Below are 55,771 nucleotides of genomic sequence, written 5' to 3'. Positions count from 1 at the left end.
GCCGTCCTCGAAGCCGTCGCCCGCGCCCTGAGGCTCGACGACGCCGAACGGGCCCACCTCCTTCACCTGGCACAGGCCGCCGACGGCTCCGACGCCCTCACCCGCCCCCGGCGCCGACGCCCCGCCCGGCAGTGGACCCCGCACCGCAGCCTGCAATGGACCCTCGACGCGATCACCGCAGGACCCGCCTTCGTCCGCAACGGCCGCATGGACATCCTCGCCACCAACGCGCTCGGCCGCGCCTTCTACAGCGACATCTACGCCACCGCCCACAACCAGGCGAACCTCGCCCGCTTCACCTTCCTCGACCCCGTCTCCCGCCGCTTCTACCCCGACTGGGGCCTCGCCGCCGACGTCACCGTCGCGATCCTGCGCACCGAGGCCGGGCGCAACCCCCACGACAAGGACCTGCACGACCTCGTCGGTGAACTGTCCACCCGCAGCGACGAGTTCCGCACCCGCTGGGGCGCCCACAACGTCCGCCACCACGGCACCGGCACCAAGAACTTCCACCACCACGCCGTCGGCGACCTGACCCTCGCCTACGAGGGCCTGGAGATGGCCGCCGAACCCGGTCTCACCCTCACCGTCTACACCGCCGAACCCGGCTCACCCTCCGAAGAGGGTCTGCGCCTGCTCGCGTCGTGGGCCGCGCCCCAGGAAACCCTGGCTCGCAGCCCACAGGAGACGTGATCTCACCGCCGCGTGGGTGCGCGTCAGCGCCGCCGCTGGTCGGCCCGCAGGTCGAAGTCGCTGTAGCTGTTGTCGACCGGGTTGACCGTGACGCCGGGCGCGACGATCTCGTCGATGGCGTCGAGTACGTCGGCTGACAGCGTGACGCCGGCGGCGGGCAGGAACGCCTCCAGCTGCTCCATGGTGCGCGGGCCGATGATCGCCGAGGTGACGCCGGGGTGGTTGATGACGAAGGCGACGGCGAGCTCGATGAGCGTGAGGCCGGCCTTCTCGGCCACGAGCGCGAGCTGCTCGACGGCGTCGAGTTTGCGCTGGTTGGCGGGGGTGCTCATGTCGAAGCGGGCCTGCGGGCGTGCCGCGGAGGCGGGGCCCTCGGTGGCGTTCTTGCGGTAACGGCCGGAGAGCCAGCCGCCGGAGAGCGGGCTGTACGTGAGGGTGCCCGGCGACTCACTAACCGAAGAAGCTCAACCGGACGTTACGGCTGGTATTACTCCTGTTTGTATCCACCAACCTCCGTTAAGGCAACCCCACCGTAGCCGCAGGCTCGAGGCCACGGGATCCTCCGGGGGCCTCGGCCCACTGGTCTGGGCGAAGTCGATGCACCCCTCGCCCCGGGCGACCTCCCCCTTGAGAATCACCTCGGGAATACGGTTGCACATTCGTGCGGCGCCGGTAAGGCTCCCCTGGTGACGTACGAGTTCCTGCCGTCTGCCCTCACCTGGCCCGAGGTCGACCCCCGCATCCACCCCTTCGACCCGGCCCCCGCTCGCACAGAGGTTCTGGCCATCGCTCCTGCCGTACCGGCCCGCCCTAAGTGCGGAAAGGACGATCTGGCATCGCTGCAAAAGCTCAACGACTGGAGTTGGGACGTGGGGATGCCTTGGACAGAGGCCATGACCAGAGCCCTTGTCGAGCGCTACGGCCGCTGGGTCCTCGGCTGGCGCTGGGCTCATGACGAGGGAGACATCGGTGGCGGCCCGGTCGGCAACTGGTGCTGCGCGGCGCACTCGATCCGCTCCGCCTGGCCCGCGCCGACGCGGCTGCCGACCGCCCTGTGGCCTTCGCCTTGCTCCAGCGGTGGCAACGTCACGTCCTCGCCACGGACTCCGTCCCCTTCCGCACCCGACCCGCCTACGCCAAGTCCGGCCGCGAACGCTGTGCCATCACCGCGGACCTCCCGGCCCTCCTCGACAAGTGCCTCACCCAGGCCACCGACTCTGCCCTCCCCCTCAACGCCCGCGCAGCCCGCGCCTACCTCGACATCTGCTTCTTCCACCCGTTCGAGGACGGCAACGCACGGTGTGCGTTCCTGACGTTGACCTACCTGCTGGCCCGCGAGGGCATCGTCCTCGACCAGGTCGCCCCCGTCCGGCGTGTGCTCCGCAGGGCGGACGACGTGGAAGGGGCGCTCGGCCTGGCGCGGGTGGTCGGCGTGCTCATGCGACGCGTACTGCCACCGGAGAGCCGGGCGCCGGTCTCGGATGGCTGAAAAAGCCGAGCTGGCGTCAACCCGGCACTCCGGGAAATCACTCTCTCGGAAGCGGGCCCTGGGCGGGCGCGCGTACATACCACGCCCCACCACCAAAGCTGTGGCTTTCCGGGAGGTCGAGCGCGGCCTTCGGCCGGAATCCGTGGTTGGCCTGAGCGTCCGGATAAGCAGTTCAGAGGTCTTCGATGCGCAGTCTCCTCGTACCGTCCAGGCGATCTCGCAGGTGAGCGATCGCCTTCTCCGGCTCGCCCTGATGCACCAGACGTTCGGCCTCCGCGACCACACCGCCCAACGTCCCGAACGAAATGCGGTCTTTTGCGGGGACAGTCTGCGGGGACTGGTCGGCGTCAACTGTCTCAGGAGGGCTGCACAGCCTGATGACCTGGGCGCGGGCGCAGGCATGCTCGTCAGGGTGGCCACCGTGCCGGGCGAAGTGGTCGTCCAGGTACGCGAGAGCCTCGTCTGCTCGGTCAGCCTCGACGAAGATGCGGCAGAGCAGATCGATGATCCAGTCGGAGTCCCCTCCGGCCGTCTCGGCCGCCCGACCCAGTATCTCGATCGCTTCGTCCTGGCGGCCATGGCGCGCGAGAAGTTCAGCGAGTTCGAATTCCGCGTGAGGGTCTCCTGCTCTGCTGTACTGCCTCAGCAGAGCAACCACCTCCTCGATCCGGCCCCGTTCCTCCAGGAGGCGGGCGAGCGCGGTCCGGGCGTACTCGGCCCCGTCCTCGGTGAGACAGGCACGCAGCTCCGCTTCACGTCCGTGCCGGGCCAGCAGAGCGGCGAGTTGCTCGGCATGCCCGGCGAACACCATGCCGTCGACATTGACGTATTTCCTGAGCAGTACTGCCGCCTCGTCGACGCGTCCCTGGCGTTCCAGGAGCGTGGCGTGCAGGGGGACGGTGTCCCAGGCATCCGTCGCCCACGGCTCGAAGGGGACCGTCGCACCGACGCCGACAGGTGGGAGCAGGGCGGCGATCTCGTCGTCACGGCCATGGCCCGCGGTGAGTTCCACCAGTACCTCGGCAAGGGAACTGTCGGCGGTCCGGGGACCGAGCAGTGCGAGGGCCTGGTCGATGTGACCCTGCCGGGCCAGCACGCGCGCAAAGTCGCGCGCGGCCTCTCGACTTCATGTCAGCGAACCACCTGGGATACACCGCGTCATGAGAGTGAAAGCCGGTGCCGTGCTACCCCAGTGTGAGCGGCGGACCGCCACGCGCCCCCACCGCGGCAAGCGGAGACCGCCGGCGGCGACCGCCGGGCCTGACCCGGACGCGAAACCGACACATCGCAGCTCGACCACACGGAATCGTAAATAAGTTCGAATACTGTGTGTCCCCTGTGCTAGCCTGACGCGCCCTTTGGAGATCAATTGGAGGTTTCACGTGGCCATACGCCGCAGACCGAACCGAACACAATTACTCGTCCGAGGCGCGCTCACCACGACCATGGCCCTCGCGGCCACCAGCGGACCCCTCCCCTTCCTCCTCACCAGCGCCCATGCCGCGACGGCGGCGCCCCCGACCCTGACGATCAACGCCCCGGACCGCTACCTGCCCCGCTCCTACAACCTGGAGTCGGCAGGCACCGTCGGTGATGTCAACCGGACGGAGCTGGACGGCAGCGGCGACTTCACGGCGTACCGCTGGAGTCCCGTCACCGGCGACCCGCAGACCGTGGGCAAGGACCCGGCCGACACCTCCACCGAGCGCATCGGCGGCCACGCCTCCGACGTGGTCGGGGTCTACACCAGGGCGGACCGGTCGGTCGAGCTGAAGGACATGAAGGCCGGTACGTCGGCCCGGTTCACTCTCCCCGAGGGGCAGACGTACCACGGCACCTTCGGCGAGACCGTGGTGACGGCGACCTGGACGGCCGGCGGTGACGTCGATTCGTTGCATCTGCTGCGCCTGCGCGACGGACAGCTCACTGACACCCCGGTGACTGGCGAGAACGGTGTGCGCGCGGCGTCGTACAAGGTGCTCGGTGCGAATGCCGACCTGCTGGCGATCTTCGTCTCCGGTGACCCGACGGGCCAGGTCGGGCTGGTCGACCTGGCGACCGGGAAGATCACCGGCGTACTCAAAAACTCGTGGGGCAGCAGCTTCACACAGGTGGTGTTCTCCGAGACGTACGCCGGGTGGTTCGATCCGGCATACGGCGACCAGAAGGTGCACCTGCTGCGCCGGGACGCCCTGGGTGGCGCGGAGACCACGGTCGACGTGGCGTCGGCGTACGAGCAGCGGTCGTTCGTCGCGCTGGTGGGCGACTGGGTCGTCTCGCTGCGGCAGACCGAGTCGTACCGCAACAGCGACGCGCCGAAGGACCGCGGCGAGCCACTACTTGCTACGCCGATCGGCGGGGGCGAGACGAAGACGCTGCTGCCGCACGCCCGCCTGGGCGGTACGTACGGGCTGAACCCGACGCCCGACGGCGGCGTCCTGGTCGCGGGCGGCAGTTCGGGGGGCGACTGGGCCGTGCGCAAGGTGAGTGCGCAGGCCGATGGCAGCCTGGGCGTGAGCGCGGTGCGGGCCGTGACGCCGAAGCCTGGTACGTACGGAGCCGTGACGCTGGCGGCCGGGGACCTGGCGGTGCAGGAGACGGACACCAACTACCTGCCGTCGCTGTACAAGCGGCACATCGAGCTCGGTGACACCCCGTCGGCCGGTACCCGCAGCCTGGTGGCCGAGCCGGCGCTGAGCACGGACGGCACAGGAGGCTCCGCGGGCAACGGCGCGTACGCGCTGGGCGACGGCACCTTCGCCTACACGCACACCTCCGGGATCGAGGTCCGTTCGAATCCCGATGACGCCGCGGTCCTCACCGTGCCGGGCGGCGGGCAGGTCGTCGACGCCTCCGGCCGGTACGTCGTCTTCGGGTACGGGTACGTGTCCGGCTTCGGGCAGTACCAGCAGTACGTCATCGATCGCGAGAAGTCCGGCGACAACAAGGTGCTGCTGACACGCGCGGCCTCGGCTGCCGCCGTCTGGGGTACGACGTTCTGGACACCCGGCGACACCAAGGGCACCGTCAAGGCCACCGACCTGAAGTCGGGTAAGACCGAGTCCTTCTCGCTCGGCAAGGAATGTACGCCGACGGACCTGCAGGCCGTGGGCCGCTGGGTGTACTGGACCTGCGAGGCCTCCGGCGACCCCACGGGGTCCGGCGTCTGGGACCGCACCACGCAGCGCATGATCGATGTCCCCAAGGGCGGCGAACTCGGTGACGGCTTTGTCGTTCTGCACGACGAGACCGCGGGCAAGCTCCAGCTCGTCGACTTCCACACCGTCAACAGTGTGACGACCCGCGCGCTGGCCGACATCGCCGGTTACCTGGCCCGCGGCTACTTCGCCGTCGACCGCTTCGGCGGCGGAGTGGCCTATGTCCCCGGGCGTGGTAAGCCCGGCGCCATGCGCGCCGTCGGCTCCGGCGTGCCCACCTCTGCGCTCGCCGAGATCGAGACCCAACCCGAGACGTCCGTCGACCTCCAGTCGGCCACGGACTCCCGCTGGGACGGCTCCTGGCAGTTGTCCAAGCCGGCGGCTGCGGGCGCGCAGGTCGTGATCAAGGACGCGGGTGGCACCGTCGTCCGCACACTGGACGCTGCACAGCACGGCGCGGAGCTCTCCGCGGCGTGGGACGGCAGGCGCTTGGACGGGGAACTCTCACCCAACGGGCTGTACACCTGGGAGCTGGCGGCGGCTCCACGGGACGGGCAAGGCGCGGAGCTGAAGCTCAGCGGAGCGATCACGGTGACGGGCGCGGGCGCCGAGGCGACACCGAACTCGTCCAGCCATCTTGCTGCCGAAAGCGGTTACGGGGCGGTGCGCCACCGCGACTCGCTCGCCGCGCGCAGGGAGAACGCTCTCTAGCGAACCGGGTCACCGTTCGACGTACCGACGTCGGTCGGCAGGCCCGTACTTCCGGGCACCGGATCGCTCCGTCGTATACGGCGGCGGCCCCGCCCGGTGCACGGGTCCTGATCCGACGTCCGGCGCGGCCGTGTCACCGATACCCGATCGGTGACACGGCCGTGTGCTTCGTGCAGGGAAGCGCCACGGCTCCGCTCCGTACCGACCCATGCTGCGGCGATGGGGCCTGTTCTGCCGGATGTCCTCAACCGCCGTCGGGACCGGAGTCCAGCCGTCGTGCCAGCAGCACCATCGCGACCATGAGCAGGAGCGGGACGAGCGTGGCGGTGCGCAGGCTGGCGGCCTCGGCGAAGGCACCGGTGATCGGCGGGCCGGCGAGGAAACCTGCGGACCCGACGGTGGAGACGGCCGCGGCTGCGGACACGGTGGCGCCGCGGCCTGCGATCAGCCCGCAGGCCTGTACGAAGCGCACGGTCCCGGTACGTGCCCGGAGCCGGTCGGCAGCCAGCCGCCCCCTCATGACGGGGCGGTGAGTTGTGCGGCTGCTCCGTGAACAGCCGTAGCGCCTGGCAGAGTTCGTCCTGCGCGTGCAGCTTCGTCGCGCGCCAAGGCGATCAGGGCATCGCGGTCGTCGATCGGTGCCTTCGTGAAAACGTCGGTGAACTTGGCCATGGTGTCCAGACCGTTCGGCATCCCAAGGGAACTGAAGCTCTGCTCGAGTACGAGCCGGCGTGCGCACACATCCGCGGCCACCGGATACTCCTGCGCGCGGTACTCGTGTCCGCGCCAGGCGTGGCCGCAAACGCATGATGCCCAGCCCGTCGGCGTTCACCGGCTTCTCCATGGTGTCGCGGAACACCGCTACGAGAACCTCGTCGAGTCCAAAGTCCTCGGGGTCCACGAGAACCGGATAGAAGAAGTACCGACAGCGGGCCGGCCAGCTCAGGCTCAGCAGAACCGGCGCCACGGCCGCACGTCGGCGGCGGCACGGGGAAAGGTGTCGCTGGAATCGGTGCGGCCTCGGCCGACGCCCCTCACAGTTGGTGCGGCCGGGCATGACCCGTACAGTCAGGCCTCGCGGGCACCCAGGAACGACAACCTGACCTGACGGTTGGTATTGCTCCTGTTCGTGTCGACCAGGCACACCGACTGCCACGTACCCAGTTCCAGCCGTCCGCCGATCACCGGCAGGGTGGCGTGCGGTGCGATCAGGGCCGGCAGGACGTGGTCGCGGCCGTGGCCGGGGCTGCCGTGGCGGTGCTGGTAGCGGTCGTCCGCGGGCAGCAGCGTGTGGAGGGTGGCGAGGAGGTCCTCGTCGCTGCCCGCTCCGGTTTCCAGGATGGCGATTCCGGCGGTGGCGTGAGGCACGAAAATGTTGAGCAGGCCGTGTCGGCCGACGGCGGCACGGGTGAGGAACCGTACACAGTCGTCCGTCAGGTCGGTGACCGTCTCGGCGCCACCGGTCGTGATGTGCAGAACGCTGGTGATGAAGGCATCGGGCATGCCCCCCATCTTCTCGCTCGTGGCGCGAGACTGCGCGTCCACGTTCCGAGATCGGCGGTGCCGATCGCGGCGACCGGTGAACAACACTTTGTCCGGTATGGATACGTCAAGTGGTGTGCAGCACCGGCGTTGAGTAACCGTCCTCATGGCCTGCCCGCACGGTCTTCTCGAGAAGTGTGAACGACTTGGGTGTACCGCCCGGCTGTGGCTTGCCCGCCTTGTGGCCAACGACCCGGTAGCCGTCGTCCAGGTAGTAGGCGTTCAGGCGCGCGTTGCCGGCCAGGCAGTCCAGACGTACGAACGCCCGCCCCGCGGTGGCCACGCGGTGTTCCGCGGCTTGCAGCAGCAGCCGCCCGGTCCCGGGCAGGGCGCTGCTGCGGTCCACCATCAGCCGGTGCACGTAACCGGCCACCGGCGGCTGCGGCCCCCAGGCCTCCTCGTCCTCCCACCACAACTCCCAGGCCCCGGCCACGCGGTCGTCAACCTCGGCGAGCCAGACTTCGCCGCCGCTCGCCATGATCCGGCGGAAGTGGTCCTCATTCAGCTCGCCGGGCTGCCACTGGCCGGTGATGCCCCGGGCGAACATCCAGCGGGCGGCATCGTCACGCACGCGAACGAGAGTGGCGAGGTCGGCATCCTCGGCGAGGCGGAAGTTCAGATCGTTCATCGGGCGATCGTCGCACGAACCGCCACGAGCCCCCAGGGGCGCTCGGCGCTGTGCTGACCGACCGAACGGGGAGTGACCGATCCCCTGCCTCTCCGTCTTTCGTCCCGCCACACAATCGCCTGACCGCGGCACGCCGGTCCGCCGCAAGCCCTGAGCCTCCCACAGAGCTGCACGCCACCCGGCCGTAGCTGTACGGGGTCCATCCGACCTGGGCGAGCCGCCGACCACCGTGAAGGAGAAGATCGACTGGATCCGCGGGCTCGCGAAGGAGCAGGGCCATACGGTCCGGTGGCACCGGAGCCGGCGGCGCGCGGTCTGCTGTCGACCGTTCCGGCATCGCCGCTGTTGGGGCCCCTGCCGCGAACGGGCGCCCGGCGCCCGCTCCGGGCGGGGCGCCACTGCTGATCGCCCGAGCCGCTGACCGGGAAGATCCTTGAGCCCGAAGTGGTTGGTAGAACCGTGAACAACTTTGGGGTCGGGGCAGCACGCGAAGTGGACATGGTCGTGATCGGCGCCGGACAGGCTGGTCTGTCCGGCGCCTATCATCTGCGCCGCGCAGGTCTGGAGACCGACCGTGACTTCGTCGTGCTCGACCACGCGCCCCGTCCGGGCGGCGCCTGGCAGTTCCGGTGGCCCTCACTGACGTACGGCAAGGTCCACGGCATGCATGCGCTGCCCGGCATGGAACTCTCCGGCGCCGACGACAGCCGCCCGTCGTCCGAAGTGATCGGCGAGTACTTCGACGCGTACGAGCGCACCTTCGACCTGCGGGTCCACCGGCCCGTGGAAGTGAGTGCGGTGCGGGAGGGCGACGGCGGGAGATTGCTCGTCGAGACCTCCGAGGGTGCGTATGCCACACGCGCCCTGATCAATGCCACCGGCACCTGGGACCGGCCGTTCTGGCCGCGCTACCCGGGCCAGGAGACCTTCCGGGGGCGCCAGCTGCACACCGCGAACTATCCGGGGCCCCAGGAGTTCGCCGGGCAGCGGGTGGTCGTGGTCGGTGGCGGCGCCTCCGGCACTCAGCATCTGATGGAGATCGCCGAGGTGGCGGCGGACACCTTCTGGGTGACGCGTCGGCCTCCGGTCTTCCGGGAGGGGCCATTCGGCGAGGACCAGGGGCGGGCCGCCGTCGCCTTGGTGGAGGAGCGCGTACGGCGGGGGCTGCCACCGCAGAGCGTGGTGAGCGTGACCGGGCTGCCGCTCACCGACGCCGTGCGGCGGGCCCGGGAGGAGGGAGTGCTCGACCGCCTGCCGATGTTCGACCGGATCACTCCGACCGGGGTGGCGTGGGACGACGGGCGGACGGTGAACGCCGATGTGATCCTCTGGGCGACCGGGTTCCGCGCCGCCATCGACCATCTCGCGCCGTTGCGGCTGCGCGAGCCCGGCGGCGGTATCCAGGTCGAAGGCACACAGGCCGTACGGGACCCGCGGGTCCATCTCGTCGGGTACGGGCCGTCGGCGAGCACCATCGGCGCCAATCGGGCAGGGCGGGCGGCGGTGCGTGCCATCAGGCACCTGCTGAAGGCCGGCGGGGACGAAGCCGTCGGCCGCGGGGGCGCGCACACCGGCGCTCTGGTGTGACAGCGCCCTTCAGCTGCCGCTCGCTCGTTCGCCATGCGGGCACGCTGTCCCGGATCGTCGGCGGCTGGTTCCGTGACCGGCAGGTCTGCCGGGAGGGGCACCAGGACGGAACGACACGGCTCCACAGCGCGAGGACAGAACACACGAACAGGGGATCGGATGTTCGCTGGAACGCGTGATCGTATGGCCGATCGTTGCTCAACTCACCTGCGGCACCTGATGATTACAGGGCGCAAACAACGGGCTGCAGACCGCGACTGCGCTGTCCCAGAGATGCACCATGTACGAGGAGATACACCTGATGAACGTCCTGACCAACCTGCTTGCCGGACTCGTCCACTTCGTGGGTTGGCTCGTCTGACCTCTGCTCCGCCCCGGCGCCGTCGCTCCCCGTCCCACGGGAGCGGCGGCGCCGTCGCGTGTGCGGTCTCAGCCTCAGCTCCCCGGCCCGGTGAACTCGGGCAGGGCAGCGAACTCGCGTACCACGGTGACCGCCTCCTCGAGCGCGCCGAGGGTGCGGCGGACCCGGGTGAGGGGGTGGTCGGGGAACTCGGCGTCCCACCGCTCATGGTCGGCCGCGTGGAACGGCAGCCCGCCCTGGACGTCAGGAGCGTAGGGGTGGGGCCGGAAGTACTGTGCCGGCCCCGCCTTGGCCGGCACCACCGCTTCCCGCATCCCTGTCATGCCATGTTCGGCCGCCTGGACCTTCACCACCGCGCTGTGCCCGGCGCGCGACACGATAAAGCTTCCTCAGCTTGTCACGGGGTCGAGTTGGGTGTCCCGGCGGACAAGCGCGGCATAGCGGCCGTCCTGCTGGAGCAACTCCTCGTGGCTGCCGCGCTCGGCGGTCCGGCCGCCGTCGAGGACGACGATCTGGTCCGCGTCGCGAACGGTGGAGAGGCGATGGGCGATGGTGATCGTGGTGCGCCCTGCGGACAGTGCGTCGATCGCCTCCTGTACGGCGAATTCGGTACGGGTGTCGAGGGCGCTGGTCGCCTCGTCGAGGATCAGGACGGGCGGATCGCGCAGGATGGTACGGGCGATGGCCAGCCGCTGTTTCTCGCCGCCTGAGAAGCGGTAGCCGCGCTCGCCGACCAGAGTGTCGTAGCCGTCGGGCAGCGAGGCGATGTGGTCGTGGATCTGTGCCGCGCGGGCGGCCGCCTCGATCTCGGCATCTGTCGCGTCCGGCTTGGCGAAGCGCAGGTTCTCGGCGACGGAGGCGTGGAAAAGGTACGTCTCCTGGGAGACCACACCGACGGCCCGGGCGAGCGTGTCGAAGTCCAGTTCGCGTACGTCGACGCCGTCGAGCGTGACCCGGCCGCCGGTGACGTCGTACAGCCGTGGCACCAGATAGCTGAGCGTGGACTTGCCGGAACCGGTGGGTCCGACAACGGCGAGGCTGGCGCCGGCCGGCACGGTGACATCGACACCGCTGAGGGTCGGGCCGCTCTTCTCGTCGTAACTGAAGTCCACATCCTCGAAGCGGATCTCGCCACGGATCTTCTCCAGTTGGACGGGTTCCTCGGGCTCGGTGATGTCCACCCTGAGGTCGAGATACTCGAAGATCCGCTGGAAGAGTGCGAGGGACGTCTGCATCTGCACCCCGGTGGAGAGCAGGCTCACGGCGGGCCGGAAAAGGCCCTGCTGGAGCGAGACGAAGGCGACGAGCGTGCCGATGGAGACAGCGGGTCCGCCGAACTGCAGGGCGAGTCCCGCGGCCCAGTAGATGACGGCGGGCATGGCGGCCATGACGATGCCGATCGTCGACATCCGCCACCGCCCGGCCATGCTGGAGCGCACTTCGAGGTCGACCAGGCGCTCGGACTCGTCGGCGAAGCCCTGGGTGAGGGAGTCCGCCCGGCCCATCGTCCGGCCGAGCAGGATGCCGCTCACGGAGAGGGACTCGGTGACCGCGGCCGCCATGGCGGCCATCTGCTTCTGGCGCTGGGTGGTGATCTTCTTGCGCTCGCGGCCGACCCGGCGGCTGATCCAGACGAAGACCGGCAGCAGGAGGAGCGAGACGAGAGTGAGCCGCCAGTCGAGCGCCAGCATGGCGACGACCGTGGCGATGACCGCCGTCAGGTTGGAGACCAGCGAGGTGGCGGTGGACGTGACCGTGGCCTGCATGCCGCCGATGTCATTGGCGATACGGGACTGCACCTCGCCGGTGCGGGTCTTCGTGAAGAAGGCGAGCGGCATCCTCTGCAGCTGGGCGTAGACGGACGTGCGCAGGTCATGCATGACGCGCTGGCCGACGGTGGTGGAGATCAGGGTCTGCAGGACGCCGAAGACGCTGTTCATCACGGCGGTGAGAATCATGCCGAGGGCGAGCAGCGAGAGCAGTCCCGTCCGCCCCTGGGGGATGGCCGTGTCGAGGATCTCGCGGAGCAGGAACGGCGAGGCGACCGACACCAGCGACGAGGCGCCGACGAGCAGTCCGACCAGCACGAGCCGGCCGCGGTACGGGTGGAAGAGGCGGAGGATGCGACGCAGCTCGGTGGGCGGCCGCACGCCGTCCCTGGGCGGGGGTGTCCACGTGGGTTCGTCGGGTTTCATGGGCTCCTTCGACAGGCGTGGCGGAGAGAGACCGCCGCAGGCGGCAGTCCGACCTCTGAGAGCATAGCTCATTGTTACCTATCCTCACAATGAATGTCGTCCTGATACTGTTCCCTCCATGGACTCCCCCGACTCCGACGGCCTGCTGGCCGAGCAGCTGCTGCGGCTCACCCGCCGGCTCCAGCGCATCCAGAGCCGCCAGCTGGAGCCGATCGGCATCACGCCGGCCCAGTTCCGGCTGCTCCGCACGGTCGCCCACTACGACGGGCCGCCCCGGATGGCGGATCTCGCGCAGCGCCTGGATGTCGTGCCGCGCGCCGTGACCAGTCTGGTCGACGCGTTGGAGGCGAGCGGCCGGGTGCGCCGCACCCCGGACCCGGACAGCCGCCGGGTGGTCCGGATCGAGATCACCGACGAGGGCCGCGCCACGCTGCGCTCGCTGCGCGACGCGCGGAGGGCGGCCGCGGAGGAGATCCTGGCTCCCTTGACCGTCGATCAGCGCGAGGTGCTGGGCGGGCTGCTGTCCGCTCTGGTCGCGGGAATGCCGGAGCGTCGCTGCTGAGGCTCCGCCTTCGGATGGTGCCGGGTGCCGGGGCGAGTCGGCGCAGCCCCGTGCCGGGCCGGTTCGCCGGGCGGCCTCGAGGCCTTGCACCGATCATGAGCTGTGAGACCGACCGGCGCATGGGAGGCGGCGTCGCGGGGCTGGGCACGCACACCTGCCGCGTTGTCGTCAATCACCATGGCTCCGCCATGCCTCAATCCTCCGCCTTGCAACTGCACGCACCCAGCCCCGCTCCCTCTCCCACCCCCCATGCGCCGGTCGGTCTGAATCTTCGCTGTAGAAAGGTGGGAGTACCGCACCGACCCACCGAGGGGGCCATCGCCATGCCGCTGCTGGAGCCGAAGCCGGAAGTCCTCCGCCCGGGTGCGGCACGCACCCCGTCCCCCGACCGGGTCCCCGACGTGCGGGCCACGGGCACGCCCGAGCCGCTCCGCGGCGAACTGACCGCGCTGCTCGGACCGGAGAAGGTGTTGTGGACCGTCTCCGACCTGGTGAAATACGCCTCGGACGCCAGCCCCTACCGGTTCGTCCCGCAAGTCGTCGTCGTCCCGGAGGACATCGACGACATCTCGGCGATCCTGTCGTATGCGCACGGCAAAGGCCGCGAAGTCGTCTTCCGGGCCGCGGGCACCAGTCTGAACGGCCAGGCGCAGGGCGAGGACATTCTCGTCGACGTCCGGCACCACTGGGCGGGCATCGAGGTGCTGGACGACGGTGCGCGGGCCCGGATCCGCCCCGGGACCACAGTCATGCGTGCCAATGCCACCCTCGCCCGGTACGGCAGGCTGCTGGGTCCCGACCCGGCCAGCGCCATCGCGTGCACGATCGGCGGGGTCGTTGCCAACAACGCCTCCGGAATGACCGCGGGCACCACCCGCAATTCGTACCGGACCGTCGCCTCGCTCACCTTTGTGCTGCCGAGCGGCACGGTCGTCGACACGGCCGATCCGGCGGCGGACGAACTGCTCGCCCACGCCGAACCACAGCTGTGCGAGGGGCTGCTGGCCCTGAAGGCGGAGATCGAGGCGGACGCGGAACTGACCGCCCGGATCCGCGCCAAGTACGAGATCAAGAACACCAACGGCTACCGGCTCGACGCGTTCCTGGACGGCTCGACCCCCGTACAGATCCTGCGCGGACTGATGGTCGGCTCGGAGGGCACCTTCGGTTTCATCTCCGAGGTCGTCTTCGACACGCTGCCGCTGGACCGGAAGGTCTCCAGCGCCCTGCTCTTCTTCCCCTCGCTGACCGCCGCCGCCGCTGCCGTGCCCCGCTTCAACGAGGCGGGGGCGATCGCCGTAGAGCTGATGGACGGCAACACGCTGCGGGCGTCGGTGAGCGTCCGCGGCGTGCCCGCGGACTGGGCCGAGCTGCCGAAGGAGACGGCGGCGCTGCTGGTGGAGTTCCGGGCTCCGGACGAGCCGGGGCAGGAGGCGTACGAGCGGGCGGCGGCCGCGGTCGTCGAGGGGCTGGACCTTGTCGCGCCGGTCGCCTCGGTGACCAATGAGTTCACCCGCGAGGCCAAGGTCATCTCGGGTTACTGGAAGGCCCGGAAGGCGTTCGTCACCGCGGTCGGCGGCTCCCGCCCGTCCGGTACGACTCTGATCACGGAGGACTTCGCGGTCCCGCCGTCGCTGCTCGCCGACGCCTGCGAATCCCTCCTCCGGCTCCAGGCGGAGCACGGCTTCGACGCCGCCGTCGCGGGCCATGCCGCGCACGGCAATCTGCACTTCCTGCTCGCGTTCGATGCGGCGAAGTCGTCCGATGTCGACCGGTACGCCGCGTTCATGGACGACTTCTGCCGGCTGACCGTGGAGCGCTTCGACGGCTCGCTCAAGGCGGAGCATGCCACCGGTCGCAATATCGCGCCCTTCCTGGAACTGGAGTGGGGCCCGAAGGCGACCGAGCTGATGTGGCGTACGAAGCAGGTCATCGACCCCGACGGGGTGCTCGCGCCGCGGATCGTCCTCGACCGTGACCCGAAGGCCCATCTGCGCGGGCTGAAGACCATTCCCGAGGTCGAGCTGATCGCCGACCCGTGCATCGAGTGCGGGTTCTGCGAACCCACCTGTCCCAGTCACGACCTCACCACCAGCCCGCGTCAACGGATCGTGCTGCGACGGGAGATGATGCGCCAGCCCGGCGGTTCGCCGGTGGAGACCGGGCTCCTCGACGCGTACGGGTACGACGCCGTTGACACCTGCGCCGGTGACTCCACCTGCAAACTCGCCTGCCCGGTCGGCATCGACACCGGCGCCATGATGAAGGACTTCCGCCACCAGCGGCACTCACCGCGCGAGGAACGGATCGCGGCACTCACCGCGAGGAACTTCAAGGCGGTGGAGGCCTCGGCGCGGCTCGCGATCGCCGCGGCCGACAAGATCGGCGACCGGCTGCTGGAAACCGTCACCGGGCTCGCCCGCAAGGCCGTACGTCCCGATCTGGTGCCCGAGTGGCTGCCCGAGATCCCCGGCGCGGCGCCCCGCAAGCTGCCCCGCACCTCGCGGGTCGGGGCGAGCGCCGTCTACTACCCGGCGTGCGTGAACCGTATCTTCGGCGGTCCGGAAGGCCACCGTGGCCCGTCGCTTCCGCAGGCCGTCGTCGCCGTCTCGGCCCGCGCCGGAAAGCCGGTATGGATCCCGGAGGACGTCGCGGGGACCTGCTGCTCGACGATCTGGCATTCCAAGGGCTACGACGAGGGAACCGCCGTGATGGCCAACCGCATCGTGGAGGCCGCCTGGGGCTGGACAGCGGGCGGAAGGCTGCCCCTGGTCGTCGACGCCTCGTCGTGCACGCTGGGCATCGCCCATGAGGTGGTGCCCTATCTCACCGAGGACAACCGGGAGTTGCACCGGGAACTGACAGTCGTCGACTCCCTCGTCTGGGCGGCCGACGAGTTGCTGCCGAAACTGACGATCCTGCGGAAGACCGGCTCGGCGGTGCTGCACCCGACGTGCTCCATGCAGCATCTCGGCGACGTGGAGCAGTTGCGTACAGTCGCCGAGGCGTGTGCGGAGGAGGTCGTCGTACCGGACGACGCCGGGTGCTGCGCGTTCGCGGGCGACCGCGGGATGCTGCACAAGGAGCTGACCGCGTCGGCCACGGCGAAGGAGGCGGCCGAGGTCAACTCCCGTGAGTACGACGCCTATCTCTCCGCGAACCGGATGTGCGAAATCGGCATGGACCGGGCCACGGGGCGCGCGTACCACTCGGTCCTGATGGAACTGGAGCGGGCGACGCGCCCCTGACACGCCTCTCGCACGACTGCGTACACAACCGGCCGCCGGGTCCGGCCACATCCGCCGGGCCCGGTGGTCGGCGTCCTCCTGGACACCCGGTGAGTCGCGTACAAAAGTCCATGGTTTCGGTTTCGAGAGTCCAAACCCTCCCCTTGCGTATCAGCAGTCTCAACTATCAAGGTCATGACCGAGGTTCAGAGCAAAAGCCGCGCACGTCAGACCCCTCTCCTGGAGGATCGATGAACGACGCAGCACAGCAGAACCACGGTACGGAGGACGGTGACGACGGCTCGATGAGCCGTCGTTCGGTCCTGTGGACGACCGCCGCCGGCGTGGCCGGTGCCGGGCTCGGACTGGGCGGTCTCGGCAGCGGCACCGCATCCGCCGCCACCCCCCTCGGCCCCGATTCCGCCGCCGGTGGCCAGGCACAGACGGCCACGCCGCAGCGCCAGGGCGCCACCATGGTGGGAGTTCCGTTCGAAGGGCGTTCCACCGTCCGGGTCGGCCTGGTCGGCCTCGGCAACCGCGGCGGGAGCATGATCGATCTCTATCTCGCCGTCCCCGGAGTACAGGTCGTCGCCGTGTGCGACCCGGTCAAGGAGAAGGCCCGGCGGGCCGCCGCGAAGGTGACCGCCGCCGGTCAGCCGGCGCCCGCCGTCTACACCAACGGCGAGAACGACTACGAGAATCTCTGCAAGCGCGGGGACATCGACTTCGTCCATGTGGCGACTCCCTGGGACTTCCACTTCGAGATGGCGAAGACCGCCATGCTCCACGGCAAGCATGTCGGGGTGGAGTGTCCGATCGCGCTCCAGCTCGATCAGCTCTGGGAGCTGGTCAATCTCTCCGAGCGCACCAGACGGCACTGCATGCAGTTGGAGAACTGCTGCTACGGGCGGAACGAGATGCGGGTCCTCCGCATGGCGCACGCCGGTCTCTTCGGCGACCTGCTGCACGGTGCGGGCGCGTACAACCACGATCTGCGCGGCCTGATGTTCGATCCGGACTACTACGAGGGGCCGTGGCGCCGGCTGTGGCACACCCGGCTGCGCGGCGACCTCTACCCCAACCACGGGTTCGGTCCGGTCGCCAACTACATGGACCTCAACCGCGGGGACCGTGCGGTGAGCATCACCAGCGTCGGTTCGCCGTCCCTGGGGCTCGCCGAGTACCGGAAGAAGCACATGCCGGCAGGTGACCCGAGCTGGAAGGAGACCTATATCGAGAGCGACCGCACGATCAGTCTCGTCCAGACCGCCAAGGGACGGGTCATCCGGCTGGAGCACGACGTGTCCACACCGCATCCGTACTCGCGGATCAACAGCCTCGGCGGCACGAAGGGGCTCTTCGAGGACTATCCGGCCCGCATCTATATCGAGCCCGACCACACCGACGACACCTGGGGCGACTTCGGCACGTACGCCGACTGGGACCACTGGCTGTGGAAGGAACACGCCAACCCGCCCGGCGGGCACGGCGGAATGGACTACATGCTGGTGTTCCGGCTGATGCAGTGCATGCGTCTGGGGCTCGTTCCCGACTTCGATGTGTACGACGCGGCGACCTGGACGTCTCCCGTACCGCTCAGCCACCTCTCCATCAAGGCGAAGGGCGCGCCGCAGCAGATCCCGGACTTCACCCGCGGCGAGTGGAAGAACGCCCGTCCCGGCATGGACTCGGAGAAGCCCGCGAAGGCCTGACGGTCTGCACGACGCTGCGGGGCCCGGCCGTTGCGGCCGGGCCCCGCAGCGCGACCTCCCACGGCCCGCTCGGTGACCTTGGCGCGAAATACGCATTCCGTGGAGAAAACCCTTTGCTTCGACCGGGGCCCCCGGGTGAACCTTGCACGGTTTGAGTCAGTCACCGAACAACAACCGATCCTCAGAACCATGGGACGTCATGCACATTCGCGATCTTCCCTACTCGGATCCTGGCGATCCCGATGTCCGGTCAGGCCCACGCTTCCTGCTCTGGATCGGCCGCAACCAGATCCGCGGACAGCTCACGTCCATGGCCTGGGGCCTGCTGCACCAGTGCTCCGTCGCCGGGCTGCCGCTGGCCGTCGGCTTCGCCGTGCAGGCCGTCGTCGACCGTTCCGGCAGCCGGCTCGCGCTGGCCGGCGGACTGATCGCCGTCCTCGGTGTGCTGATCGCGGTCGGCGACACCATGCTCCACCGGACCGCCGTCACCAACTGGATCACCGCCGCCGCCCGCGTCCAGCAGCTACTGGCCCGCAAGACCGCCGAACTCGGGTCCGCACTGACCCGCCGGGTCGCCGCGGGCGAGGTCGTCGCGGTGTCCACCGGCGACGTAGAGAAGATCGGCTGGTTCGTCGAGGCACTCTCCCGCTTCGCCGCTGCCGCCGTCGCTCTCGTGCTGATCTGTGTCGGACTCGTCCTCTATCTGCCGTCGCTGGGGGCGCTGGTGGCACTCGCCATGCCGCTCCTGGCACTGGCCGTGCTGCCGCTGCTCCCCCGCGCCACCCGACGCGCGGACCTTCAGCGCGAGAAGGCCGGTAAGGCCACCGAACTGGCGTCGGACACCGTGGCCGGGCTGCGGGTGCTGCGCGGGATCGGCGGCGAGGAGCTGTTCCTCGGCCGCTACCGGCGTGCCTCGCAGGAGGTCCGCAGGGCAGCCGTCCGCAGCGCGCAGATGTGGTCGCTGATCTCGGCGATCCAGGTGCTGCTGCCGGGCGTGCTGCTCATCTCGCTGGTCGTGTACGGGGCGACGCTGGCCCGCGAGGGCCGGATCGAGGTCGGCCAGCTGGTCACGGTGTACAGCGCTGCGACGCTGATGTTGTTCCCGCTGCGGCACGTCGAGGAGATCGCGATGGCGTACTCCTTCTCACGGCCGTCCGCCAAGCGGGCCGTGCGGGTGCTGTCGCTGCACCGCACCGCCGAGCCGTCGACCGTTGACGTGGTGCCTTCCGGTGATCTGTACGACCCGATCACCGGGCTGATGGCTTCTGCGGGCAGGTTCACCGCGGTGGTCTGCGGCGACCCGGACGAGGCCGGCCGACTGGCCGAACGGCTCGGCGGGCACGCCGAGCCGCCCGCGGAGCAGGACACGACGGACGATGCCCCCGAGGGCACGTCGTCGCCGGAGAAGAACCCGTCCGTCCTGCTCGGTGGCGTACCGCTGGACGAGCTGCCGCTGGCGGCGGCCAGGACCGCGGTGCTGGTCCAGGACAAGGACCCGGTGCTGCTCTCCGGGACGCTCCGGGAGCTCCTGGACGTGCCGTCGTCCGGCCAGGTGACCGCTGAGCAGGCGCTTGCCGCCGCCCAGTGCGATGACGTGCTCGACGCGCTGGCACAGGCCTCGGTGACCAGGGACGGCGATCCGATGACGACCCGGATCACCGAGCGCGGCCGGTCGCTGTCCGGTGGCCAGCGGCAGCGGCTCGCTCTGGCCCGCTCCCTGGTCACCGATCCGGAGGCACTGGTTCTCGACGAGCCGACGTCTGCCGTCGACTCGCACACCGAGGCCCGGGTCGCCGCCGGTATCAAGGCGCTGCGCCAGGGTCGTACGACCGTCGCGTTCGCCTCGTCGCCGCTGCTGCTGGACCTCGCGGACCGGGTGGTGCTGGTGCACCGGGGCACCGTGACAGCGGTCGGCACGCACCGCGAACTGCTGCACACCGAACCGCGGTACCGGGCGGTCGTCACCCGGGAGACCGACGACGAGATCGCGGCACTGACCGCACCGGACGAGATCGACGGGATCAGCGAAGTCACCGGGATCAAGGCGATCGAAGAGATCGAAGGAATCGAGGAGAGGGCATGATCGGCGTCGCACAACCGACGTACGACCCGGCCGCCCCGGAGTCGGCGACAACGCTGCCGGTCGGCACCCCCACCACCGTACGCAGCTATGTACGGGACCTGATGCGGCGCCACCGCAAGCCGTTCGTGGTACTCATCTCGGTCAACGCCGTCGCGGTGATCGCCTCGATCGTCGGGCCGTATCTGCTGGGCGGACTGGTCGAGGACCTGTCGAACGGGGTCGCCGACCTCCATCTGGAGCGCACCGCCGCGGTGTTCGGGCTCGCACTGCTCGTACAGACCGTGTTCACCCGGATGATGCGGCTGCGCAGCGCGATGCTCGGCGAGGAGATGCTGGCCGATCTGCGCGAGGACTTCCTCGTGCGGTCGGTCGGGCTGCCACCGGGCGTGCTGGAGCGGGCCGGGACCGGTGATCTGCTCTCCAGGATCACCACCGACATCGACCGGCTGGCCAACGCAATGCGGGAGGCCGTGCCGCAGCTGGCGATCGGTGTGGTGTGGGCGGGGCTGCTGCTCGGTGCGCTCACCGTGACCGCTCCCCCGCTGGCACTCTCCGTACTGATCGCGCTGCCGGTGCTGATCCTCGGCTGCCGCTGGTACTTCCGCCGGGCGCCGTCCGCGTACCGCTCGGAGGCCGCCGGGTACGCGGCGGTCGCGGCGATGCTGGCGGAGACCGTGGACGCCGGACGGACGGTGGAGGCGCACCGTCTCGGCGCGCGCCGGGTGGCGCTGTCGGACCGGCGGATCAAGGAGTGGACGGCATGGGAGCAGTACACGCTGTTCCTGCGTTCGGTGCTCTTCCCCGTCATCAACGTCACGTACGTGACGATCCTCGGCGCGGTGCTGATGCTCGGCGGCTGGTTCGTCATCGAGGGATGGCTCACCGTCGGACAGCTGACGACGGGTGCGCTGCTGGCGCAGATGATGGTCGACCCGATCGGTCTGATCCTTCGCTGGTACGACGAGCTGCAGGTCGCTCAGGTGTCGCTGGCCCGGCTGGTGGGTGTCCGGGACATCGAACCCGACGCGGGCGACGCGGAGGTGGTACCGGACGGCCGGGACGTACGCGCCGAGGAGGTGCGATTCGGCTACCGCGCCGGGCTGGATGTCCTGCACCGGGTGTCTTTGGACGTCGCGCCGGGTACGCGCCTGGCGCTGGTCGGCCCGTCCGGGGCCGGAAAGTCCACGCTGGGCCGGCTGCTTGCCGGGATCTACGCGCCACGCACAGGTGAAGTGACCCTCGGTGGTGCGGAGTTGTCGCAGATGAAGGCGGAGCAGGTACGTACGCATGTGGCGCTGGTCAACCAGGAGCACCATGTGTTCGTGGGTTCGTTGCGGGACAACCTCCTGCTGGCCCGTGCGGGTGCCGGGGACGCCGAGCTGTGGGCGTCGCTCGCGGCGGTCGACGCGGACGGCTGGGCGCGGGCGCTGAAGGAGGGGCTGGACTCCGAGGTCGGCTCCGGCGGTCTGGCGCTGACACCCGCTCAGGCCCAGCAGATCGCCCTGGCCCGGCTGGTCCTGGCCGATCCGCACACGTTGGTGCTGGACGAGGCAACGTCCTTGCTGGACCCGCGGGCCGCCCGGCATCTGGAGCGGTCGCTGGCCCGGGTGCTGGACGGACGTACGGTCGTGGCGATCGCCCACCGGCTGCACACCGCGCACGACGCGGATGTGATCGCGGTCGTCGAGAGCGGCCGGATCAGTGAGCTGGGCAGCCATGACGAGCTGGTGGCGGCGGACGGTGCCTATGCGGCGCTGTGGCGGTCCTGGCACGGCTGAGGAGGGAGCGGCCACCGGTCGGTGCCAAGCAAGGAGTGCGCGACGCGCACAACGTCGCCGTCATCGCGACCGACCTTGAACACCCCGACTACGAGGAGACGACCGGGGCCGCCTCTGGGTCGCGGCCATGGACGACGGGGTGCACTGCTACGCCCTGGACGGGACCCTCCTCGGCCGCATCCTGGTGCCCAACACGGTCTCCAATATCCGCTGCGGCGGGGTCACGGCGGCACCGAGGGCGGCTTGAACCGCCTCGGCGCAGTGATCGGGTTCTCGGTCCCAGCCGTTTCAGTACGGGTGCCTGTCGGGCTTGTTCGCCCATGCCTCGTAGGAAGTGGCCCCCAGCTCGGGAAGGAGCTGTTCGAGAGTGATGCTCCGCCGGTCCGGGGGTTTCTCGAAGTCGTCGTACTGAAAGACGTCGTCGAAGCCGATCTCCTGCGTCGCCTTCCAGTCGCAGCTGTAGTAGACGGTGCCGATCCGGGACCAGTAGATGGCACTCATGCACATCGGACACGGAGCGCCACTGGTGTAGATCGTGCACCCCAGCAGCATACGAGCGCGTTCGGGAACGATATCGGGGGAACCCTCGGGGCGAGGCACCAGCTTCAGGGTGTACGCGTCCTGGTACTCCTCGGAGATGGTGGGCGCCTCCGGGTTGAGCAGCTGAACACAGCGGCTGGTTCCGCTTCGGCCAGGGAACGGAGGAAGGGGTTCCGCCCAACTGGAAGCAGGCCATGTCCGTGGTACTGGCTCTGTATCCCACGGTGATGATCCTGAACCTGACGGTCGGCGGCTGGCTCAGTCGCCTAGGAATGGCCGGGTATCTCGCTCTGTTCATCAGCAACGTACTGAGTGTCAGCGTGCTGACCTGGTTGCTGATGCCACTGGTCAATCGAGTGTTCGCCTTCTGGCTGCTGCCGAGCCGGGCCAGATCCGTCGGTGTCCACGTGGCGGGCGCCGTGATCGTTGCGGTGTGCTGGGCAGTGCTCATCACCGCCTTCGGCCTGACCACCAGTTAGAAAGCTCAGCCGCAGAACGCAGAGCATGGATGATACCGACCGCCTCGTGTCGATGCCGTCTCCAAGGGAGCAATCTCCGGACCGCGGGCTTTCGGGGGCGGCCGGTGGACTGGGAATCTCCCCTCTTGCGTGTGTGCCGGCACTCCGCTCAGATCTTCAGGTTCATCCGCAGCCGTCGCTTGTGCAAGTCCGGAAGTGCCTGGTGCGCGAACGAATCCGCGGACTCCGCATTGCGGTACGGGCGACGCCCATGACCGCACACCTGCCGACGGGACTCCACGGGGGCAGTACTGTGTCACGCTGCCCGGCGTCGGCCGCAGGGCCGCTAACGTCGTGTCGGGTTGGGCCTTCGGCGCCTCGTTCCAGCGGTAGATGCCGGATGGAACCTCAAGACGACCGGGTTGCGACCGTGTCGCTGTAGGAGACCGTCGTGCCTCCCACGAACGGCAGCAGCCGGTCGGCCTCCTGTTCCAGGGCCGCCCGATCGGTTGCGCAGAGCGGCCGGAACGGGGTGAGCCGCAGCGTCCCGGTGCCGAGGGACCACGTTCCGTGCACCCGGCCGTCCACCAGGAAGGTGGGCCGTACCTGCGCCTGGCCGGGCATCACGCGTTTGCGGTCCTCGTCGCTGATGACGCGGGTCCGGTCGGCGTGACCGAGCAGGGCGTTATCGAATGCGGGCAGCAACCGCACGGGGGCGGGGGTCTCGGGGTCAGGCAGCTCCGCGTCAGCCAGATCGATCAGTTCCCTGCCATCGGGGCCGCAGTAGCGGCGCAGTTCGGCGTGCATGTCCGCGACGACCTCGCCCAGGCGGGTCAGTCCGCACCAGGCCTGGACGTCCTTCACCCCGGCCGGGCCGAAGGCAGCCAGATAGCGGCGGATCAGCTCCTTCGCCGAATCCTTGACGCCGGTCGCCGTCGCTGCGGTAGCCATCGGCTGTCTCAGCCACGCCTCGGCGGGCGTGACGGAGACCGCCGAGCGGTTTCCCCAGGAGCCCCAGGCACCGGTGGCAGCAGCGTGGACAAGAGGAGTGCGCAGTTCAACCTCCCCGGCCAGGATCCGCCCGTCGCGTCCCGGGTGGCGTTCGGCCAGTCTCCGGGCCAGCTCCTTGCGGGACAGCGTCCCGCCCCCGAGCAGGTCGAGTCCCTCGGCCACCAAGGACTCCGCGTCCAGGCCTGTGCTGTTCCGGGTGAAGTGGGGTGAGCCAGCGGTGCGGTCGAGCACGGGCTGCAGCAGCGGCCGCAGCCGACGGAAGTCGTCGGCTGCAGCGAGGTGCTGGGTGCTGCGGAGCAGGCCGGAGCGGACCACCTGCCGGTCCTCCAGCAGTGCGGTGAGCTCGGATTGCGTGAAGCCGTGGATCCTGCTCCACAGTCCGACGTAGGCCCAGTTGGGCTCCTGTGCCTGCAGTGCGACCAGTCGCCCGATCACCTCCACCGGAGTGCGATCGGTGCGCGCCAGCAGGAACTGCCGGTCCATCAGCGCCCGGTTCAGGGCCCGGAGGGAGAGGGTGGTCACGACAGCCGCACCGAGACATTGCCCCGGTAGGAACCCTGAAGCAGCGAGAGGAACGCCCGCGGCACGTCCTCGATCCCGCCCTCTACTACCGTCTGCGGGTAGATGAAGCGGCCCTCGCCCAGCCACGTGCTGAAGTGCTCCCTCCAGGCCGCGATCTGATCGGGTGTGTGGTAGCAGGAGAACGGCAGCAGCTCGATGCCCTGTGCCTCGGCCGCCGCGCGGTCGGGCTTCGGGAAGCGCTCGGCCGCGTCGCCGAGCTGGCTCGACAGTGAGCCGCACAGGGCGAAGCGCGCCCCAGGCCGGGCCGCCTGCAGTGCGGCTTCGTACTGCTCGCCGCCCACGACGTCGAAGAACACGGAGATGCCATCGGGTGCGAGCTCCCCCAGCCGGTCGGCTGCGGAGCCGTCGTGGTAGTCGAACGCGGCGTCGTAGCCGAGCTCGTTGACGAGGTAGTCGACCTTCGCCGGGCTTCCGGCGCTGCCGATCACCCGCGCCGCGCCGAGACACCTGGCGATCTGCCCGGCCAGCGAGCCGACCCCGCCCGCCGCACCGGAGACGAACACCACGTCGCCCGCGCCGACGGCCGCCACCTCGGCCATCCCGTAGTAGGCGGTCGGCCCCTGGCCGAGGTGGTAGCCGGGGTCGGCGAAGAGCTCGCGGTCGAGCTTGAGGTAGCCGGCTGCCGGACCTGCCGAGTACTCGCTCCAACCGGCCATCGACTGGACCATGTCGCCGACCGCGAGCTCGGGGCTGTCGGACCGGACCACCGTGCCGGTGGCGGCCACTCCTACCCGCCGGCCCGGCTGCCAGGCCGGCACCGGGATGGTGCAGTCGGCCCGCATCAGCTCCAGGTAGGTCGCGGCGAGTCCCACCTGGTCGGTGCGCACCAGGACCTCGCCGTCCACCTCGGCCTTGGCGACGGTGAAGTGGTCGAGCGTCGGGACGCCGGTGATCTGCGCGGCCAGTTGGATCTCACGGGTGATCATTTCTTCGTCCTCACATCGGTCCGGTACGGCCTTCGAGATCGACCCTAAGGAAGCTTCCGGCCAATTTCTGACCGGAACCCAGGGCAGTATTCCGGCATGGCGAACACCAGCTCACGGACCCTCAAACTGCTCTCTCTGCTGCAGACCCACCGCCACTGGCCCGGCCTGGAACTGGCCGACCGGCTCGGAGTCTCCGAGCGGACCCTGCGCCGCGACGTCGACCGCCTGCGCGAGCTCGGCTACCCGGTCAGCGCGGCCCGGGGCACAGACGGCGGCTACCAGCTTGCGCCCGGCGCTGTCCTGCCCCCGCTGCTGCTGGACGACGAGGAGGCGGTGGCACTCGCGGTGGGCATCGGCGACGCGGCACAGAGCGGGATCGCGGGGATGGAGGATGCGTCCCTGCGCGCACTCACCAAGGTGGTGCGGGTCCTGCCGCCCCGGCTCAGGGCCAGGGTGGACGCCCTGCGCGCGATGACCGTCTCCGCGGCCGCGTCCGGGCCGGTCGTCGGAGCAGGGGTGCTCACCGCGGTCGCCCAGGCATGCCGGGACGAGGAGCGGCTGCGGTTCGGCTACACATCCAGGGGCTACGCGCCCACCGAGCGCGAGGTCGAACCGCACCGCGTCGTCGCCCTCGGCGGGCGCTGGTACCTGGTCGCCTACGACCTGGACCGCCACGACTGGCGCAGTTTCCGCCTCGACCGGCTGACCGGGCCGACGGCGACCGGCGCCCGCTTCCGGCCCCGCCTGCTCCCGGCCGAGGACGCCGTGGCCTTCGTCCAGGCGGCGAGCAGGGCCCCGGCTCCGTACACGGTCGAGGCCCTCGTCCACGCGCCATCCGCACGGGTGCGGCAGGTGGTCGGCCAGTGGGGCACGATCGAGCCGCTCGACCGGGACAGCTGCCGGCTCACCATGACCTCGACCTCCCTCGACTGGCCGACCCAGGCACTGGGCAACGTGGGCGTCGAGTTCGAGGTCCTGGGGCCGCCGGAGTTCGCCGCGCACGTCCAGGAGTGGGGGGCCCGCTTCCTCCGGGCCACCCGCGCGCCCGAGTGACCTTGAGCGGTCGTTGAGCCGGATCGCGCGGGCGGTATTGGCCAGCGGCGCGAAGCGATGACGTTGGTCGCGCCGCACCGGGCCGGGCAAGGACGGATTCGACCAGGAGCCGGTCGGCGACGACGGTGTCATGTACCGGTTCGGCCACCAGGTCGGTGAAGGACCTGCCCCCGCGCCCGGCCCACCGGACTTTTTTGTCGGAGAGGGTCCTGGGGCGGCGGTGAGGTCGTGTCCGGCGAGGGCACCGGGCCGAAGCACGAGGCGGACCGGAGCAGGTTATCGCCGTAGACGGTGGTGATGGCGCTGGGTGGAGCCGATGCTGCGCGGCCTGGTCGACGGGAACGGCCCGGGGGCGGCCGGGGAGATCGTTCCGGCTCAGCGTCCGGTGCAGCGCGACTCTGCCTGATCGACCGTTCCCCATCCCGGCCGTCGGTCCCGGCTTGTCGGTACCGGCCATCGGTACCGACGGTCATATGAAGTTCAGCGCAGCCGCCCCGCCCAGTCCCCCGAGCACCATGAACGCCGGCATCAGCACCTTCAGCTCCACCCAGCTGCCGGCCCGGAACCGCATGCCCTTCGGCGGCCCGATCGGGTACCAGCGCTTGCGGCCCAGCGGAATGGGCCACAGGATCGGGCAGCCGGAGACGGTCAGCGCGTCGCCGATGTCATGGACGAGTGCGCCGAGGACGATCGGCAGCCCGAGCCAGAGGTACTCCTGACCGGGGGCACTGAAGAGCCAGTCCGAGCCGTTGCCCGGCTTGTCGAGGACGCCGGCCAGTATCCAGGCGCTGGTCGCGCCGAGCAGCCACACCAGGACGTCGCTGGACATCCGGGCGGCCCGCCACAGCAGTCCTTCGACGGCGAGCACGAGGTGGACGAAGAGGATGGCGAGGACCGCCCACCGGCCACCGGTGATCGCTGCGGCGGAGGCTCCGGCGCCGATCAGCACCGCCCAGAGCCAGGTGTGCGTCAGAGTCCGGTGACCGCCGTTGCGGCGCGGGTCGCCGGAGCCCCTGGTCGCCTTGTAGACAGCGTGCGAGAGCTTGTCGACGATCTCGCAGAGTCCGCGGGAGACCGGTCCGAAGGCGCGCGAGATGGTCGCGGACTTGTGGTCGAGGTCCGGGGCGAGCGCGGCGCCCGCGGTGATCAGTGCGCCGACGACCAGGACGGGCCACGGCATCGTATGGCCCGCGGCTGCCGCCGCCGCGCCCACCCCCAGCCAGGCCGCCGCCCCGGACAGCGAGTGTGCCGGTCCCATCATGGTTCTTCTGCCCCCAAATTCTGTCCGGCCGCCATCGCCGTTGCGACGCGGCCGAGTTGAGTGGGCAGCGTACCTTCCGTGATCTTCGTACGGGCGTCCGGTTCCCTCATCCGGGCGGAAGCCAGGCAAGATGGGGGCGTGACCCTTATCGATCAGCTGCCCCCGACCGACGACCCGGACGCCCTCTTCGAGGCCTTCTCGTCATGGACCGAGACCCAGGGCATCACCCTCTACCCTGCTCAGGAGGAGGCGCTGATCGAGGTGGTCTCCGGGGCGAACGTGATCCTTTCCACCCCCACGGGCTCCGGAAAGAGCCTGGTAGCGGCGGGTGCGCACTTCACTGCTCTGGCCCAGGACAAGGTCACCTTCTACACCGCCCCGATCAAGGCGCTGGTCTCGGAGAAGTTCTTCGACCTGTGCAAACTGTTCGGTACGGAGAACGTCGGCATGCTCACCGGCGACGCCTCCGTCAACGCGGACGCCCCGGTGATCTGCTGCACCGCCGAGGTGCTGGCGTCCATCGCGCTGCGCGACGGGAAGTACGCCGACATCGGCCAGGTCGTGATGGACGAGTTCCACTTCTATGCGGAACAGGACCGCGGCTGGGCCTGGCAGATCCCGCTGCTGGAGCTGCCGCAGGCCCAGTTCATCCTGATGTCGGCCACGCTCGGTGACGTCAAGATGTTCGAGCAGGACCTGACCCGGCGCACCGGCCGCCCCACCTCCGTGATCCGCTCGGCGACCCGGCCGGTCCCGCTCAGCTACGAGTACCGGCTGACCCCGATCACCGAGACGCTCACCGAACTCCTGGACACCCGACAGTCGCCGGTCTACATCGTGCACTTCACGCAGGCCGCGGCCGTCGAGCGGGCGCAGTCGCTGATGAGTATCAACATGTGCACCAAGGAGGAGAAGGAGAAGATCGCCGATCTGATCGGCAACTTCCGCTTCACCACGAAGTTCGGCCAGAACCTCTCCCGCTATGTGCGTCACGGCATCGGGGTGCATCACGCGGGCATGCTCCCGAAGTACCGCCGCCTGGTGGAGAAGCTCGCCCAGGCGGGTCTGCTGAAGGTGATCTGCGGTACGGACACGCTCGGCGTCGGCGTCAACGTCCCCATCCGTACTGTGCTGTTCACGGCACTCACCAAGTACGACGGCACTCGGGTCCGTACGTTGCGCGCCCGTGAGTTCCACCAGATCGCCGGCCGCGCGGGCCGGGCCGGCTTCGACACGGCGGGCTTCGTCGTCGCGCAGGCGCCCGAGCATGTCATCGAGAACGAGAAGGCCGTCAAGAAGGCGGGCGACGACCCCAAGAAGAAGCGCAAGGTGGTCCGCAAGAAGGCCCCCGAGGGATTTGTCGCCTGGTCGGAGACCACGTTCGACAAGCTGATCCAGTCCGACCCGGAGCCGCTGACCTCCCGCTTCCGGGTCACGCACACGATGCTGCTGTCCGTGATCGCCCGCCCCGGCAACGCCTTCGAGGCGATGCGGCGGCTGCTGGAGGACAACCACGAGCCGCGCCGCGCGCAGCTGCGCCACATCCGCCGGGCCATCGCGATCTACCGCTCCCTGCTGGACGGCGGCGTCGTGGAACAGCTCGACAAGCCGGACGCGGAGGGGCGCATCGTGCGGCTCACCGTCGATCTCCAGCAGGACTTCGCGCTCAGTCAGCCGCTGTCCACGTTCGCGCTGGCCGCGTTCGACCTGCTGGACACCGAATCGCCGTCGTACGCCCTGGACATGGTCTCCGTCGTCGAGTCGACGCTCGACGACCCGCGGCAGATCCTCGCCGCCCAGCAGAACAAGGCACGCGGCGAAGCGGTCGGCCAGATGAAGGCGGACGGCGTCGAGTACGAGGAGCGGATGGAGCGGCTCCAGGACGTCACGTACCCGAAGCCGCTGAGCGAGCTGCTGTGGCATGCGTACGACGTGTACCGCAAGAGCCACCCGTGGGTGGGCGACCACCCCGTCTCGCCGAAGTCCGTGATCCGTGACATGTACGAACGGGCCATGACCTTCACGGAGTTCACCTCCAACTACGAGCTGGCCCGCACCGAGGGGATCGTGCTGCGCTACCTGGCGAGCGCGTACAAGGCGCTTGAGCACACCATCCCGGACGACCTGAAGTCCGAGGACCTGGAGGATCTGATCGCCTGGCTCGGCGAGATGGTCCGTCAGGTGGACTCCAGTCTCCTTGACGAGTGGGAGCAGCTCGCCAACCCGGAGGTGGAGACCGCCGAGCAGGCGCAGGAGCGGGCCGACGAGGTCAAGCCGGTCACCGCCAACGCCCGCGCCTTCCGGGTGCTGGTTCGCAACGCGATGTTCCGCCGGGTGGAGCTGGCCGCGCTGGACAAGGCCGCCGAACTCGGCGAGCTGGACGGCGAGGCGGGCTGGGACGAGGACGCGTGGGGCGAGGCGATGGACGCGTACTGGGACGAGTACGAGGATCTGGGCACCGGCCCGGACGCCCGGGGTCCGAAGCTGCTGAAGATCGACGAGGACGCCGCGCACGGCCTGTGGCGGGTGCGGCAGACGTTCGCCGACCCGAACGGCGACCACGACTGGGGCATCAGCGCTGAGGTCGATCTGGCGGCCTCCGACGAAGAGGGCCGGGCGGTCGTCCGGGTCACTTCGGTCGGCCAGCTGTGAGCGTGACCGCCGTGACGACGGCACCGTTGCGAGAGTGGAGACGAACGGCATGACGAACCCCGCCGAGCGCCTGGTCGACCTGCTCGACCTGGAGCGGATCGAGGTCAACATCTTCCGGGGACGCAGCCCCGAGGAGTCGCTGCAGCGGGTCTTCGGCGGCCAGGTCGCCGGACAGGCGCTGGTGGCGGCCGGCCGGACCACCGACGAGGACTGGCCGGTCCATTCGCTGCACGCGTACTTCCTGCGGCCGGGCCGACCCGGCGTGCCGATCGTCTACGAGGTCGAGCGGGTGCGGGACGGGCGGTCGTTCACCACGCGCCGGGTCACCGCCGTGCAGCAGGGCAGGACGATCTTCAACCTGACGGCGTCCTTCCACCGGCCGGAGGAGGCGGGCTTCGAGCACCAGTTGCCGCCCGCCCGGACCGTTCCGGACCCCGAGCAGCTGCCCACCGTCGCCGAAGAGGTGCGCGAGCATCTCGGGGTGCTGCCGGATGCGCTGGAGCGGATGGCCAGACGCCAGCCGTTCGACATCCGGTACGTGGACCGGCTGCGCTGGACGCAGGAGGAGATCAAGGAGGCGGACCCGCGCAGCGCGGTCTGGATGCGTGCGGTCGGCCCGCTGGGCGACGATCCGCTCGTGCACACCTGCGCGCTGACGTATGCGAGTGACATGACGCTCCTCGACGCGGTCCGTATCCCGGTGGAACCCCTGTGGGGGCCGCGCGGTTTCGACATGGCGTCGCTGGACCACGCGATGTGGTTCCACCGTCCGTTCCGGGCCGACGAATGGTTCCTGTACGACCAGGAGTCGCCGATCGCGACGGGCGGGCGGGGACTGGCACGCGGCCGGATCTACGACCGGGGCGGCAATCTGCTGGTGTCCGTGGTGCAGGAGGGGTTGTTCCGCCGGCTGGGCGCGTAGCCCGGCTCATGTGCCGGGCAGGGGGTCCTGTTCGACCTCGTGGCGGCGGGTGCGGATGTCCGGCGCGGCAGGGTGCAGTTTGGCGTCGCAGGCAGGGCCGAGCCCGGTGCGCCGCGACTCCCTGCCGGTGAGCGGGCGACCGCACAGGCGGCAGCGGACCGGACGGCGGCCGGTCGCCCGGTCGGGCTCGGCCGGGGCCTCGATGTCGGACCCGGGGAACGGCTCAGGATTCTCCACGGATCGATCTTCTCAAGTCCGCGGTCCATTGTTCCTGAGCAGTGAGCAGGAGTGAGTCCTGCGCACTGGCACGCCCCGAACGGTCTTGGGCGCACTGGTCGTCCGCTTTCGCAACCGGGCGGCGACACGGATCCTGTCCGTGGTCCGAGCCGGAAGGACGGAGTCCCTCACGACCTGGCCATATGGACGCGGCCAGAAGCGACGGGGAGGCCCTGAACCATCTCGCTGGTGGAGCAGAGGCCCCGCACGCCGGCACCGCACTCGGCGCCCCAGATCGCGCTGATGACATCACCCCGATCAGCCCGGACCAGCGCAAGCCCACGAGCCGACCATCACACGATCGAGTTAAACCATCCTCGTGCGCCACTCACCGGCAAGCAGGTACCAACCCCCGCTGTTCGGCACATGCGGTCCTCCGCCCGCAGTGGCGCCGTCCCCCCGGCCCGTTGGACCACCAGATGATGCCGGAGGCCGGGGCTGCCCGTGATAATCGGAGAGGGGCAGCACACGTCCGGGCGGTGGGGCGCCTGCGGCAGTCAGGAGAGTCTTCGATGCCCCAGGACGCCACGTCCCAACGCGCCGCGCCGCACCTGACACCCGAGGAGCGGGCGGCCGCCGGAAAGGCCGCCCGCCTACGCACCCCCCGTTCGAGCCACGCCTCGTTCGCACCGCCGGCCGACCGGCCCGACCCGATGGGCATCCTCGAGGCCCAGTCCGCGACCAGGGTTCCGGAGCTCGTCCCGATCCGCCACAGCCGGATGGCCGAGTCGCCGTTCCGCTTCTACCGAGGCGCGGCCGCGATCATGGCAGCCGATCTTGCCACCACCCCCGATTCCGGGATCATGGCCCAACTGTGCGGAGACGCACACCTGTTGAACTTCGGGCTGCTCGCCTCCCCGGAACGGCATCTGCTCTTCGACATCAACGACTTCGACGAGACGCTGCCGGGCCCCTGGGAGTGGGACGTCAAACGGCTGGCGGTAAGCCTTGTCGTCGCGGGGCGGGCGAACGGATTCACGGAGCGGGAGAGCGCCGACGTCGTGTCGGCAGCGGTGCGGTCGTACCGCGCGTCGATGATCCGGTTCGCGGGCATGCGCAACCTGGATGTGTGGTACACGAAGACTGATGTGGAGCGCCTCCGGACCGTGGCGTCACAGCAGTTGGCGAAACGTGGCCGCAGGAACCTGGACCGCGCCATGGCCAAGGCCCGTAGCCGGGACAGTCTGCAGGCCTTCGGCAAGCTGACCGAGGAGGTCGGTGGGCGGCTCCGGATCGCCGCGGATCCGCCCCTGCTCGTGCCGCTCGCCGATCTGCTGCCCGGTGAGGAGCGCGATGCGACGATGGAGTGGTTCCGCGAGCTGATCGGAAGCTACGCGCTGAGTCTCCCGTCGGACCGGCGGTTCCTGCTCCGGGACTTCCGGCTCGTGGACGTGGCCCGCAAGGTGGTCGGGGTCGGCAGCATCGGCACGCGGTGCTGGATCATCCTGCTGCTCGGCAGGGACGACCGCGATCCGCTCTTCCTCCAGGCCAAGGAGGCCGGGACATCGGTGCTCGCCCCGCACACCGGCCCCAGCACGTACCGGAACCAGGGCGAGCGGGTGGTCGCCGGGCAGCGGCTGATGCAGGCGGCGAGCGACATCTTCCTCGGCTGGGAACGCGCGGAAGGGATCGACGGGCGGCGCCGCGATTTCTACGTGCGGCAGCTGCGCGACTGGAAGGGCGCCATCGAGCCGGAGTCGATGGTGCCGGCCGGGATGCGGACGTTCGGTGAGGTGTGCGGCAGCACCTTGGCCCGCGCCCACGCGAGGTCCGGCGACCGGATCGCCATCGCCGCGTATCTGGGACGCGGCGACTCGTTCGACCGTGCGATCGCGCGGTTCGCGGAGACGTACGCCGACCTGAACGAGCGGGACCATCAGGTTCTGGTCGACGCGGTCCGCGCGGGGCGGCTACCCGCGTCCGAGTCGAACGGCCCGGTCGCATCCCCGCGCGCACCAGATACTCCGACGACGAGAAACCCATGACCCTGTCGGCCAAGGTGTCCTTCACAGGCCAGTGCGGCATGACGGGTCTGGCTCCGGCGGGGTGCCGTCGCCGAACGGACGGCCGCCGAGCTGCTCGCGGTGGTGCGGTGTCCCCCAACCGGAGAGGTCGGGTCCCAGGGGCACGATGCCGGTGGGGTTGATCCCCGTGTGGACCCGGTAGTAGTGCTGCTTGATGTGGTCGAAGTCGACCGTCTCGCCGAAACCGGGGGTCTGGAACAGGTCCCTGGCGTAGGCCCACAGCACCGGGTACTCGGTCAGTTTCGAGCGGTTGCACTTGAAGTGCCCGTGGTAGACGGCGTCGAAGCGGACGAGCGTGGTGAACAGCCGGATGTCCGCCTCCGTGAGAGTGTCCCCGACCAGATAGCGCCGGTCCGCGAGGCGCTCGGAGACCAGGTCGAGCCGGCGGAACAACGCGCGGTACGCGGCCTCGTACTCGTCCTGTCCACAGGCGAATCCGGCCCGGTAGACGCCGTTGTTGACATCCCGGTAGATACCGTCCATGACCTCGTCGATCTCGTCCCGCAGCCGTTCGGGGTAGAGATCGGGGGCCCCGGACCGGTGCAGCGCGGTCCACTCGGTCGCGAAGTCCAAGGTGATCTGCTGGAAGTCGTTGGTGACGAGCTTCCCGCTGGGTACGTCCACGATCGCGGGCACGCTGACCCCATCGGGGTAGCCGCGTTCGCGCGCGTCGTACGCCTCGCTCAGGTACGCGATGCCGAGCACCGGGTCCCGGCCGCCCTCGTCCAGGGTGAAGCGCCAGCTGCGGTCGTCCTGGATCGGGTCGGCGACAGCGAGCGACAGGGCGTCTTCCAGGCCCAGGAGCCGCCGGGAGACGAGTGCCCGGCTCGCCCAGGGGCAGGCGCGGCTGACGACCAGCCGGTAGCGGCCCGCCTCGACCGGCCAGCCGTCCCTCCCGTCGGCCGTGATCCTGTCGGTGAAGTGGCTCCTGGACCGTTTGAAGGTCGTGCGTCCGTACGCTGCGTTGCCATGCGCCTCACTGCCGGTCGGGTTGCTCATGGTGGTCTCCCTTCCGGTGGGACGGGCCGGGGCCGGACACGTCGTTCGTCGTATGTCCTCTGCCCCGCCGGGAGGCCACCACATCGGCCAGTGCCACCACAAGGGCCCCCATGACGAAGGCGATGGAGACGACGAGCCCGAGGTCGAACGCGGTGGTCCAGCCCGCGGAGGCCAACTGGGCGAAGAAGACCGAGCCGACTGCGGCGATCCCGATCGCGGAGCCGACGCGCTGCCCGGTCTGGAGCGTGCCGCCGGCGCTCCCGCCGCCGACCACCGGCACCTGGGACAGAGTCAGGGTCAGGTTCGGAGCGATGACAAGGCCGCTGCCCACACCCGCCAGGAGCAACGGGGCCGCCATCGCCAAGGCGACACCGCGGCCCGGGACGGCGTGCACGGCGAACACGGTGGCCCCGAGTCCGACGACCACCATGGACAGCCCCACAACGACCAGCGGTCGGCCGTAACGGTGGACCATCCGGCCACCTGGTCCCGCGGCAGCCGCCGCCCCCAGAGCGAACGGTGTGATGGCCAGTCCGGCCTGGAGGGCGGTGCAGTGCAGGCCGGCCTGCAGATAGAGCGTGCTGATGAAGAAGATCGAGGTGAATCCGGCGAAGTACAGCAGGCTCAACAGGCAGCCCAGCCAGTAGGAGTGCAGCCGGAACAGCGACAGGTCGAGGACCGGCGCGGTGCCGCGTCTGCCGCACCGGGACTCCCAGCCGACGAAGGCGGCGAGCAGAGCCGCGGCCACGGCCAGCAGCAGCCACTTCTCGTTGCCGGGCCACTGCTGTTCCTGGACGAGGGGCAGCAGCAGGGCCAGCACGCCCGCGCCGAGAAGGAGGACGCCGACGGGGTCCAGGTCGCGCGGCCGTACGGGGCCGGCCGACGGGGTGTCCGGCAGGAGGCGCCGGGCGAGCAGGAAGCAGACGACGCCGAGCGGCAGGTTGACGTAGAACACCCAGCGCCAGCCCTCGGCGGGTCCGGCCGCCTGGATCAGCAGCCCGCCCAGCAGGGGGCCGACGGCGGTCGAGACAGCGACCACCGTGCTGAACATGCCGAAGGCGCGGCCCCGTTCCCGGCCGGAGAACATCTGCTGGATCAACGCGGAGATCTGCGGCGAGATCAAAGCTCCACCGAGGCCCTGAATCACTCGGGCGACCACCAGCCAGAAACTGGTCGGGGCGACTCCACAGGCTGCCGACGCCAGCGTGAACACGGCCAGTCCCGCCAGGAACACCACACGGCGCCCCCGGGCGTCGCCGAGCCGTCCGGCGGGGATGAGAAGGAGTCCGAAGGCGAGGGAGTAACCGGAGAGAATCCATTGCAGATCGGATTCCGGGCTCCGCAGGCCGTTCCGGATGGACGGCAGGGCGACGTTGACGATGGACACGTCCAACAGCGTCATGAAGCCCGCCACCAGGCACACTCCAAGTGCCTGCCAGCGGCGGGGGTCGGGCGCCGGGGCCGCCCAGCTCCCCGCCGCACCTTCGATGGACGTTGCGCTCTCCGGCATGATTCGCACCTTAGGCGGCGTATCCGGTTTCCTCATGTCCAACAGGGCCGACTGCCGTAAACGTCGCCGGCCCGGAGAAGGTGCCGGCCGGCCGGGCACGCCCGGGTCAGGCCGTCTGACCCTCGCCCGCCTCTCGGTGCATGCCCGTGCACAGCGCCCAGACGATGAAGATGTTGACGGCGACCAGCGTCAGGGCCCAGAGGGGGTAGTACGGCACCCACAGGAAGTTGGCGATCGCGCCGAGGCCTGCGACGAAGACACCGAAGTAGCGCGCCCACAGGGCTCCAGTCAGCACGGCGCAGCCGGCGAGGACGATGACGATGCCGAGAACGAGGTGAACCCAGCCCCAGCCCGACAGGCTGAACTCGAACACGTAGTGGCGCGTCGCGAGGAACAGGTCGTCCTTGGCGATGGCCGCGACCCCCTCAAGGATCGCCATCGTTCCTCCGAAGATCATCAGGGCTGCTGCCAGGACGGTGATATCGGATGTCGGCGCGTGCGTGGGGCTCGGCTTGGCGCGGCCCGCTGCGGGTCCGATGGTGTCACTGGCCATGTCGGCCTCCTCGGGTGGCTGTGCCGTCGGTCCGGCCGAGCGGGCCGCACCGGGCGTGATCCCCCGTCCCAGCGTGACACGGCGGCTCTCCCTCGGCACTCCAGCCGACTGCACCCAGCTCCCGGGCGGTGACCGTGGAACACCCGGCGGGCGGCCGGGACCCGCTGCTGGATCCGGACGGCCGGGCGGTCGGCTTCGTGCCGATGAACCTGCGGGCGTAAGAATGGCGTCGGAAGCGACTTAATAAGGAGACCCTCATGACGCTGTACGACATTCCGCTCCACACGCTCACCGGCGAGCCGACCACCCTCGGCGCCTACCGCGGCCAGGCGGTCCTGCTGGTGAACGTCGCCTCCAAGTGCGGGCTCACCCCGCAGTACGCGGGCCTGGAACGGCTGCAGAAAGAGTACGGGGACCGGGGCTTCACCGTGCTCGGTGTTCCGTGCAACCAGTTCGCGGGCCAGGAGCCGGGCAGCGCGGAGGAGATCCAGACGTTCTGCTCGACGACGTACGGAGTCAGCTTCCCGCTCCTGCAGAAGGTCGACGTCAACGGTGACGGGCGGCACCCGCTGTATGCGGAGCTGACGCGGCTCGCGGACAAGGACGGCGAGGCGGGTGACGTGCAGTGGAACTTCGAGAAGTTCCTCATCTCCCCGTCCGGCGAGCCGGTGGCCCGTATCCGCCCCCGCACGGAACCGGAGGCGCCTGAGCTCGTGGCGACCATCGAGGCCCTGCTGCCCGCCTGACGGATGCACACCGCCGGGCGAGCCGAACACCGCAGCCGGCCCGCCCGGCCGAGCAGCCACCCCGCCCGCCGAATGTCCGGCCCGTCCGGCGATTGACGACAGAGGCGGGACCGGAGGCACCGCGATCGAGCGCGGCGCCCCCACCCCGCGGCACCGCGCTAGCGGATCGGCATGCCCGACAGCGTGCGTGCAATCACCAGCCGCTGAATCTCGCTCGTACCCTCGAAGATCGTGTAGATGGCAGCGTCCCGGTGCATCCGCTCCACCGGGTATTCACGGGTGAAGCCGTTGCCGCCGAGGATCTGGATCGCCTGCGCGGTGACCTTCTTCGCCGTTTCGCTCGCGTACAGCTTGGACATGGAGCCCTCGGCCGACTCGAACGGCTTCCCGGTGGTCGCCATCCAGGACGCCCGCCAGACGAGCAGCCTGGCCGCGTCGATCTGTGTCCGCATGTCCGCGAGCTGGAACGCGACGCCCTGGTTGTCGATGATCGGACGGCCGAACTGGGTCCGGGTCCTCGCGTAGTCCAGCGCCACCTCGTACGCGGCGCGCGCGGTGCCGACCGCCATCGCGCCGACCGCCGGGCGGGACGCCTCGAACGTGGCCATCGCCGCGTTCTTCACGCGCTCGCCGCCGGACTGGGCGCGTTCGCGGGCCCGCGCCAGGCGCTGGTCCAGCTTCTCCTTGCCGCCGAGCAGGCAGTGGCCCGGGACACGGACGTCCTCCAGAACGACCTCCGCCGTGTGCGAGGCCCGGATGCCGTGCTTCTTGAACTTCTGGCCCTGCGAGAGCCCGGGGGTGTCCGGCGGCACGATGAAGGAGGCGTGGCCCTTGGAGCCGAGCTCCGGGTCGACCACGGCGACGACGACGTGGACATTGGCGATGCCGCCGTTGGTCGCCCAGGTCTTGGTGCCGTTCAGCACCCACTCGTCCTTGGCCTGGTCGTACACCGCGCGGGTCCGCATCGAGGCGACGTCGGAGCCGGCGTCCGGCTCCGACGAGCAGAAGGCGGCGACCTTCACATCGTTCGCATCGCCGTACATCTGCGGGATCCAGGTGCCGATCTGCTCCTCGGTGCCGTTGGCGAGGACGCCGACGGCCGCCAGGCCCGTACCCACGATCGACAGGGCGATGCCCGCGTCGCCCCAGAACAGTTCCTCCATGGCCATCGGGATGCCGAGCCCCGTCGGGTCGAAGAACTGCTGGGCGTAGAAGTCGAGGGAGTAGATGCCGACCTTGGCCGCCTCCTGAATGACGGGCCAGGGCGTTTCCTCACGCTCGTCCCACTCCGAAGCAGCCGGACGGATCACATCCGCGGCGAAGCCGTGAAGCCAGTCACGGACCTGCTTCTGGTCGTCGTTGAGATCGAGCGTGAACTCGGCCATGTTCCCCCCATGCACTACCGTAAAAAATCACCATTACCTCCGGTAACAGAAGTCTGTTACCGGCAAGTAGTATCTGTCAATCGGTCGGACTCCGATCAGCGCCACCGATGGTCAGGGTGTTACGTTGCGCAGGCGTAACGGACTTGCATGGCCAGTTGCACGGCCAGGGTGGGGAGAGGCGACATGGAGACCACAGGACAGGCCGAAAAACAGCGGACGGCGGCCGAGCAGCGCCGCCGGGAGCTGCTGGAGGCCGCCGACCGCGTGGTGCTCAGGGACGGGCCCAAGGCCTCGATGAACGCCATCGCGGCGGAGGCCGGGATCACCAAGCCCATCCTGTACCGGCACTTCGGCGACAAGGGCGGCCTCTACCGCGCGCTCGCCAAGCGCCACACCGACGCGCTGCTGAGCGCACTGCGGGCGGCACTCGACGCCCCCGCCGAGCGCCGCCAGAGGGTGGAGGCGACGCTCGACACCTATCTCGCGGCAATCGAGGCCCGTCCGCAGGTCTACCGCTTCCTGATGCACCCGTCCGACGACCCCGCCCCCTCCCCCGAGCAGGGCTTCGACGTCGGGCGCCACTCCGCCCCGCTGCTGCGCCGGCTCGGCGAAGAGCTCGCCCTGGTCATCGCCGAGCGGGTGGACCTCGGCCCGGACAGCGAGGAGATGGCCCGCATCTGGGGCCATGGCATCGTCGGCATGATGCATGCGGCGGGCGACTGGTGGCTGGGCGAACGCCCCTGCTCACGCGCTCAGTTGGTGCGCAGCCTGGCCGATCTGCTGTGGGGCAGGCTGGCCGCCGCGGGCGACCTGCCGGGCGGGCCCGGCTTCTGACGGCGGGAGAGCGTGGTCAGTCGGTACGTCCCCAGGGCGCCCGGCGGGCCGCGCGCAGTGCCCTCGCCCGGCGCAGCCCGGTCAGCCGGTCCGTGTAGACGGTGCCTTCGAGGTGGTCGCACTCGTGCTGGAGACAGCGCGCGAACCAGCCCGTGCCGTCGACCCGCGCCGGCTCCCCGTCGACGGTCACGCCCTCCACCACCGCATGGTCGAAGCGTGGGGTCCCGGCTTCCAGGCCGGGAAGCGAGAGACAGCCCTCCGGTCCGCGTACCGTGATGCCGTCCGCCTCGACCAGCTTCGGATTGACGAGATGACCGAGATGACGGACGTCGTCGTCGTCGGGACAGTCGTAGACGAACACCCGCAGCGGTATGCCGATCTGATTGGCGGCGAGACCGACCCCCTGCGCCGCGTACATCGTGGCGAACATGTCCTCGACGAGCCGGGCGAGCGACGGACCGAAGTCGGTGACGTCCTCGCAGGCGCCGTGAAGCACCGGGTCACCGAGCAGAGTCATGGCGCGGACGAGTCCGGAACTGCCGGGGATCGGGCGGTTTCGCATGGCCGCCATCGTACGTTCCACGTGACCTCCGCCTTCCTGGTGGTGCCGCGGTGCGGTCGCCGCGCCGGACATCGATAGGCTGGGCGCGGACCGATGCAAGGAGGATCTAGGACGATGGCAGGCAACACGGAGCCGTTGTCGCCGCGGGCCAAGCTGGCGGTGACGGCGGGCAAGGCCGCAGCGGCGGTGTCGCGCGCTGCGGGGCGCGGCAGCGGATCGGTGATCGGCGGCCGGGTGGCGCTCAAGCTCGACCCCGACCTGCTGGGGCGGCTGGCGCAGCACCTGGACGTGATCCTCGTGTCGGCGACGAACGGCAAGACCACGACGACCCGGCTGATCGCGGAGGCACTGCGGGCCGCCGGGCCGGTCGTGTCGAACGCGCTCGGCGCCAACATGCCCGCGGGTATCACCTCGGCCCTGGCCGGTGGCTCGGACGCGAAGTACGGCGTGATCGAGGTCGACGAGAAGTACCTCGCAGGCGTCGCGCGGGACACCACACCCAAGGTGATCGCGCTGCTCAACCTCTCGCGCGACCAGCTGGACCGCGCCGCGGAGACCCGGATGCTGGCCGAGAAGTGGCGTGAGGGGCTGTCCGGCTCGAAGGCCGTGATCGTCGCCAACGCCGACGACCCGCTGATCGTCTGGGCGGCGTCCTCCTCCCCCAATGTGGTGTGGGTCGCGGCCGGGCAGGCATGGAAGGACGACGCCTGGTCCTGCCCGTCGTGCGGCGGTGTGATGCAGCGCCCCGGCGACGACTGGTTCTGCGGCGAGTGCGGTTTCCGCCGCCCCGCCCCGAGCTGGGTGCTGCACGGCGACTACGTCCTGGACCCGCACGGCTCGGCGTGGCCGATCCACCTGCAGCTCCCCGGCCGCGCGAACAAGGCGAACGCCACCAGCTCGGCCGCCGTCGCGGCCGTTTTCGGTGTGCCGCCGCAGGTCGCCCTGGAGCGCATGTATCAGGTGCAGGCCGTCGCCGGCCGCTACGACGTGGTCTCCTTCCTCGGCCGTGAGCTCCGGCTCCTGCTGGCGAAGAACCCGGCGGGCTGGCTCGAAACGTTCTCCCTGATCGACCCGCCGCCCACGCCGGTGATCCTGTCCGTCAACGCCCGGGGCGCGGACGGCACGGACACCTCCTGGCTGTGGGATGTCGACTACACCCAGCTCGCGGGCCACCCGATCTTCGTGCTCGGCGACCGCAAGCTGGACCTCGCGGTCCGCCTCGAAGTGGCCGGTCTCGACTTCCGGGTCTGCGAGAACCTCGACGAGGCCGTGCAGCAGGCCCCGCCCGGCCGTATCGAGGTCATCGCCAACTACACCGCCTTCCAGGATCTGCGCCGTCGTGTCGGCAACTGACCCCGGACCCGGCCACCTCCGGAGAGGACGAAGCATGAGCAACAACGGTCTGCGTCTGGTCTGGGTCTACCCCGACCTGCTGAGCACCTACGGCGACCAGGGCAACGCGCTGGTGGTGGAGCGCCGGGCCCGGCAGCGTGGTCTCGACGTGCAGCGCGTCGACGTGCGCAGCGACCAGCCGATCCCGACGTCCGGCGACATCTATCTGATCGGCGGCGGTGAGGACCGGCCCCAGCGCCTCGCCGCGGAGCGGCTGCGCCGTGACGGCGGTCTCAGCCGGGCCGCGTCCAACGGCGCGATCATCTTCTCGGTCTGCGCCGGCTACCAGATCCTCGGCCACGAGTTCATCAACGACCTCGGTGAGCGCGAGCCCGGTCTCGGCCTGCTCGATGTGGTCTCCACGCGTGGCGAGGGTGCCCGCTGCGTCGGTGACGTACTGGCCGACATCGATCCGCAGCTGGGCCTGCCGCAGCTGACCGGTTTCGAGAACCACCAGGGTGTCACCCATCTCGGCCCGACGGCGCGGCCGTTCGCCCGGGTGCAGTTCGGCCGGGGCAACGGCACGGGTGACGGCACCGAGGGGGCGTACAACGACACGGTCTTCGGTACGTACATGCACGGGCCCGTGATGGCCCGTAACCCGATGATCGCGGACCTGCTCCTGAAGCTGGCCCTCGACGTCAACGCCCTGCCGCCGACGGACGACCGCTGGTACGAGGCGCTGCGCGCCGAGCGCATCGCGTCGGCGACCCAGCCCGCGTGACCCGCATGACGCGTATTTCGCTCAACTGAGCGGAGTCCAAAAGGCGGACGTCTGGTTCGATCCCGCCACCCTGCGCCGGTAGGGTGGCGGGATCCAACCGGACGACGTGGTCCGGTCGTCGGCCCACGTTGCAAAGGTTTCCCGGGCAATGCGTATTGGTGTGCTCACCTCCGGCGGCGACTGCCCCGGCCTCAATGCCGTCATCCGTTCCGTCGTGCACCGCGCGGTGGTCGACCACGGCGACGAGGTCATCGGCTTCCACGACGGGTGGAAGGGCCTCCTTGAGTGCGACTACCGCAAGCTCGACCTCGACGCGGTCGGCGGCATTCTCGCCCGCGGCGGTACGATCCTGGGCTCGTCCCGGGTCCAGCCCGCGCATCTGCGGGGCGGCGTCGAGCAGGCCAAGGGCCATGTCGCCGATCTCGGTCTCGACGCGATCATCCCGATCGGCGGCGAGGGCACGCTGAAGGCGGCCCATCTGCTCTCCGAGGCGGGGCTGCCGATCGTCGGCGTGCCGAAGACCATCGACAACGACATCGCGTCGACCGATGTGACCTTCGGCTTCGACACCGCGGTCGGCGTGGCCACCGACGCTCTCGACCGGCTGAAGACCACCGCCGAGTCGCACCAGCGGGTGCTGATCGTCGAGGTCATGGGCCGCCACACCGGCTGGATCGCACTCCACTCGGGCATGGCGGCCGGTGCGCACGCGATCGTCGTGCCGGAGCGCCCCTTCGACATGGACGAGCTGACCGAGCTGGTCGGCAAGCGTTTCTCGGCGGGCAAGAAGTTCGCGATCGTCGTCGTCGCCGAGGGCGCCAAGCCGCGCGAGGGCTCCATGGAGTTCGAGCAGGGCACCAAGGACATCTACGGCCACGAGCGGTTCACCGGGATCGCCACGCGGCTCTCCGTCGAGCTGGAGCAGCGCCTGGGCAAGGAGGCCCGCCCGGTGATACTCGGCCATGTCCAGCGTGGCGGCACCCCGACCGCGTACGACCGGGTCCTGGCGACCCGCTTCGGCTGGCACGCGGTCGAGGCGGCGCACCGTGGCGAGTTCGGCATGATGACGGCGCTGCGCGGCACGGACATCACCATGGTGCCGCTGGCCCGGGCCGTGGAGAGCCTGAAGACGGTCCCGGCCGAGCGGTACGCCGAGGCCGAGTGCGTGCTCTGAGCAACACCAGCACCTGAGAACTGCCCCCGGCCGCAACTGCGGCCGGGGGCAGTTCTACTCTGGTCGGGACAACCGGCACGAAACGGGGACGTCCCCAGCGGGAGTGAACAGATGGATCACAGCGGGCACGGCATGACCATGGATCTGCCGCCGTTCACGCTGGGACGTGGGCTCCAGTTCTCCGCGGACCCCGTATTCCTGATCGGCTGCGTCCTCGCGCTCGGCCTGTACGGCTACGCGGTACTGCGACTGCGCAGACGCGGCGACGGCTGGCCGGTCAACCGGATCATCTTCTTCACGGTCGGCGTGCTGAGCATCGCCCTGGTGATGTGCACGAAGCTCAACGACTACGGCATGGTCATGTTCAGCGTGCACATGGTGCAGCACATGGTGATCAGCATGCTGTCCCCGATCCTGCTGCTGCTGGGTGCCCCGGTGACTCTGGCGCTGCGCTCACTGCCGGTCGCGGGCCGTGGCCGCACCGGCCCGCGCGAGCTGCTGCTCATGCTGCTGCACAGCCGGTACATGAAGGTCATCACGCATCCGGTCTTCACCATCCCGATGTTCATCGCCAGCCTGTACGCGCTGTACTTCACCCCGCTCTTCGACTTCCTCATGGGCTCGAAGACCGGTCACCTCGCGATGATGGTGCACTTCCTCGCCGTCGGACTGGCCTTCTTCTGGCCGATCATGGGCGTCGACCCGGGACCGCACCGGCCCGGCTACGTGATGCGGATGCTGGAGCTGTTCGCGGGGATGCCGTTCCACGCGTTCTTCGGTATCGCGCTGATGATGGCGACCTCTCCGATGGTGGACACGTACAAGCATCCGCCGGCCTCGCTCGGCATCGACGCGCTCAGCGACCAGAACTGGGCGGGCGGCATCGCCTGGGCGTTCAGCGAGATCCCTTCGGTGCTGGTGCTGATCGCGCTGGTCTTCCAGTGGTACGGATCCGAGCAGCGGACCGCGAAGCGTGCGGACCGCGCCGCCGACCGCGACGGGGACCAGGAGCTGAAGGCGTACAACGCCTACCTCGCCTCGTTGCAGGCGCGCGGACAGTAGCGGTGGAGACGCCTTCCGGGTGACGATGGGGTCCACGGCCGCGCGGCCGAGGAGGAGGGTGCGCGCATGTCCGGATCCACGAAGACGATGGGGATGCTCACCGTCGGAGCCCTGGTGGCGGTCACCGCCTACACGGTGGCGCTGGGGAGCAACGGCTGGCTCTGGTTCGGCTGGGTGGTGCTCGGGCTGATCACTCTGGGAATGGTCGCCACGCGCGACACCTGAGCGGGGCACTATGTCCGGTACGACGGGCGGGCCCGGCCGGGCGCGGGCCCGCCCGTCGGCCAAGGTTCGGCAGAGCACGGCCCCGGGACGGGTCGGGCGGAGCGAGGAGCCAATCCGGTGTTCTACTACGTGCTCAAATACGTCATTCTGGGGCCACTGCTGCGCTTGCTGTTCCGGCCCAGGATCGAGGGACTGGAGCACATCCCGGAGGACGGTGCGGCCATCGTCGCCGGCAACCATCTGTCGTTCTCCGACCATTTCCTGATGCCTGCGATCATCAAACGGCGCATCACCTTCCTCGCCAAGGCGGAGTACTTCACCGGCCCGGGTCTCAAGGGGAGGCTGACTGCCGCGTTCTTCCACAGCGCCGGGCAGATTCCGGTGGACCGGTCCGGGAAGGACGCGGGGCAGGCCGCGATCCGTGAAGGGCTCGGGGTGCTGAGCAAGGGCGAGCTGCTCGGGATCTACCCGGAGGGCACCCGTTCGCACGACGGCCGGCTCTACAAGGGCAAGGTCGGTGTCGCGGTCATGGCGCTCAGGGCGCGGGTGCCCGTCGTGCCGTGCGCGATGGTCGGTACGTTCGAGATCCAGCCTCCCGGCAGGGTCGTGCCACGCATCAAGCAGGTCACCATCCGCTTCGGTGAGCCGCTGGACTTCTCCCGCTACGCGGGCATGGAGGATCAGAAGGCGGCGATCAGAGCGGTCACCGACGAGATCATGTACGCGATCCTCGGGCTCTCCGGTCAGGAGTACGTCGACGAGTACGCGGCCAAGGTGAAGGCCGAACAGGCCGAGCAGGCGAAGAAGTTCCCGAAACGGCGACGCTGACGGCGAATCCGCGAGGGGCGAACTCCCATGGTCCGACGGGCCGGCCACCCCTAGCGTGCACCTCATGGGCAAGGGACACGCATGGGTTCTCGGAGCGACGGGACAGATCGGGCGGGTGGCCGTGCGGGCGCTCGCCGAGGACGGCTGGAAGGTGACGGCGGCCTCGCGCGCGGGCGGCCGGGACGAGCGATGGGCCGATGAGGTACGGGTGGTCGCCCTCGACCGCGACGAGGAGGGGGCACTCGCCGCGGCGCTGGGCGACGGGTGCGACGTGCTGGTCGACATGGTGGCGTACGGCGAGCAGCACGCCCGGCAGCTGACCGGGCTCACCGACCGGATCGGTTCGGCCGTCGTCATCTCCAGCGGCGCGGTGTACCAGGACGACCGCGGCCGCAGTTTCGACACGCAGGGCGAGCCCGACGGCGCTCCGCAGTACCCGCTGCCGATCCCGGAGACACAGGCCACGGTGGCACCTGGCGATGCCACGTACGGGACCCGGAAGATCCGGCTGGAGCGGGATCTGCTGGCGGCGGGTGACGCCTTGCCGGTGACGCTGCTGCGGGCCGGTGCGATCCATGGCCCGTACTGCCGCTCCCCGCGCGAACTGTACTTCGTGAAACGGCTCCTGGACGGCCGCAGGCGCCGGGTGCTCGCGCACGGTGGCGCGAGCCGGTTCCATCCGGTCCATGTGTCCAACATCGCCGAGCTGATCAGGCTTGCCGCCCTGCGGCCCGGATCGCGGGTGCTCAACGCGGGCGATCCGCAGGCGCCCACGGTCGCGGAGATCGCGTCGGCGATCGACGGCGTGCTCGGCCTGGAGGCGGAGACGGCGCTGGTGGACGGACCGCCTCCCGCGGGGCACGTGGGCGAGACGCCGTGGAGCAGTGCCCATCCCATCGTGTACGACATGACGGCCGCCGAGAAGGAGATCGGTTACCGGCCGGTGACCGGCTATGCGGAGTCGCTGCCGGAGACCGTGGAGTGGCTCGCCGCGCGGCTGGACGGACGGGACTGGCGGGACGCCTTCCCGGCGATGCTGCGGGCGTACGGCGAGGTCCTCTTCGACTACTCGGCGGAGGACGCCTGGCTGGAGCGGTACGACCGGGGGCTGTGAACAGTCCTCGTACGGAAGGACGGGCGGCCGGAAATTCCTGTCCGGCCGCCCGTCCCCGTCACTCAGTCGCCTACGGCTTGGGCGTGGCGTGCGGGGTGCACGTCACGTCCTGCCCGTCGGTCTGCCCGGTGAGCAGGTAGGTGTTCACCCGCTCGTTGATGCAGGGGTTGACCAGGCCCGTGACGCCGTGCGAACCGGCGTCCTTCTCGGTGATCAGACGCGAACCCTTGAACCGCTTGTGCAGCTCGACGGCGCCCTCGTACGGGGTGGCGGCGTCACGCGTGGACTGCACGATCAGCACCGGCGGCAGGTCCTTGCCGGTCTTGACCTCCAGCGGGGTCTGCTGCTTGGCCGACCAGGTCGCACAGGGCAGGTTCATCCAGGCGTTCGCCCAGGTCATGAACGGGTAGTCCTTGTGCAGCCGGGTGTTGTCGCGGTCCCACTGCTGCCAGTTGGTGGGCCACTTGGCGTCCGCGCACTCGACGGCCGTGTACACGGCGTTGCCGTTCTCGGAGGAGGCGTTCCCCGCGAGGTCCGACATGTCGGGGCCCGCGGCGTCGACCAGCGCCTGGGTGTCGCCGGCCCGGTAGTTGCTCCAGGTCCGGGCGATGCGCACCCAAGTGGAGTCGTAGTACGGCGCGCTCTGGAAGAAACCGATGAGCTCGGCGGGTCCGACGACGCCACCGATCGGGCTCTTCTTGGCCGAGGCGCGCAGCTTCAGCCACTCCTGCTCGACCTGGGCAGGCGTGGTGCCGATGTGGAAGGCCGCGTCGTTCTGGGCGACCCATGCCTTCCAGTCGTCCCAGCGCTTCTGGAAGGCGATGTCCTGGTTGAGGTTGGCCTCGTACCAGATGTTGTCCTTCGCCGGATTGACCACGCTGTCGACGACCATGCGCCGGACGTGATCCGGGAACAGCGTGCCGTAGACCGCTCCGAGGTAGGTGCCGTAGGAGACGCCCAGGAAGTTGAGCTTCTCCTCACCGAGCGCGGCGCGGATGACATCCAGGTCGCGTGCGGTGTTCGGCGTGGTCATGTGCGGCAGCATGTCGCCGCTGCGCTCGGCGCAGCCGTCCGCGTACTCGGCGGCGAGCTTGCGCTGGGCGCGCTTGTCGGCCTCGCTGTCGGGTACCGGGTCGGCCTTCGGAGCCTTCACGAACTCCTGCGGGTCGACGCAGGAGATCGGCGCCGAGTGGCCGACACCGCGGGGGTCGAAGCCGACGAAGTCGTACGCCTGCGCGGTCTTCGCCCACACCGGGTTCTTACTGGTGATCCGGGTGGGGAAACGCAGCCCGGAACCACCGGGACCGCCCGGGTTGTAGAGCAGCGCCCCCTGCCGCTCCTCCTTCGTGCCGGTGCTGACGTGCCGGTCGACCGCGAGCTTGATCTGCTTGCCGTCGGGCTTGGCGTAGTCGAGCGGCACGGTCACCCAGCCACACTGAATAGGTGTGGTCAGGGCCCAGTCGGCCGGACAGTCCTTCCAGTCGACGCCGGCCTGGGCTGCCCGTGCGGCGGCGATCTGGACGCCGCGCGCCTCCGAACCGCTGTGGTCGCGGCTGTCGGCTGTGGCAGTCGGTGCGACTATCGCGCCGGCTATGAGCGCGCCCGCGATCAGAGTGCCGGCCGAGCCGAGCACTGCTGTGCGTCTCAAGTGGAACCTCCCCCATTGTCTGAAGCGCCGCAGGTAGCGGCGCAATTCACATCGGGTCTTCCCGCGGATCCTGTCGTCTATGGGGTTCCTAGGAACAGGCTGCACACGCACTTCTTTACCGAATCGATAACCGGAGACCGATGTCCCGCTGAGCGGTGCTCACCTGCGTCCGGCGTCCAGCAGCTCGTCCAGGGCGTCGTCCAGGACGGTACGCAGCAGTCGAGCATCGGGAGCCACGGCGGTCACCAGCACCCCGGGGCCGGCGAGACGGGTGAGTACGGCGGTCGGCCCCAGCAGTCGCGTCTCGGGGCATTCATCCTCGAATGCCGGGTCCACGAGCAGGAGTTGACCGACCGCCCGATGGCCGCCGAGTACAGCACCGCCGTCCCAGCCGCCGGGCGCCCCGGGACCGTACGCCACCTCCTGGTCGAGCAGCGGACGACCGGCGCGGTGGACGGTGAGGCGGGCGCCGAGCGTGCCGGTGGACTCGCCGTGCCGGCCGAGGACCTGCTCCTCACGCAGCACCAGCCGTGCCGTGGCGGCGAGTTCGACCCGGGTGGTCATGTGCAGCTTGCTGTCGGACGCGGAGATGAGCTGTTCCGGCAGCCAGTTGAGCACTGCTCGCTCCCCCACGGTCAACGTGATGTCGTACGAGGCGGGTTGCGGTATCGGCCCGGGTCCTGGCAGCGCGACGGTGGCCGCGGCGGAGTCCACCGTGAGCCGGGCGCCCTCCTCGACGCGCGCAGCGATGGAGAGCCGGTCGCCGCCCAGCGGTGCGCTCATCGCGCCGACGACGGTGACGCGGGCGTACGGGGCGGTGGCGGCTCTGGTCCGGCGCAGGGCGAGCGGCCCGTCGCTCTCCAGCACGGGAAGGGCCGTGGCACCGCGGCCGTCGAGGACGGCGGTGATCCGGGCGGCCGCCTGGACGCTCATGCGGTCCAGGCGGCGAGCTGTGCACGCACCCAGGCCGCCACGGGTCCGACCCCTTCGCCGGAGGTGAGAGAGGTGAAGGCCACGGGAAGTGCGCCGCGCTGCTGTGCGGCATCGTGGGCCATCCGGTCCAGGTCGGAGCCAACGTACGGGGCGAGGTCGGTCTTGTTGATCACGAGGAGGTCCGAGGTGGTGACGCCGGGGCCGCCCTTGCGCGGAATGTCGTCGCCGCCCGCCACGTCGATGACGAAGATCTGGGCGTCGACGAGGCCCCTGGAGAAGGTGGCGGTGAGATTGTCGCCGCCGGACTCGACGAGGATCAGATCGAGAGGTCCGACGCTGTCCTCCAGGTCCTCGACGGCTTCGAGGTTGGCGGAGATGTCGTCACGGATGGCGGTGTGCGGGCAGGCGCCGGTCTCGACGGCCTGAATGCGCTCGGGCGGGAGTACGGCGTTGCGGAGCAGGAACTCGGCATCCTCGCGGGTGTAGATGTCGTTGGTGACGACGGCGATGGACAGCTGGTCACGCAGCACGCGGCAGAGCGCGGCGACCGTCGCCGTCTTGCCGGAGCCGACCGGCCCGCCGAGCCCGATGCGCAGGGCACGGCGGGTGCCGTCCGGACCTGCGCCGTCGCCGCTCACCGCGGCCGGGCCGTCGTGGGAGTAATCGAGATGCATGGGGTGCGGCTCCTGGTGGGGTGTGGTGTGTGTGGTTCTACGAGGCGAACAAGCGGACCGGCCACGCGGCGTGGGCCTCCGCGGTGATGTCGAGCAGCGGCGCCGATGCGGCGGGCAGCGCGTCGATACCCCTCCGTGCGGCGGCGGCAGCCTGTTCGGCGACCCGGTCGAGTTCGGGTGCCAGGCGGGCAAGGACAGCAGTGGCCTCGAACGGGTTCAGGGAGAGCAGCCGGACCACTGCGGTGGCCGGTCCGCTGACCGTCTCGTACGCCACGCAGTGCGCCGCGTCCTCGGGCCCGAGCCCCGCTGCACGTGCGGTGAGGCCGAGTACGACGGGCTGGTGGGCGCCGCGCGGGCGGGCCCGGGCGAGCGCGGCGAGTTCGGGGCTGGACCAGGTGGCGCGGGCGGCCCGCATCAGCTGGCGGCCGAGCTTGCGCGCGACGGCCCGCAGGGCGGGCGACGGGGTGCGGGCGTCGGCGGCCTCGTCGAGAGTGAGCGGGTCGAGACCGTGGGCGGCCGCCGCGGCGAGTGCCGCGGTGGTGAGTCCAGTGGTGTGCAGGCGGCCCCGGCAGAAGGCGGCCAGGTCCTCGGCGTTTCGGATGCGTCCTGCCTCGACGGCCGGTTCGGCGCCACCCGAGTGGGCATGGCCACCGGCGGGGAACCGGCCGTCGGCCAGGACGAGCAGAGCTGCACGGCTCATCACATGCCCTGTCTCAGAAAAGGAAGTAGCGTTGGGCCATGGGGAGTTCGGTGGCGGGTGCGGGTTCGACCGGTTCGCCGTCGATGGTCACGGCGAAGCTGTCCGGGTCGACGTGGACGCGCGGCAGGGCGTCGTTCTCCCGCATGTCCGCCTTGGTCACGCCCCGGGTACTGGTGATCGGTACGAACCTCTTGCCGAGTCCGAGGCGTTCGGGCAGTCCGTCCTCGATGGCCCCGCTCGCCACGAAGTTGAACGAGTTCGCGGCGGGCGCCCGGCCGAGTGCGCCGAACATGGGCCTGGGCATGACCGGCTGCGGGGTGGGGATGGAAGCGTTGGCGTCACCCATCTGTGCGTAGGCGATCTGTCCGCCCTTGATGACGGTCTGCGGTTTGACGCCGAAGAACGCCGGCTCCCACAGCACCAGGTCGGCGAGTTTGCCGGTTTCGACGGAGCCGATCTCCTGGTCGAGGCCCTGGGCGACGGCCGGATTGATGGTGTATTTGGCGACATAGCGACGGACCCGGTGGTTGTCGGCCCGGCCGTCGCCGGGCAGAGGGCCACGGCGCTTCTTCATCACATGGGCGGTCTGCCAGGTGCGCAGGACGGTCTCGCCCACGCGGCCCATCGCCTGGGCGTCGGAGGAAATGATCGAGATCGCCCCGAGGTCGTGGAGGATGTCCTCGGCCGCGATGGTGGACGGCCGGATCCGCGATTCGGCGAACGCCAGGTCCTCCGGCACGGCGGGGTTGAGATGGTGGCAGACCATCAGCATGTCGAGGTGTTCCTCGATGGTGTTGGCGGTGTGCGGCCGGGTCGGATTGGTGGAGCTCGGCAGAACGTACGGCTCGGAGACCACGGTGATGATGTCCGGGGCATGCCCGCCGCCGGCGCCTTCGGTGTGGTACGCGTGGATGGAGCGCCCGGCGATCGCGGCGAGGGTGTCGGCGACGAATCCGGCCTCATTGAGGGTGTCCGTGTGGATGGCGAGCTGCGCGCCGCTCTCCTCGCACACCTTCAGGCAGGCGTCGATGACGGCCGGGGTGGCCCCCCAGTCCTCATGAATCTTGAATCCGAGTGCACCTCCCCGCAGTTGGGCCCGCATGGCGTCGCCGGACATCGTGTTGCCCTTACCGAGCAGCCCGATGTTGACGGGGTAGGTCTCCAGCGACTCGAACATCCGGCCCAGGTGCCAGGCGCCCGGGGTGACCGTGGTCGCCTTCGTGCCCTCGGCCGGTCCGGTGCCGCCACCGACGAGCGTGGTGACACCGGCGGAGAGCGCCTGGTCGACGATGGTCGGCGAGATGAAGTGGACATGCGCGTCAATGGCGCCGGCCGTCACGAACTTGCCGTTGCCCGCGATGATTTCGGTCTCGGGGCCGATGACGAGGTCGGGGTGGACTCCGTCCATCGTGTCCGGGTTGCCGGCCTTACCGATCCCGGTGATCCGACCGTCGCGCATGCCGATGTCCGCCTTGACGATGCCCCAGTGGTCGATGATGACGGCGCCGGTGATGACAGTGTCGGGGGCTCCTTCGGCACGGGTGGTGCGCGCCTGGCCCATCGACTCGCGGATCACCTTGCCGCCGCCGAACACCGCCTCGTCGCCCGCGAGTCCGGGACCACCGGAGCGGTCCTCCTCGACCTCAACGAGCAGATCGGTGTCGGCGAGCCGGATTCGGTCGCCGGTGGTGGGCCCGAACAGATCGGCGTACACGGCACGGTTGAGCTCAGCCATCGAGGGCACCTCCGGTTTCGCCGCGCAGGCCCGGGACGACGCGCCGTCCGGCGAGGGGCACGAGTTCGATGTCGACGGGGATGCCGGGCTCGAAGCGGACGGAGGTTCCGGCGGCGATGTTCAGCCGCAAGCCGTGCGCGGCCGAACGGTCGAATTCCAGACCGGGGTTGGCCTCGGCAAAGTGGTAGTGCGAGCCCACCTGGACGGGCCGGTCCGCGACGTTGAGGACGGCGAGGCGGGTGACGGTTCGGCCCGCGTTGAGCGGCACGGACCCGTCCGCGTACAGGATCTCTCCGGGGATCACGGCGACGCCCCCGTCAGACGATCGGGTCATGGACGGTGACGAGCTTGGTGCCGTCCGGGAAGGTGGCCTCGACCTGGACGTCGTGGATCATCTCGGGGATCCCGTCCATGACGTCGTCGCGGGTGAGCACCTTCCGCCCGGACACCATCAGTTCCGAGACCGTACGGCCGTCACGGGCACCCTCCAGCAGATGCGCAGTGATCAGCGCGACCGCCTCGGGGTGGTTGAGCCGCAGTCCACGCGCCCGGCGCCTCTCCGCCACATCAGCAGCCACATGAATGAGCAGGCGTTCCTGCTCATGCGGGGTCAGTTGCAACGTGTCCACCTCACAGCCTTCCGCCCAGTCCGGTTCTGGGCGCAGCGAGACATTAACCGCATTCAACAGATCGTTGAACGAAGAATCACTGTCCCACGGCGAGGTATCGCAGGTGAGGACGCAAGTTTTTCCGGCGCGTTAACTGCTCTTTTGCAGATCCATGGACATCAGCCCGCGCAGGCCGTCCTCCAGCACCTCGGGCGCGGTACCCCCGCCGTAGCGGACTGGGTGCACGGCTTTTGCGTGCAGGGCCAGTCAATTGCCCGCGTCGCGCTGCCCCCGGTGTTCCGCCGCGATGCCGAAGCGCCGCGGTTCGCCCGGAGCGGACACCGTGGAGCCGATCGAGGAGACCGAGCTGATCACCTGCTCCTCCGCAACGGCCGCGTCGTTCTCAAGTCGCTCCAGGTCAGTGGCCGAAACGAGCGCAACGAGCGGCTTTCCGTGCCGCGTCACCACAACCCGCTCGCCGCCGTAGACGACGCGGTTGATCAGTTCGGCGAGCTCAGCTCGCGCTTGCGTCACCGGAATCTCGTAGGCCATAGTCCCCATCATAACCTTCTGTACGTCCTGTACATTTTTTACGGATGCCCGCGCAGACCGCGCACAGACACCGGAGGAGAGGCCTCGCCATGTTCCGCCCTGTCGCCCGTTACGTGCTGCCCGAGTTCACCGAGCGCACGACCGACGGGACCCGCACCCTCGACCCGTACTCCAAGCTGCTCGCCGAGCGCATCGTCTTCCTCGGCACGCCTGTCGACGACACCGCCGCGAACGACCTGATCGCGCAGTTCATGTATCTGGAGCATGCCGTACCCGACCGGCCGATCTCCCTCTACATCAACTCCCCCGGCGGCTCGTTCGGCGCCATGTCCGCCGTCTACGACACGATGGGGTACCTCACCTGCGAGGTGGAGACGTTCTGCCTCGGCCAGGCCGGCTCCAGCGCGGCGGTCCTGCTCGCCGCCGGCGCTCCCGGCCGACGGCACGCCCTGCCCGGGGCCAGGGTCGTCGTCCAGCAGCCCGAGCTCCCGGAGCCGGTGCAGGGCCAGCCGTCCGATCTGGAGATCGAGGCGCGGGAACTGGTCCGCGTCCGCGAGCTGCTGACCGGCATGCTGGCCCGACACACCGGCCGCAGCACTGAGCGGATCGCCGCCGACTTCGAGCGCGACCTCATTTTCGACGCCGCCGGAGCCAAGGCGTACGGACTGGTGGACCACGTCCTGGAGAACCGCAAGACGTCGCTCCCGCCGAACAGCGCGAGGTGAACCACCGATGCAGCCACCCCATCTCCCACCGCTGCCCGCACTGACGCGCGCCGAGGCCGAGTTCATCGACTGCTACCTGGAAGTGCTCGACCAGCTGGGCCGGATCAACCCCGCCCGCGGCAGCGACACCTATGGCGCGCTGCGCGCGGCCCAGGCACTCGCCTCGCGGGCGCGCGCCCTGCGGGACGCGCTCACATTGATGCACGAGCGGGGTGAAGCACACATCCACGCCCCCACGTTGGCGCGGGCACTGCGCGTGTTGGACGGCGAACGGCGGGCCGGACGGGTCACCGTGCCCCCGGCCACGATGAGTTGATCATCTCTCCGTCGGCGACACGCCCGGCATGGTGATCGATTCTTCTCGCTCGTCCGGCGCAAGGAATCCTCCGCGAGAGGGACGACCCGACTTGCGCCGCCGGCGCGGACGGTGAGCGAAATATGCCGTTCCACCGCTGGTACGGGACCGGTCGAGGAAGCCTGACGAGTGCATAAATCACCCTCATCCACCCAAACAGACCATTGCTGGCAAATCTTCTATATCGCTATTTTGCTCCGGAAATCCGGCAGCCGGTGAGTCAAGATCCGTGGGACGACAAGCCCCCGCCACCACGGCGAGGCGGTCCGGGCGGACGCCGAGTCCTGCCGCCGCCCGGATGACTGGTCGACAGAAGTGGATCGGCAGGAGTGGAGGACCCGAGCGCAACGGGTCGACCGGGCATCCGGTCGGCCCTCGGGGTGAAGCCGCATCGCGCGGCCGGGCAACTTCGCCAGCCCGAACCCGACAGGTCATCCTTCACAGGCGGCTGACGAAGGGTTGCGCATGACTGCGCAGGTTCATGTCCCGTTTCTGATCACCCGGGCCGGTACGGCCACGGTTCTGACGCTCGCCGCCGTCGGCGGCTCCGTGATCGTCCCCGGCGCCGTGGCCGACGCCCAGGCCGCGACGCGGTCAACGAAGGCACTCAAGATCGCCGCGTCGAAGAAGGGATCTCCGTACCGGTACGGGGCCACGGGCCCCCACCGTTTCGACTGTTCCGGGCTGACGCTGTACGCGTTCAAGAGGGTGGGCAAGAAGCTCCCACGCACGGCCCAGCAGCAGTACAACAAGACCCGCCACGTCTCGGCGTCGAAACGGAAACGCGGCGATCTGGTCTTCTTCCACTCGGGGCGCAGCGTCTACCACGTGGGCATCTACGCCGGCAGGGGGAAGATCTGGCACTCCCCGAAGACCGGTTCCGTCGTGCGGCTGGAGAAGATCTGGACGAGGAGCGTCTGGTACGGACGAGTTCGCTGATCCCTCCGACTCTCCTCCGCCCCCATTGACCACGTGCTTCAGCGCACCAGGGGTCCGGTCACCAGAACCAGCCCCAGCGCGGTGAGTGCCCCGCCGCTGCCGCCCTCTGGGGTTCAGGGCGTTGGTCAGAGAGCCCTGGCGCGCGTTCCGGCGGACGATCTCGGTGGTGCACCACGGCGAGCGCGCGAGCGGAGCGGCGGCGATGCTGCGCGCACTGCTGCACGGCGGCTTCGGGCGGGCGACGCCGGCGCAGTGACGTGCGGCGCCCGCTAGGGCCTGTTCTGAGTTCCCCGTCGTCCGCGCGAAGCGCGGGCGCAGCGGTGGTCGGTGCGTGCGATCGGCGTGCGGTGTCGCAGGTCATGT

General features: G+C 69.8%; 51 protein-coding genes, 3 pseudogenes and 1 riboswitch (1 of these 55 cut by a window edge). Of the genes and pseudogenes, 28 read left to right on the top strand and 26 right to left on the bottom strand.

The genetic code is table 11. The features are described 5' to 3' along the window. Positions 1-693, top strand: the 3' portion of a protein-coding gene (locus AB0915_RS14255; RefSeq protein WP_366691354.1) for a helix-turn-helix transcriptional regulator. 195 nt of this gene lie to the left of the window's left edge; the window shows 693 of its 888 coding nt (coding positions 196-888); its start codon lies beyond the left edge, outside the window; the stop codon is at positions 691-693. 23 nt (positions 694-716) lie between these two features. Here AB0915_RS14255 and AB0915_RS14250 read toward each other — a convergent pair. Next, positions 717-1,133 (bottom strand): annotated as a pseudogene (locus AB0915_RS14250) (aldo/keto reductase); the annotation flags it as partial. Between the two features lie 551 nt (positions 1,134-1,684). Here AB0915_RS14250 and AB0915_RS14245 point away from each other — a divergent pair. After that, positions 1,685-2,182, top strand: coding sequence for a Fic family protein (locus tag AB0915_RS14245; RefSeq protein WP_366691353.1), 498 nt, complete (start codon positions 1,685-1,687; stop codon positions 2,180-2,182). 172 nt (positions 2,183-2,354) lie between these two features. Here AB0915_RS14245 and AB0915_RS14240 read toward each other — a convergent pair whose 3' ends face one another. Beyond that, positions 2,355-3,278, bottom strand: coding sequence for a hypothetical protein (locus AB0915_RS14240; RefSeq protein WP_366691352.1), 924 nt, complete (start codon positions 3,276-3,278; stop codon positions 2,355-2,357). A 349-nt stretch (positions 3,279-3,627) separates the two neighbouring features. Between AB0915_RS14240 and AB0915_RS14235 the strand changes: the two genes are divergently transcribed. Next, positions 3,628-6,051, top strand: coding sequence for a FlgD immunoglobulin-like domain containing protein (locus AB0915_RS14235; RefSeq protein ID WP_366691351.1), 2,424 nt, complete (start codon positions 3,628-3,630; stop codon positions 6,049-6,051). A gap of 244 nt (positions 6,052-6,295) precedes the next feature. On the opposite strand, the gene AB0915_RS14230 is transcribed toward AB0915_RS14235, so the two are convergent. From AB0915_RS14230 to AB0915_RS14215, 4 genes are all read right to left on the bottom strand, one after another. Then, positions 6,296-6,571: a hypothetical protein gene (locus tag AB0915_RS14230; protein WP_366691350.1), complete on the bottom strand. Its 276-nt coding sequence runs from the start codon at positions 6,569-6,571 to the stop codon at positions 6,296-6,298. Further along, on the bottom strand, positions 6,568-6,804 hold the full coding sequence (locus AB0915_RS14225; protein ID WP_366691349.1) for a hypothetical protein: 237 nt from the start codon (positions 6,802-6,804) through the stop codon (positions 6,568-6,570). The genes AB0915_RS14230 and AB0915_RS14225 overlap by 4 nt, the downstream gene beginning before the upstream one ends. 315 nt (positions 6,805-7,119) lie before the next feature. Then, a complete protein-coding gene (locus tag AB0915_RS14220; RefSeq protein ID WP_366691348.1) occupies positions 7,120-7,554 on the bottom strand; it encodes a secondary thiamine-phosphate synthase enzyme YjbQ in 435 nt (144 codons plus the stop codon). A 106-nt stretch (positions 7,555-7,660) separates the two neighbouring features. Then, a complete protein-coding gene (locus tag AB0915_RS14215; protein WP_366691347.1) occupies positions 7,661-8,221 on the bottom strand; it encodes a GNAT family N-acetyltransferase in 561 nt (186 codons plus the stop codon). A 498-nt stretch (positions 8,222-8,719) separates the two neighbouring features. Between AB0915_RS14215 and AB0915_RS14210 the strand changes: the two genes are divergently transcribed. Further along, the gene (locus AB0915_RS14210; protein WP_366691369.1) at positions 8,720-9,808 is read left to right on the top strand and encodes an NAD(P)-binding domain-containing protein; all 1,089 of its coding nucleotides are present in this window, start codon (positions 8,720-8,722) and stop codon (positions 9,806-9,808) included. Positions 9,809-10,243: 435 nt separating this feature from the next. Here the strand turns inward: AB0915_RS14210 and AB0915_RS14205 are convergent. Both AB0915_RS14205 and AB0915_RS14200 read right to left on the bottom strand, forming a co-directional pair. Next, a pseudogene (locus tag AB0915_RS14205) lies at positions 10,244-10,558 on the bottom strand (hypothetical protein); the annotation flags it as partial. Continuing rightward, on the bottom strand, positions 10,559-12,364 hold the full coding sequence (locus AB0915_RS14200; protein ID WP_366691346.1) for an ABC transporter ATP-binding protein: 1,806 nt from the start codon (positions 12,362-12,364) through the stop codon (positions 10,559-10,561). Between the two features lie 118 nt (positions 12,365-12,482). Here AB0915_RS14200 and AB0915_RS14195 point away from each other — a divergent pair, with 118 nt between their 5' ends. From AB0915_RS14195 to AB0915_RS14170, 6 genes and pseudogenes are all read left to right on the top strand, one after another. Next, entirely contained in the window at positions 12,483-12,926 is a 444-nt protein-coding gene (locus AB0915_RS14195) for a MarR family transcriptional regulator (RefSeq protein ID WP_366691345.1), read from the top strand. Positions 12,927-13,249: 323 nt separating this feature from the next. Next, positions 13,250-16,174, top strand: a complete 2,925-nt coding sequence (locus tag AB0915_RS14190) for an FAD-binding and (Fe-S)-binding domain-containing protein (RefSeq protein ID WP_366691368.1) — start codon at positions 13,250-13,252, stop codon at positions 16,172-16,174. A gap of 230 nt (positions 16,175-16,404) precedes the next feature. Beyond that, complete coding sequence (locus AB0915_RS14185) at positions 16,405-17,865, top strand: Gfo/Idh/MocA family oxidoreductase (protein WP_366691344.1); 1,461 nt, start codon at positions 16,405-16,407, stop codon at positions 17,863-17,865. A 199-nt stretch (positions 17,866-18,064) separates the two neighbouring features. Further along, entirely contained in the window at positions 18,065-19,948 is a 1,884-nt protein-coding gene (locus tag AB0915_RS14180) for an ABC transporter ATP-binding protein (RefSeq protein WP_366691343.1), read from the top strand. Then, entirely contained in the window at positions 19,945-21,726 is a 1,782-nt protein-coding gene (locus tag AB0915_RS14175; RefSeq protein ID WP_366691342.1) for an ABC transporter ATP-binding protein, read from the top strand. Before AB0915_RS14180 ends, AB0915_RS14175 begins: the two co-directional genes overlap by 4 nt. Before the next feature lie 88 nt (positions 21,727-21,814). Then, positions 21,815-21,946: pseudogene (locus tag AB0915_RS14170) on the top strand (SMP-30/gluconolactonase/LRE family protein); the annotation flags it as partial. Positions 21,947-22,014: 68 nt separating this feature from the next. On the opposite strand, the gene AB0915_RS14165 reads toward AB0915_RS14170, so the two are convergent. Further along, positions 22,015-22,278 (bottom strand): nucleoside deaminase, encoded by a 264-nt coding sequence (locus tag AB0915_RS14165; RefSeq protein ID WP_366691367.1) that lies wholly within the window; start codon positions 22,276-22,278, stop codon positions 22,015-22,017. A gap of 182 nt (positions 22,279-22,460) precedes the next feature. On the opposite strand from AB0915_RS14165, the gene AB0915_RS14160 reads away from it, so the two are divergent. Further along, positions 22,461-22,745, top strand: a complete 285-nt coding sequence (locus AB0915_RS14160; RefSeq protein ID WP_366691341.1) for a hypothetical protein — start codon at positions 22,461-22,463, stop codon at positions 22,743-22,745. 387 nt (positions 22,746-23,132) lie between these two features. Here AB0915_RS14160 and AB0915_RS14155 read toward each other — a convergent pair whose 3' ends face one another. Both AB0915_RS14155 and AB0915_RS14150 read right to left on the bottom strand, forming a co-directional pair. Next, positions 23,133-24,257, bottom strand: coding sequence for a winged helix DNA-binding domain-containing protein (locus tag AB0915_RS14155; protein WP_366691340.1), 1,125 nt, complete (start codon positions 24,255-24,257; stop codon positions 23,133-23,135). Then, the gene (locus AB0915_RS14150; RefSeq protein WP_366691339.1) at positions 24,254-25,243 is read right to left on the bottom strand and encodes an NADP-dependent oxidoreductase; all 990 of its coding nucleotides are present in this window, start codon (positions 25,241-25,243) and stop codon (positions 24,254-24,256) included. Before AB0915_RS14150 ends, AB0915_RS14155 begins: the two co-directional genes overlap by 4 nt. A 96-nt stretch (positions 25,244-25,339) precedes the next feature. Here AB0915_RS14150 and AB0915_RS14145 point away from each other — a divergent pair, with 96 nt between their 5' ends. Further along, complete coding sequence (locus AB0915_RS14145) at positions 25,340-26,296, top strand: YafY family protein (RefSeq protein ID WP_366691338.1); 957 nt, start codon at positions 25,340-25,342, stop codon at positions 26,294-26,296. Between the two features lie 469 nt (positions 26,297-26,765). Here the strand turns inward: AB0915_RS14145 and AB0915_RS14140 are convergent, their stop codons facing one another. Next, positions 26,766-27,557 carry a metal-dependent hydrolase gene (locus tag AB0915_RS14140; protein ID WP_366691337.1) on the bottom strand — a complete coding sequence of 264 codons (792 nt, stop codon included), beginning with the start codon at positions 27,555-27,557 and terminating at the stop codon, positions 26,766-26,768. A 138-nt stretch (positions 27,558-27,695) separates the two neighbouring features. Here AB0915_RS14140 and AB0915_RS14135 point away from each other — a divergent pair, with 138 nt between their 5' ends. Next, complete coding sequence (locus tag AB0915_RS14135) at positions 27,696-30,209, top strand: DUF3516 domain-containing protein (RefSeq protein ID WP_366691336.1); 2,514 nt, start codon at positions 27,696-27,698, stop codon at positions 30,207-30,209. Between the two features lie 49 nt (positions 30,210-30,258). Next, positions 30,259-31,131, top strand: a complete 873-nt coding sequence (locus tag AB0915_RS14130; protein WP_366691335.1) for an acyl-CoA thioesterase II — start codon at positions 30,259-30,261, stop codon at positions 31,129-31,131. 6 nt (positions 31,132-31,137) lie between these two features. Here AB0915_RS14130 and AB0915_RS14125 read toward each other — a convergent pair whose 3' ends face one another. After that, the gene (locus tag AB0915_RS14125) at positions 31,138-31,335 is read right to left on the bottom strand and encodes a DUF6011 domain-containing protein (RefSeq protein ID WP_266990908.1); all 198 of its coding nucleotides are present in this window, start codon (positions 31,333-31,335) and stop codon (positions 31,138-31,140) included. Positions 31,336-31,919: 584 nt separating this feature from the next. Here AB0915_RS14125 and AB0915_RS14120 point away from each other — a divergent pair. Next, complete coding sequence (locus tag AB0915_RS14120) at positions 31,920-33,392, top strand: DUF2252 domain-containing protein (protein WP_366691334.1); 1,473 nt, start codon at positions 31,920-31,922, stop codon at positions 33,390-33,392. A 21-nt stretch (positions 33,393-33,413) separates the two neighbouring features. Here AB0915_RS14120 and AB0915_RS14115 read toward each other — a convergent pair whose 3' ends face one another. The 3 genes from AB0915_RS14115 to AB0915_RS14105 form a co-directional block, all read right to left on the bottom strand. Further along, the gene (locus AB0915_RS14115) at positions 33,414-34,430 is read right to left on the bottom strand and encodes a glutathione S-transferase C-terminal domain-containing protein (RefSeq protein WP_366691333.1); all 1,017 of its coding nucleotides are present in this window, start codon (positions 34,428-34,430) and stop codon (positions 33,414-33,416) included. After that, the gene (locus AB0915_RS14110) at positions 34,408-35,940 is read right to left on the bottom strand and encodes an MFS transporter (RefSeq protein ID WP_366691332.1); all 1,533 of its coding nucleotides are present in this window, start codon (positions 35,938-35,940) and stop codon (positions 34,408-34,410) included. The genes AB0915_RS14115 and AB0915_RS14110 overlap by 23 nt, the downstream gene beginning before the upstream one ends. Before the next feature lie 106 nt (positions 35,941-36,046). Further along, positions 36,047-36,397: a hypothetical protein gene (locus tag AB0915_RS14105; RefSeq protein WP_358856272.1), complete on the bottom strand. Its 351-nt coding sequence runs from the start codon at positions 36,395-36,397 to the stop codon at positions 36,047-36,049. 353 nt (positions 36,398-36,750) lie between these two features. Here AB0915_RS14105 and AB0915_RS14100 point away from each other — a divergent pair, with 353 nt between their 5' ends. Continuing rightward, positions 36,751-37,239 carry a glutathione peroxidase gene (locus tag AB0915_RS14100; protein WP_366691331.1) on the top strand — a complete coding sequence of 163 codons (489 nt, stop codon included), beginning with the start codon at positions 36,751-36,753 and terminating at the stop codon, positions 37,237-37,239. 158 nt (positions 37,240-37,397) lie between these two features. Here AB0915_RS14100 and AB0915_RS14095 read toward each other — a convergent pair whose 3' ends face one another. Continuing rightward, the gene (locus AB0915_RS14095; RefSeq protein ID WP_366691330.1) at positions 37,398-38,624 is read right to left on the bottom strand and encodes an acyl-CoA dehydrogenase family protein; all 1,227 of its coding nucleotides are present in this window, start codon (positions 38,622-38,624) and stop codon (positions 37,398-37,400) included. 183 nt (positions 38,625-38,807) lie between these two features. On the opposite strand from AB0915_RS14095, the gene AB0915_RS14090 reads away from it, so the two are divergent. Then, positions 38,808-39,458: a TetR family transcriptional regulator gene (locus tag AB0915_RS14090; protein WP_358856110.1), complete on the top strand. Its 651-nt coding sequence runs from the start codon at positions 38,808-38,810 to the stop codon at positions 39,456-39,458. 16 nt (positions 39,459-39,474) lie between these two features. On the opposite strand, the gene def is transcribed toward AB0915_RS14090, so the two are convergent. After that, positions 39,475-40,020, bottom strand: a complete 546-nt coding sequence (gene def / locus AB0915_RS14085) for a peptide deformylase (protein ID WP_366691329.1) — start codon at positions 40,018-40,020, stop codon at positions 39,475-39,477. Positions 40,021-40,134: 114 nt separating this feature from the next. Here def and AB0915_RS14080 point away from each other — a divergent pair, with 114 nt between their 5' ends. The 7 genes from AB0915_RS14080 to AB0915_RS14050 all read left to right on the top strand — a co-directional run bounded on the left by AB0915_RS14080 (position 40,135) and on the right by AB0915_RS14050 (position 46,539). Then, positions 40,135-41,373, top strand: a complete 1,239-nt coding sequence (locus AB0915_RS14080) for a MurT ligase domain-containing protein (RefSeq protein WP_093893409.1) — start codon at positions 40,135-40,137, stop codon at positions 41,371-41,373. Between the two features lie 34 nt (positions 41,374-41,407). Then, on the top strand, positions 41,408-42,136 hold the full coding sequence (locus AB0915_RS14075; protein ID WP_359111411.1) for a glutamine amidotransferase: 729 nt from the start codon (positions 41,408-41,410) through the stop codon (positions 42,134-42,136). A gap of 148 nt (positions 42,137-42,284) precedes the next feature. Further along, positions 42,285-43,310 (top strand): 6-phosphofructokinase, encoded by a 1,026-nt coding sequence (locus AB0915_RS14070; RefSeq protein ID WP_366691328.1) that lies wholly within the window; start codon positions 42,285-42,287, stop codon positions 43,308-43,310. Positions 43,311-43,421: 111 nt separating this feature from the next. Beyond that, positions 43,422-44,372 (top strand): cytochrome c oxidase assembly protein, encoded by a 951-nt coding sequence (locus AB0915_RS14065; RefSeq protein WP_366691327.1) that lies wholly within the window; start codon positions 43,422-43,424, stop codon positions 44,370-44,372. 66 nt (positions 44,373-44,438) lie between these two features. After that, positions 44,439-44,597 carry a hypothetical protein gene (locus AB0915_RS14060; protein ID WP_266988512.1) on the top strand — a complete coding sequence of 53 codons (159 nt, stop codon included), beginning with the start codon at positions 44,439-44,441 and terminating at the stop codon, positions 44,595-44,597. Between the two features lie 117 nt (positions 44,598-44,714). Beyond that, entirely contained in the window at positions 44,715-45,425 is a 711-nt protein-coding gene (locus AB0915_RS14055; RefSeq protein ID WP_366691326.1) for a lysophospholipid acyltransferase family protein, read from the top strand. Positions 45,426-45,489: 64 nt separating this feature from the next. Further along, on the top strand, positions 45,490-46,539 hold the full coding sequence (locus AB0915_RS14050) for an NAD-dependent epimerase/dehydratase family protein (RefSeq protein WP_366691325.1): 1,050 nt from the start codon (positions 45,490-45,492) through the stop codon (positions 46,537-46,539). A gap of 70 nt (positions 46,540-46,609) precedes the next feature. On the opposite strand, the gene AB0915_RS14045 is transcribed toward AB0915_RS14050, so the two are convergent. The 8 genes from AB0915_RS14045 to AB0915_RS14010 form a co-directional block, all read right to left on the bottom strand. Beyond that, positions 46,610-48,187 carry an alpha/beta hydrolase gene (locus AB0915_RS14045; protein ID WP_366691324.1) on the bottom strand — a complete coding sequence of 526 codons (1,578 nt, stop codon included), beginning with the start codon at positions 48,185-48,187 and terminating at the stop codon, positions 46,610-46,612. 159 nt (positions 48,188-48,346) lie between these two features. Continuing rightward, positions 48,347-49,120, bottom strand: coding sequence for an urease accessory protein UreD (locus tag AB0915_RS14040; protein WP_366691323.1), 774 nt, complete (start codon positions 49,118-49,120; stop codon positions 48,347-48,349). Beyond that, positions 49,117-49,794 carry an urease accessory protein UreG gene (gene ureG / locus AB0915_RS14035; protein WP_366691322.1) on the bottom strand — a complete coding sequence of 226 codons (678 nt, stop codon included), beginning with the start codon at positions 49,792-49,794 and terminating at the stop codon, positions 49,117-49,119. The genes AB0915_RS14040 and ureG overlap by 4 nt, the downstream gene beginning before the upstream one ends. Before the next feature lie 37 nt (positions 49,795-49,831). Further along, positions 49,832-50,494 (bottom strand): urease accessory UreF family protein, encoded by a 663-nt coding sequence (locus tag AB0915_RS14030; protein ID WP_366691321.1) that lies wholly within the window; start codon positions 50,492-50,494, stop codon positions 49,832-49,834. 13 nt (positions 50,495-50,507) lie between these two features. Continuing rightward, complete coding sequence (locus tag AB0915_RS14025; protein ID WP_366691320.1) at positions 50,508-52,229, bottom strand: urease subunit alpha; 1,722 nt, start codon at positions 52,227-52,229, stop codon at positions 50,508-50,510. Next, positions 52,222-52,533 (bottom strand): urease subunit beta, encoded by a 312-nt coding sequence (locus tag AB0915_RS14020; protein WP_366691366.1) that lies wholly within the window; start codon positions 52,531-52,533, stop codon positions 52,222-52,224. The genes AB0915_RS14025 and AB0915_RS14020 overlap by 8 nt, the downstream gene beginning before the upstream one ends. A gap of 13 nt (positions 52,534-52,546) precedes the next feature. Then, complete coding sequence (locus tag AB0915_RS14015; protein ID WP_366691365.1) at positions 52,547-52,849, bottom strand: urease subunit gamma; 303 nt, start codon at positions 52,847-52,849, stop codon at positions 52,547-52,549. 255 nt (positions 52,850-53,104) lie between these two features. Next, the gene (locus AB0915_RS14010) at positions 53,105-53,389 is read right to left on the bottom strand and encodes a type II toxin-antitoxin system Phd/YefM family antitoxin (RefSeq protein WP_366691319.1); all 285 of its coding nucleotides are present in this window, start codon (positions 53,387-53,389) and stop codon (positions 53,105-53,107) included. A gap of 89 nt (positions 53,390-53,478) precedes the next feature. Here AB0915_RS14010 and AB0915_RS14005 point away from each other — a divergent pair, with 89 nt between their 5' ends. The 4 genes from AB0915_RS14005 to AB0915_RS13990 all read left to right on the top strand — a co-directional run bounded on the left by AB0915_RS14005 (position 53,479) and on the right by AB0915_RS13990 (position 55,664). Then, positions 53,479-54,114: an ATP-dependent Clp protease proteolytic subunit gene (locus AB0915_RS14005; RefSeq protein ID WP_366691318.1), complete on the top strand. Its 636-nt coding sequence runs from the start codon at positions 53,479-53,481 to the stop codon at positions 54,112-54,114. Between the two features lie 7 nt (positions 54,115-54,121). Continuing rightward, the gene (locus AB0915_RS14000; protein WP_366691317.1) at positions 54,122-54,430 is read left to right on the top strand and encodes a hypothetical protein; all 309 of its coding nucleotides are present in this window, start codon (positions 54,122-54,124) and stop codon (positions 54,428-54,430) included. Between the two features lie 336 nt (positions 54,431-54,766). Further along, a riboswitch (cyclic di-AMP (ydaO/yuaA leader) is annotated at positions 54,767-54,931 on the top strand. 3 nt (positions 54,932-54,934) lie between these two features. Then, a complete protein-coding gene (locus AB0915_RS13995; RefSeq protein ID WP_366691316.1) occupies positions 54,935-55,408 on the top strand; it encodes a C40 family peptidase in 474 nt (157 codons plus the stop codon). Between the two features lie 121 nt (positions 55,409-55,529). Next, positions 55,530-55,664, top strand: a complete 135-nt coding sequence (locus tag AB0915_RS13990) for a hypothetical protein (protein ID WP_366691315.1) — start codon at positions 55,530-55,532, stop codon at positions 55,662-55,664. Positions 55,665-55,771: the final 107 nt, after the last annotated feature.

It is taken from the genome of Streptomyces sp. NPDC048411 (assembly GCF_040704695.1).
In the GTDB taxonomy this organism is placed as follows: Bacteria; Actinomycetota; Actinomycetes; order Streptomycetales; family Streptomycetaceae; genus Streptomyces.
This window is presented reverse-complemented; position numbering and strand designations above follow the sequence as displayed.

Excerpts from the sequence above, each read along its gene's own strand:
- AB0915_RS14235 (WP_366691351.1), top strand. The coding sequence starts at position 3,628 with ATGGCCCTCGCGGCCACCAGCGGACCCCTCCCCTTCCTCCTCACCAGC.
- AB0915_RS14230 (WP_366691350.1), bottom strand. The coding sequence starts at position 6,571 with ATGAGGGGGCGGCTGGCTGCCGACCGGCTCCGGGCACGTACCGGGACC.
- AB0915_RS14220 (WP_366691348.1), bottom strand. The coding sequence starts at position 7,554 with ATGCCCGATGCCTTCATCACCAGCGTTCTGCACATCACGACCGGTGGC.
- AB0915_RS14215 (WP_366691347.1), bottom strand. The coding sequence starts at position 8,221 with ATGAACGATCTGAACTTCCGCCTCGCCGAGGATGCCGACCTCGCCACT.
- AB0915_RS14210 (WP_366691369.1), top strand. The coding sequence starts at position 8,720 with ATGGTCGTGATCGGCGCCGGACAGGCTGGTCTGTCCGGCGCCTATCAT.
- AB0915_RS14200 (WP_366691346.1), bottom strand. The coding sequence starts at position 12,364 with ATGAAACCCGACGAACCCACGTGGACACCCCCGCCCAGGGACGGCGTG.
- AB0915_RS14195 (WP_366691345.1), top strand. The coding sequence starts at position 12,483 with ATGGACTCCCCCGACTCCGACGGCCTGCTGGCCGAGCAGCTGCTGCGG.
- AB0915_RS14190 (WP_366691368.1), top strand. The coding sequence starts at position 13,250 with ATGCCGCTGCTGGAGCCGAAGCCGGAAGTCCTCCGCCCGGGTGCGGCA.
- AB0915_RS14185 (WP_366691344.1), top strand. The coding sequence starts at position 16,405 with ATGAACGACGCAGCACAGCAGAACCACGGTACGGAGGACGGTGACGAC.
- AB0915_RS14180 (WP_366691343.1), top strand. The coding sequence starts at position 18,065 with ATGCACATTCGCGATCTTCCCTACTCGGATCCTGGCGATCCCGATGTC.
- AB0915_RS14175 (WP_366691342.1), top strand. The coding sequence starts at position 19,945 with ATGATCGGCGTCGCACAACCGACGTACGACCCGGCCGCCCCGGAGTCG.
- AB0915_RS14165 (WP_366691367.1), bottom strand. The coding sequence starts at position 22,278 with ATGCTGCTGGGGTGCACGATCTACACCAGTGGCGCTCCGTGTCCGATG.
- AB0915_RS14160 (WP_366691341.1), top strand. The coding sequence starts at position 22,461 with ATGTCCGTGGTACTGGCTCTGTATCCCACGGTGATGATCCTGAACCTG.
- AB0915_RS14150 (WP_366691339.1), bottom strand. The coding sequence starts at position 25,243 with ATGATCACCCGTGAGATCCAACTGGCCGCGCAGATCACCGGCGTCCCG.
- AB0915_RS14145 (WP_366691338.1), top strand. The coding sequence starts at position 25,340 with ATGGCGAACACCAGCTCACGGACCCTCAAACTGCTCTCTCTGCTGCAG.
- AB0915_RS14140 (WP_366691337.1), bottom strand. The coding sequence starts at position 27,557 with ATGATGGGACCGGCACACTCGCTGTCCGGGGCGGCGGCCTGGCTGGGG.
- AB0915_RS14130 (WP_366691335.1), top strand. The coding sequence starts at position 30,259 with ATGACGAACCCCGCCGAGCGCCTGGTCGACCTGCTCGACCTGGAGCGG.
- AB0915_RS14120 (WP_366691334.1), top strand. The coding sequence starts at position 31,920 with ATGCCCCAGGACGCCACGTCCCAACGCGCCGCGCCGCACCTGACACCC.
- AB0915_RS14115 (WP_366691333.1), bottom strand. The coding sequence starts at position 34,430 with ATGAGCAACCCGACCGGCAGTGAGGCGCATGGCAACGCAGCGTACGGA.
- AB0915_RS14110 (WP_366691332.1), bottom strand. The coding sequence starts at position 35,940 with ATGCCGGAGAGCGCAACGTCCATCGAAGGTGCGGCGGGGAGCTGGGCG.
- AB0915_RS14105 (WP_358856272.1), bottom strand. The coding sequence starts at position 36,397 with ATGATCTTCGGAGGAACGATGGCGATCCTTGAGGGGGTCGCGGCCATC.
- AB0915_RS14100 (WP_366691331.1), top strand. The coding sequence starts at position 36,751 with ATGACGCTGTACGACATTCCGCTCCACACGCTCACCGGCGAGCCGACC.
- AB0915_RS14095 (WP_366691330.1), bottom strand. The coding sequence starts at position 38,624 with ATGGCCGAGTTCACGCTCGATCTCAACGACGACCAGAAGCAGGTCCGT.
- AB0915_RS14090 (WP_358856110.1), top strand. The coding sequence starts at position 38,808 with ATGGAGACCACAGGACAGGCCGAAAAACAGCGGACGGCGGCCGAGCAG.
- def (WP_366691329.1), bottom strand. The coding sequence starts at position 40,020 with ATGCGAAACCGCCCGATCCCCGGCAGTTCCGGACTCGTCCGCGCCATG.
- AB0915_RS14080 (WP_093893409.1), top strand. The coding sequence starts at position 40,135 with ATGGCAGGCAACACGGAGCCGTTGTCGCCGCGGGCCAAGCTGGCGGTG.
- AB0915_RS14075 (WP_359111411.1), top strand. The coding sequence starts at position 41,408 with ATGAGCAACAACGGTCTGCGTCTGGTCTGGGTCTACCCCGACCTGCTG.
- AB0915_RS14070 (WP_366691328.1), top strand. The coding sequence starts at position 42,285 with ATGCGTATTGGTGTGCTCACCTCCGGCGGCGACTGCCCCGGCCTCAAT.
- AB0915_RS14065 (WP_366691327.1), top strand. The coding sequence starts at position 43,422 with ATGGATCACAGCGGGCACGGCATGACCATGGATCTGCCGCCGTTCACG.
- AB0915_RS14060 (WP_266988512.1), top strand. The coding sequence starts at position 44,439 with ATGTCCGGATCCACGAAGACGATGGGGATGCTCACCGTCGGAGCCCTG.
- AB0915_RS14050 (WP_366691325.1), top strand. The coding sequence starts at position 45,490 with ATGGGCAAGGGACACGCATGGGTTCTCGGAGCGACGGGACAGATCGGG.
- AB0915_RS14040 (WP_366691323.1), bottom strand. The coding sequence starts at position 49,120 with ATGAGCGTCCAGGCGGCCGCCCGGATCACCGCCGTCCTCGACGGCCGC.
- ureG (WP_366691322.1), bottom strand. The coding sequence starts at position 49,794 with ATGCATCTCGATTACTCCCACGACGGCCCGGCCGCGGTGAGCGGCGAC.
- AB0915_RS14030 (WP_366691321.1), bottom strand. The coding sequence starts at position 50,494 with ATGAGCCGTGCAGCTCTGCTCGTCCTGGCCGACGGCCGGTTCCCCGCC.
- AB0915_RS14025 (WP_366691320.1), bottom strand. The coding sequence starts at position 52,229 with ATGGCTGAGCTCAACCGTGCCGTGTACGCCGATCTGTTCGGGCCCACC.
- AB0915_RS14010 (WP_366691319.1), bottom strand. The coding sequence starts at position 53,389 with ATGGCCTACGAGATTCCGGTGACGCAAGCGCGAGCTGAGCTCGCCGAA.
- AB0915_RS14005 (WP_366691318.1), top strand. The coding sequence starts at position 53,479 with ATGTTCCGCCCTGTCGCCCGTTACGTGCTGCCCGAGTTCACCGAGCGC.
- AB0915_RS14000 (WP_366691317.1), top strand. The coding sequence starts at position 54,122 with ATGCAGCCACCCCATCTCCCACCGCTGCCCGCACTGACGCGCGCCGAG.
- AB0915_RS13995 (WP_366691316.1), top strand. The coding sequence starts at position 54,935 with ATGACTGCGCAGGTTCATGTCCCGTTTCTGATCACCCGGGCCGGTACG.